This is a genomic window from Paenibacillus sp. PAMC 26794 (assembly GCF_000316035.1).
Classification (GTDB): Bacteria; Bacillota; Bacilli; order Paenibacillales; family Paenibacillaceae; genus Paenibacillus.
Window position 1 is genome coordinate 1 of the sequence record NZ_ANHX01000021.1, and the last position, 57,671, is coordinate 57,671.

Here is a 57,671-nt window from a genome sequence, read left to right on the forward strand (position 1 = left end):
GACCTCCAAATAATTTATAGTTATTTGGAGGTTCTATTCTACACTTTCAAGTTATTCTCGGATTGAACCTCGACAGCACATCCTTCTTCCGCTCAACAGACACCTCTGTATAAATTTGAGTTGTACTGACGTTCGTATGCCCTAAAATTTCCTGCACTGAGCGCAAATCTGCCCCGTTGTTCAGTAGGTGTGTAGCAAAGCTATGTCTGAGGTAATGAGGTGTCGATTTTTTGCTAACCTTAGACAAGTCCCTGTATTTGGAGTAAATATCTTCAATGGAATAAATCGAAAGTCGATCGCCATACTTATTGATAAACAACGCATTAGACTTGGAATCGAAATGCTCGCGAGCATGCAGCCAAGTTTTAATCTTAAGGATTACCTCGTTGCTCGAAATATACAATAAGCGCTCTTTACGACCTTTCCCAAAGATCAACACTGTTTTTTCTTCCAGATCGATGTGTTCCATATCAATATTCACTAATTCACCGATACGAATGCCGATTACGTAAAGCAATTCGATAATAGCATCATTGCGCTGGTTGATTCGTCTTCTGAAAATAGTATGTAATTGCTTCATATGTTCTTGTGGCGCGTTTAACAACCTTTCAACCTCGGTCACTGAAAGAGTCTTCGGAATACGTCTTGCTGTTTTAAAATTTCTTCCAAAACCAGAAATGGGCGATTCGGCAATGTCCCCTTCTTGCACCAAATAATTAAAAAATGCTCTAAAGCATATGTATTTTCTTTTGATCGTTGAGTCTTTCAATGTGTGTGTACTTGTTAATTGTTCCAAGTACTTTCTTAAATTATCTCTGTTCACATCATGTAAATGATTGTCATTGAGCCACTCTACGAGTCGGTTGAGGTCAGATCGATAGGCTTTTATGGATTTGTCGGATAAATTCCGTTCTACGCTTAAATAGATTTCATACTGCTTGATATATGTATTTAAATCATGATTGCCGAGTTTCATAGTGCCTCCTGATGTATATATGATATGTCGCATCGCTCGACCTACATTATTGCGCATGCCAGCTTATTTGTGAAGATGTCCAAAGTGCTATAGACTAGCCAATACTGATTTTCTTAGAAAGAAAAACGCAGAAACCAAATTTATGGTTTCTGCGTTTCGGTAATAACGTAAACAATACTCTCCCGCAGCTGATCTGCATTTTTCGTATGATACGGATCGGCATTGAAAATAACAGCGTCCGCAAGATAACCTTCTGCAATCTGCCCCAATTCGTCGCCACGCCCAATAATCTCGGCAGCATGGGTCGTCGCAGACTGCCATGCTTCTGTCCGGGTCAAGCCATAGTCGATCAGCGTATCCAGCTCTTGCAGGTTGTAGCCATGGAGCGCAGGTGTGGCATAATCGGTACCGAACCCGAAACGGACTCCTGCTCTTTTGGCATATCCGATGGCTGTGGAATGAGCTTCAGCAGCACGTGCGGCACGATCACTAATAACAGCAGGCAACGCCAGCACACCTTTTGGATCTGCGGCAATCCGATAGATTGATGTGGTAGGCACAAAGGCGGTTCGGGACTCAGCAAGTCTGCCAGCCTGATCCTCGGTTAAGAACATTCCATGTTCCACTGATTCGACCCCTGCCTGGATGGACCAGTCGATCGTCACGCCTCCCCAGGTATGAACAAGCACCTTTTTATGATGAGCATGTGCATGGCGAACGATGAATGCAAACTCTTCCTCCGAAAATACGGGATCTAACACTTGTTCAGTAGGCGCTCCAAGTCCACCTGTTGCCATGATTTTAACCCAGCCTGCGCCTGTATCAAATATATCGTTCAACCGTTGTTCCAGATGCTTCACACCGTGGGCATCTGCCGCACCCAACATATCACTGCTGGTTTCAACCTTGAGAGGATGTCCATAGTATTCAGCAAGATGCTGAGCCGTCCTAGGCAATAATCCACCTGCATCACGAGCGGTGGTTACGCCAGTCCTAAGCGTAGCTGCAAAAGCTTGCGCCTGCATGACTTCAATCTCGTGCTTATCACGCTTCAATTGATCCGAGTGGTCGAAGTCTGTCCATGCCAGATGCGTATGCAGGTCAATTAAGCCCGGGCTAATCCACAAATTAGTATCTGGACGAACCTGATGATTATACTGTGACATGGATTCTACAACTGATGCAAACCGGCCATTCTGAATCGAGATATCGAAGCGTTTGCCTTCAATACCTGCTATAAAAATATGCTTGAAGTTTTGATCTTCCGAATTTACCTGAGTCATATTCATTTCCCCCAAACGAGGCGAACAGCCTGGACTGCCTGCTCATGGTCCTGATTCAATAATGCGGCAATAGTCGCAACCGCTTCCTCCACGCCCGACAAGGATGCATTAGCCCCAAAATGATTAATTCGCAGCAGCTGACCAAAAAGTTCTCCGTCCCCCGGAGCAACAATGCCGATCGGGTGATCGATATGCAACTTCTCCTCCCCGGAAATTCGAACCGTCGTAGTCAGTGTAGAATACGTTTTGCTATCTTTTTGCCAAGGCTCCAGACCTAAAGCCTGAATACCGGCAATGGCTGATGCAGCAGCGCGTTCATGACGCTTGATCACCTGCTCCAACCCTTCTGACTCGATCGCTGTCAATGCCGAGATGAGCGCTCTGGCCTCCAGCGTTGGAATGTTGGGAGGAACACGTACTGGTGCAGTCCCCTTCCCGGATGGCTTCAGATCAAGCAAAGAGAGAATGGAGTTACGCGGCGCATACGCATTGGATTCAAGAAATTTCCAGCCGCGCGGCGAAATGCTTACAGCGCTGATGCCATTAGGCCCAGCGAGAGCTTTTTGCGCACCGATAGCTACAAAATCCACGCCCCATTCATCAACCGGTAGAGCCTCTCCCCCAACTGCCGAGACGGAGTCGCTCACCGTAATCAGTTTGTGCGAACGGGCAATCTTTATGATTTCCTCCGCTGGATTTGATCCACCTGTAACCACCTCGGCTTGAACAAAGGATAACGCGGACGGTTTATACCGTTCAATCGCGGCAGCAACCTCCTTCGCAGGTACAACTTCATCAAAAGGAACTTTAACTTCGATCACCGCTGCACCACCACGTTCAAGCCATTGACCAAATAAACTGCCGTAAGGGCCTGTCACGACATTGACAATGGTACGACCTGGCGCGGATATTCCGGCTGCCACGGCCTCTATGCCCAAGATCGCCTCTCCAGGGATGATTACAGGGGGATGCTCCGTAGATAAAAGACTGGAGAGCAACTGTGTAAGTGTCTCGTATTCACTACGCGTAAGCGGTACAAATCCTTTATATGGTTGGCTCATATAAACCTCCTGATGAAATTAATTTCGGCATCTTTGGAACGGCGGATAGCAATTCTCGACTATACGCCGTTTCAGGTCGTGTGAAGAATTGCTCCTTGGGACTGATTTCCACAAGTTGACCCTGCCGCATAACTGCTACCGTATCGCTAATGGCATGAATGACTCCCAGATCATGAGAGATGAACAACAACGTAAGATTAAGCTCACGCTTTAGAGAATTGAACAGTTCAAGCACACTCAGCTGCACAGAAACATCCAGTGCACTCGTCGGTTCATCCGCAATGAGCAGGCTCGGCTCCACGCTTATTGCGCGTGCGATCGCAATCCGTTGGCGTTGTCCGCCGGAGAATTCGTGAGGATACTTGTCCAGTGCTTTACTCTCTAACTGAACACGGGCCAGGAGCTCTCTCGATCTTTTCTCCACCTGTGAACGGGCCACAATCCGATGAAACAACAGCGCTTCAGCAAGAATCTGCCGGATGGAATGCTTGGGATTCAGCGAGGCATCCGGATTTTGGAAAATCATCTGTATTTTTTTATATTGCTCACGACTTCTCTTCTTTCTCAATGTTTGATTTCCCAGCAGAATTTGCCCCTCATCGGGCGTGATCAAACCGGCAATAACCCTCGCAAGAGTAGATTTCCCCGAACCAGACTCACCGACAAGACCAAGTGTTGTATGATGCTGGAGATTCAATTCAATGTGGTCCAGTGCAGTAAAGTCACCATAACGAACCGATACATTTTGTATTTGCAAAGCTGGTTCCATCGTTATTCGCTCCCTTCAAGCTCCGGCAAAGGAAGCACCGAGTTAATCAGCATCTGTGTGTACGGATTTTGTGGATTTTGCAAAATGGCAAGCGAATCTCCATGCTCTACAATTCGCCCCTGTTTCATCACACACAACTTCGAGCACAGGGTCGCTGCAATGGCAAGGTTATGTGTTACAAATACCATGGCGAAGCCCAGTTCACGCTGCAATCGGGTGATCGTCTCTATAATTTGCTGCTGCACCGTAACATCAAGGGCCGTGGTCGGCTCATCACAGAGCAGAATGCCAGGCTTGCACGCCAGAGCCAGTGCAATGACTACCCGCTGACACTGCCCACCTGACAGCTGGCTAGGGTATCGGTCCTCACGCTTTAGCGAGTCGGGAAGACCCAACAGTTCAAGCAACTCCAGTGCGGCTACCCTTGAAGCCTTTTTGCTTAACTTTTGCCTGTAATAGACAACTTCGGATAGTTGTTTAACAACGGTACAGAGCGGATCGAGCGCACCTCTCGGGTCTTGAAACACCATTGCGCTGCTCACGTCACTCCGAATGGTGCCTCCAGTCTGCTCCACACCGCTTGGCAGGAGTCCCAGAATGGAACGCAATGTAAGTGATTTTCCGGAACCGGATTCACCTACTAATCCCAGACTCTCCCCTCTACCGAGCGAGAAATGAACATCTTGGACTAATTTTTGATTCGACTTGGTCGACAGTGACAATGCCTTGACTTCCAAAATCGGACTTGTGGACATTATTTTTTCCTCCATAGATCGGCCAACCCATCACCAACAAGGGACAGAGCAATTCCAGTGTATACCACTGCGAATCCCGGAACTGCCGAAAGCCACCAAGCTGTTGTGATAAAGGATTGACCATCCGAGATCATGGTGCCCCAGTCCGGGGTAGGCGGTGCGATGCCAATGCCCAGATATCCGAGCGTAACAATTGCCACTAGCAGGCCGACCATATCCGTCATTAGCACAACAACTGCCTGAGGCAATACATTGGGCAGGAGATGACGAAGGATAATTCGTATTCCCGGTAGTCCCAATGTCTGTGCGGAAGCCACCCATTCCTGTTTGCGATAAGATGCACTTAGGCCCCTGACTACACGGGCAAATACGATCCAGCCAACGAGCATAAACGTAATATAAATTCCCCGCTCCCCTGCTCCGCTGGCAAAAGCCACGATAATGACGATTAGATAAAAAGGGAACGCGATAAATGTGTCCGTGATCAACGATATAATCTTATCTACCCATTTTCCGTAATACCCTGCAAGCATCCCCAAAAATATCCCCATGCAAAAAGGGACAGTTTCCGCCAACACCATAATACTCAGGTCGGTTCGCGCGGCATAAATCAGTCTTGTAAACAAGTCACGCCCCAATTGGTCTGTACCGAGCCAATGTTCCGCAGAAGGAGCCTGCAAAAAGTCACTCAAATTTTGCTCAGAAGGGTCATATGGACTAATAAACGGTATACTCACAGCCAAGATAATCAGCACGGCAAACATAACACCTCCCACAAGCAGGGAAGGGATTTTTAAGATGCGGTTCATGAGGGTCGGGTTCAAGTGCTCTTCATATAACCGAGGTTCTGTTCCTATCATGTTCATGCTTTTCCTTTCGTTCTGGGATCAAGCCACCTGGTAAGGATCTCTATCAGGAGACTAATAATCACCACAGATACAGCGCAGTAAAGAGCTATGCCTTGAATGACCGGGAAATCCCGTTTAGAAATAGAACTAAACAGCAAACTGCCGATTCCCTTAATGCCAAATACTTGTTCAACGACCAATGTCCCGCCAATCAGATAAGAAATGTTAACACCAAGAAGGATCAGCGTTGGAAGAGCCGCATTGCGCAGGACATGTTTGAACAAAATGACCCGACTTGGCAATCTCGCCGCCTTCAAAGTAACGACAAAATCAGATTCCAGTACTTCAAGCATCTGGGCTCTCAATGAACGAACCAATGTCGGAATCTGTGACAAAGCTACGGTAATGGCAGGAAGCGTTAAACTGTACAAGGTGCCCCACCACCCTTCGCCGACTCCACCAACGGGAAACCAGTGAAGACGAACACTCAGCAGCAGAATCAAAAGGATGCCAACCCAGAAGATTGGCATACCTAGCGTTACCGTAGGAAATATACGTATGACATGATCCAGCAGCTTATCCTTATGCGTAGCTGCCAGTGTAGCAAGCACAAGGGCAATCACAATAGCCAAAGCACAAGCCATGCCGATGAGCAGCAGCGTGACCGGCGCCCGGTCAGCAATCAACTCCCGGGTAGAGGTTCCATTGATAATCGAGTTGCCGGTATCTCCCTGCGTAAATAGCGTTTTGACAAACCGGATGTACTGTTCACCCACCGGAAGATCCAGCCCGAGAGCATGATGCATGCTCTCAAGCGCCTCTGGCGTGCTATATTCGCCCAGAATCATTTTAGCGGGATCTCCTGGAACCATACGGATGAGAAAAAAGACTGCTGTCATCACACAAAAAATTACTGCCAATGCTCTTCCTACAACGCTGAACAACCAGAACTTCTTCATTTCTGAATATGAACGTCTTCGAACCGTACGCTGCCGTTAGGCAACACAACGAGTCCATCTACGGAAGAACGAGCGCCGATCAGAATGTCCGGGTAATAAAGCGGGAGATAAGGTACTTCATCGGCAAGCGTCTGAAGCAGCTTGGAGTAGATTTCCGCACGACCATCGCCGTCTGCCGTTTTTTGACCTTGGTAGAGAAGCTTGGTAACTTCATCATTGGTGTAATGTGTCCAGTACGATTTACTGAATCCGTCGGGATCGGTCTGGAAAGCTATGATCGAGTTTGCTTCCGGAGAATCTGCCTGTCCACTATTCAGCATTATTGCAAAATCATAAGCAAAGAATCGTTCACGGAAGGTTGCCAGCTCAATCGATTCAATCTCGATGTTGATGCCGATTTGTTTTCCCGCCGCCTGAATGATTTGTGCTTCTTGCGCTCTAGTGCTGTTGCCTGAGGCTACAAGCAATTTGGTAGTGAATCCATCCGGGAAAGCCGATTTTGCCAGTTCTGCCTTCGCCGCAGTTACATCAAAGTTCAGTGGCTTAATTGTGTCATTCGCATTATATGGAATGGTCGTAGGCAACAATGAATTAGCGGTCTGTGCATACCCAAAGGTAAGCGCCTTAGTCAGACCGTCACGATCAAGTGCCAGAGCCAGGGCACGACGAACATGCACATCGGAAAAATGCTTGTCCAGCGTATTGAAGAATACTTGCTCTGTCACCCAACTGCCGTTCGTTACCACAGTTGTATCCGCGCCATTCTTTATTTCATCGGCATTTTGCAGCGCCAACGATTCAATCGCATTCACTTCTCCTGCCTTCAGCTGGTTGATGGCTTGACTATCGTCTTCAATCAGCTTGTACACCAATTTATCCACTGAAGGTTTTCCTTCTTGCCAATAATGACTGTTCTTAGTAAAGGTCACATCGCCTGCCGGGTCCCACTGCTCAACCACGAACGGTCCCGTGCCTACCGGTTTCTTGAAAAATTCTTCCTCCGTAGCTCCACCAAAATTGTTCGGAATAATACCGTTCGAGAAGTTGGAAAGCTCAGAGATAAACGGCGTATACGGCTCTTTAAGCGTAATCACCAATGTATGGCTACCCGTTGCTTTGACCGTATCCACTTTGGCAGATATAGCTAGCGGGCCGCCAACCTTCAAATGCCGCTCAAGCGAGAATACGGCATCTTCCGCAGTAACATCACTGCCGTTAGAGAATTTCAATCCGTCACGTAACACAAATGTATACGTTAAGCCGTCATCACTTATGTTATGCGACTTGGCAAGCCAGTCCACAATTTCTCCCTTGCTGTCAAAAGCAACCAAAGATTCAAATACTTTATCAATGGCAAAAGCATTATTCGATGTAATCTGATTATGCAAATCAAACGAGGTTACAGAAGCTGGCCTGCCGTAGACATAAGTCCCTCCCACCGCAGTCTCGTCTGTTTTTGATTTATCATCCGTACCTTGACTAGCACCTGGCTGAGCTGCTGTATTGGGAGCGGACTCATTCTTGGACCCGGAGCATCCGCTAACGATCACCAATAATAGGACCGCTAAAGCTCCTACCCATAATGACTTTCTGGCTGATAATTTAAACTGTGACATGTCTGAATATCCCCTTCCAATAATTCATATCTGATTAGTATGGATTGATTATGGATCAAAGGAATCCCTCTGTCAAACAAAAAATATTGCTTACAGCAGGATTAAAACTAATATATCCATTACAGGAAATGGTTCCGTATTCAAAGGACTCAGAAGTTCACACAACACTAAAAAAAGCCAGAATATACTCTGGCTCTCTTTGTGCCTAAATCTATATAATTTTACGGAACAGCTCCATCACTTCATCCTTGGACGGTTGATAGGGATTGCCTGGTGCACAGGCATCTTTCATCGCGTTATCGGCAAGCAGTTCCACATCGGGATCTTTTACACCCAGTTCAGACAGTTTCTCAGGAATCCCAACTTCCTTCGATAGCTGACGTATAGCCTCAATGACGTAATCGGAACACTCCTCATCTCTTCTACCCTTCACATCCATACCAATTGCCTTTGCAATATGACGGAATTTGCCGGGTACATGCTTGGCGTTCAACTCTTCCACATAGGGGAGTAACATTGCGTTGCACACACCGTGCGGCAGATCATATACGCCACCCAGTTGATGTGCCATCGCATGGACATAACCCAGGCCCGCATTATTAAAAGCAATCCCGCCAAGGAAACACGCATACGTCATATGTTCCCGCGCTTCCAGATCACTGCCGTCTCTCACGGCTCTTGGCAAATATTCAAAGATCAGTTCAACAGCTGCTGCAGCTGTCGCACTTGTCACTGTAAATCCACCCGGTGTAACCATCGCTTCTACGGCATGGGTCAACGCATCCATTCCTGTGGCCGCTGTGAGACTTGCAGGTTTGCTGAACATCAGCTCCGGATCATTAACCGACAGGGAGACCAGACTGTTGCGGTCCACCATCACCATCTTCACTTTACGTTCCTCATCTGTAATCACGTAGTTTATTGTCACCTCGCTCGATGTGCCAGCCGTTGTGTTAACAGCCACAAGTGGCACGGACTTATGTTTCGATTGATGAAATCCTTCATATTCACGGATATGCCCACCGTTGGTAGCTACAATGCCAATGCCTTTGGCAGCATCCTGCGGTGAACCTCCACCTATCGATATAATGGCGTCACAGCCATGATCCTGGAATACTTGTAGTCCATCATGTACATTCTGACATGTTGGATTAGGCTGAACCTCATCATATACGACATAGTCTAACCCTGATTTTCTTAATATAGACAGTACCTGTTCAGCAACGCCTGAAGTAATCAATTGACGATCACTTACAACCAGCGCCTTGCGGATACCCATCTGTTCAATCATCTGGCTTGCATCCTGTAAACAGCCTCTACCCATCAAGTTCACGGGCGGAACATAATATGCATGTGTTGCCATTTGAACCAGCCTCCTGTAACCCCTGATTTACTATCTCCATTGTAACTGAATCCGTTTTCAGATATAGTGAAATAAATCACAATGAGTCCGATAAATGTTACACTTGAGGTTGATTTTTATCCGTAATGAAAAAGACGACCCAGACCCCCGAAGGTGTCCAAGCCGTCTTACTTATCTATCTTAAAGCTTTATCTACTACTTATACCTTACCGAAGGTACTTTCACTAAAAGCATCCTTGCGAAGGCCTACAGCGCCTTATCGTTCACGCCGTCAAGCCATGCCTCAATATCGCCAATGACGGAGGAAACACAACCGTCCTCGAATGGAGAGTTCAATCCAGCCAGTTCAACCAATCCAGTGAAGGACAGGCTTCCTCCCGCTTTGCACAATGTCAGATAGTCGGCCCATGCGGACTTCATGTCCTCATTGCTGCGTTTCCAGAACTGGAATGCACAGATTTGTGCCAACGTGTAGTCAATGTAGTAGAACGGCGATGAGAAAATGTGACCCTGCTTATGCCAGAAACCACCTTGCTCCAAATACGCATTATCTTTGTAATTGATGTGTGGCAGATAGGTCTTCTCAATGTTGCGCCAAGCCTGCTTGCGCTCCGTTGGAGTTGCATCCGGGTTCGCATACACAAAATGCTGGAATTCATCCACAGCTACACCATACGGAATGAACAACAGACCGGAAGACAGGTGATCAAACTTGTACTTGTCCGTATCTTCCTTGAAGAACAACTGCATCCACGGCCATGTGAAGAACTCCATACTCATGGAATGAATCTCAGCCGATTCATATGTCGGCCAGTTGTATTCAGGCACTGCAAAATCACGGCTCTCATACACTTGGAAAGCATGACCTGCTTCATGTGTCAATACATCAATATCACCGGATGTACCGTTGAAGTTGGAGAAGATAAACGGCACTTTGTAATCGTTCAGGAACGTACAATATCCGCCGCCCTGTTTACCTTTTTTGCTTACCAGATCCATAAGCTCGTTTTCGGTCATCATCTGGAAAAATGCATCCGTCTCTGGTGATAATTCAGCGTACATTTTTTTACCATTATCGATAATCCAGTCCGCGTCACCCTTAGGTGTCGGGTTACCCGTCTTGAAGCTGAAGCCCTGATCGTAATAATACATTGTATCCACATCAATCCGATTACGCTGGCGCTCTCTGAGCTTGGTCGCTACAGGTACAATATAATCACGAACTTGGGCCCGGAAGTTGGCTACCATCTCTGCGTTGTAATCCGTACGGTTCATGCGATCATAGCCGAGTTCCACATAGCTTGGATAACCCAGTTTCTTCGCGATCTGTGTACGTACTTTAACCAGTTCATCGTAAATGCGATCGAATTCAGCTTCATGTTCAGCCATGAAAGTGTATCTGGCTTCCGAAGCACGCTCCCGCATGGAGCGATCCGTGGACAGTTCAAATGGATGAAGCTGTGGCAACGTACGCTCTTCACCTTCGAACGGAATTTTGGCCGATGCGATCAACTGATTGTATTCTGTGGAAAGTTTGTTCTCCTTCTGGAGTTCTTCAATAATTTCCGGGCTGAATGTTTTCAGTGAAAGATCCGCCAACTGGAACAGCTGTGAACCCCATTTTTGTTCCAACTCGTTGCGGAATTTGGAGTTAACCAATGCACGGTAAAAATCCGTAATATATTCCTGCACAATTGGTGCATTCTCATCCAGAAATTCGTTCTCCGTCTTGTAAAACTCATCATTGGTATCAATGGAATGACGGATGTAGACCAGTTGGGCTTGTGTCTCAAAATCACTGCGCAGCGCGTTAATCTGATCCATGAACCCACTCTGTTCTTCAACCGTTGCCGCAGCTTCAAAACCGCTCAACAGCTCACGGAAAGATGTCTTGATGTGTTCCAGATTCGGACGTGTATACGTATACTCACTAAATTTCATTTATGTACACCCTTTCCTGTTTGGCAGAATCTCGGGAGTATCCCGAGTTAAACTACCCCCTATTATACAAAAGAGCAGCTAAAAAATCCCATAATTACGAAAAATATTTGTCCATCGGTCAAATTGTACAACATTCATGGTTACATATATTACGTGTTAATGTAAGGTCAATGCTTCGAAATTTTCCCCACACAAATAAGCCCGCCTCGCGTTAGCGAAGCCAGCTTATAGGTTGTCTCTCTTCTTTTCACATTTAAAAAATACTAGCTTTGGTCTTTATCCATAATCTGATAGAACCAGCCCATTCCGACCATGCCTACGACCATAATAACAGCCATAATAATGATATATGTCATGAATGTAACCTCCCTGCTTCCGTATATTCATCACACTACTACTAGTGTACACGGTGAAACGCCGTTTGAATTGACCGAACATTGACAAAAATACGAAATCTTTAATTTTAATAAATCAATTATTTCCACATTCACTCTGTATCATGCTTATCTCGCTGCACTGTCAAAGTTTCATCCGCCATACTTACGGTGTATACTATACTTCTATGAATTGGAATTTGGATATTTACGCAGAAAGGTTGAAAGACATGTCGACTCGCATCCCTTTACGTCAGCTAATGCTTACTGTTTTACTAGTCCTTATGTTATCTATTTTATCCGCCTGTGCGGATGGAGAAGCGCATCTAACGGTTAATATGGATGGATCAACGGATCTGGATCTCAATCTCAATGTAACTAACTCTGCTCTTGGAAAGATTGGACAAGACAATCTCATGCCTCTGATCGCAGATGCATTGAATCGAAATAATTTCCAGGCAGAGGTTTCGGAACAGGGAGATCAGAAACAACTCACAGCAACAACTCATTATGAAAAAAGCAATACAACCAACTCTGATACATCCGAGTTACCACAAGGGATCAAGGTTGAACAATCAACTTCACCCGGCTTCTTCACTTCCAAGATGCGCATTACAGCAGAAGCCGACCTCATGGAGTCCATGCCGGATGGTGAGATCAAAAATCAGATTAACAAGGTGCCTAGCTTTCTGAAGAACCTCTTGTTAAAAGATGTTAACTTTGACTTTAAGTTGTCTTTGCCCATCAAGGCAGCCAATTCCAATGCGGATCAAGTGGAGGATGGCGGAAAAACGCTCATTTGGCACGTTTCACCCCTCCAGATGAATAAACTGGATCTGACTGTACAGGTTCCCAATATCCGGAATATCATCATCATTGCAGTCATTGGTCTATTATTAATCGTTGCTCTGCTCATTTGGTTTTTTGTTCGTCGCAGACGGGCCAGACAGCGCCATAGTGCAAGATCACATCGTGGAAAAAATTAATTCTTCACACCAATTTTATTTGTGACTTGCCAAACGGTGTTATGGATAGTAGAATACATCCGTACTGTGTGAACGGTTAATTTTTTATTAAGCAAAGCTAAAGAGGTGACAGGTTTCATGAATATCCGCGAATGCCCACTACCTGGTATCGGAGTTAAGTACCAGTTTGATACAAAGGGCGGCCATCAGTTAGTCATTATTGTGCATGAGGACGGACGCCGTGAATTATTCTCCGTTGATCCACAAGACAACGAAGAACTCACTCTGATTGCAGATTTGGAAGATGACGAATGCGTAACCCTCTCCGGGTTAATCGGAGGCTGGTCGTAAATGACAGAATAACCTGTACCTTGAATTTCAAGGCGCAGGTTATTTTTCCGTTACGTTACCCTTTGAGAGCGAATATATGGAACCCATGTATTCAGTACGCGGCTAATCTCCGTGGAATGAAACGGTTTGCTGATAAAGTCCTGCATTCCGCTTTTCAGACACTCCTCACGGTCACCCGCGCCTGCAAAAGCTGTAATCGCTGCAATAACCGGTATGTCTGGGTGGCTCTGTCTGATGCGGCAGGTCGCTTCAATCCCATCCATAACTGGCATTTGAATATCCATAAACACCAGGTCATATTGAACCTTGTTCAATGAATCGACGGCCTGTGCACCATTCTCAACGATATCACATACTCCGCCAAACTTGCGCAGCATCTCCTCCAACAGATGACTGTTGACCGCTTGATCCTCAGCAATCAAAATTTTGATGTCATGGGCAAGACTAGCTCGATCCAATTGCAGTTCATCATTCGCGGTGATTTCGACCGGGTCGCTACTTTCCTCTAACCACCGCTCAACTACGAGGGTGAACTGGAATTCTGCCCCCTCACCGATCTCACTCTGTACGCCAATCGCTCCGCCCATTAATTCCACTAGTTTTTTACTGATCGCAAGCCCCAGACCTGTCCCGCCAAATTTGCGATTGATGGCTGGATCAAGCTGTGAGAAGGACTGGAACAACTGATGCTGCTTTTCTATTGGAATGCCGATCCCCGTATCTCTCACCTTAAAGGTCAACATCAGGTTATCCTGACCATGCTCATCTGAGTAATCAGCACCTACGCTCACCATAATACGGCCCTGCTCTGTGAATTTAACGGCGTTCCCCACCAAATTAATCAAAATCTGCCGGATTCGTGTCTCATCCCCTCGAATGCGTTCAGGAATGTGATCCGACACTTCACAATAGAGTTCAATATTTTTCTCTGATGCCTTCAGTGCAAATAGCTCGATCACCCCGCCCAGCATCGCCTTAATATCTACAGGTGCGCGCTCAAGATCCATTTTGCCTGCTTCGATTTTGCTGAAATCCAAAATTTCGTTCAAAATGTACAAAAGGGATTGACCACTATCAATCATGATTTCCGCAAAACCTTTCTGTTCATCATCCAGCTCGGTTTCCATTAACAGGTGGGCCATGCCCATGATGCCGTTCAAAGGCGTACGAAGCTCATGACTCATGATGGCAAGAAACTCGGACTTTGCTCGGTCTGCATGCTCTGCTGCTTCCTTGGCACGTATGATGTCCTTAACAGATGTCATATCACGGAAGACCAGAACTGCTCCGCGGGTTCTACCCTGATCCATAATAGGCTTCAATTGGAACTCCGCCAGGAAACTGGACCCATCCTGTCTCCAGAATACGGATTCGGTACGCGGCAGACCTCGCCCCTCACGAACAGCCTGTAGAATAGGTGTATCCTTGGATGGGTAGGGGATGCCTTCGCTCTGCATTTGGATCATCAACTGCTCTAGTGCTTTGCCATTCATTTCACTTGGACAGAAATTCATGATCTCCGCAGCGGCTGGATTGGCAAAGTTCAGATTCCCATCAAGGTCCAGTCCAATAACACCCTCAGACATGCCATTCAGAATCAATGCCCGTTCATAACTGAGATTCTCGATTTCCTCGACGTAACGTTTGGACTCTGTAATGTCACTGGTAATCCCGTAGACCCCAACAACTTTGTCCTCAAGTATAATAGGAACATTAATCACATTTGTTTCAATTCGCTGCCCATTTTTGTGAATTAAGCCTATCTCGTAGCTCTGTGCAGTGCCCTTCACCGTTTCCTCAAAATGATATCGAGTCTTCTCCAAATCCACAGGATCAATGAGGTGATCAAAAGGTCGACTCAGCAGTTCCTCCTTGGTGTGTCCTGTCAACTGTTCCTGACCCATATTGGCTTTCAGCAGATTGCCTTCCAGATCAAGAGAAGCCACACCTAGGGGATTACAGTCAAATAACGATCTGTACTCCTGCATGCTTAACTGTTGTTGCTGGCTGGCTGTGATATCCCGGGTTACAGCGACGAGCTCTATCAGTTCACCTGCACTGTCATACACATAATGTGTAATGGTATCTGCCCACACCGTAGATCCATCCTTATGCAAAAGACGATAACTGATCCGTTTGGGAGCCAGGCCCTTTCTCTGCTCTTCCACGTACGCTTCAACCAAAGGTACATCCTCCGGATAGATAACGAATGTTCCCGGCTTACCTATAACTTCTTCCAATTCATAGCCCAACATACTCGTACATGCATTCGATACATATTTAAATGTACGACTAGAATCGGCATCATGTATTGCAATCAGGTCTAGTGAAGACTCCGCCAGCAGGCGAGAGATGCGACTGCTCTCTTCCAATTGCTTACGTTGTACAATGAGAATTTCCTCTGCATCTTTTTGTTTCGTAATATCAGCAGCTTGTACCAGCAAATACAACGGCTCACCATTTGTTTCATCCCTAACAATGCAAGCTCTAATGGTTGCCCATAATAACGAACCGTCCTTTCGTTTCAGACGAACCTCCGTCTCGTACATCGGACTTGTTTCATGGGTCATTTCCCAGAACTTGCTGCGGAATTCCTCCATGTGCAGATCTTCTTCGTAGATCATATGTATGACCGAAGTATCGATCAGTTCATCTTCACTGTATGCAAGCATCTCGCAAAATGCAGGATTAAGCTGCAACCACCGTCCATTTACATGCGATGCGACAGCAATGCCGATTGGTGCGTGCGTATACAATTGTTCGAACAGAGATCGGCTCTCTGTAATGGATTTCGACATTACATGTCCTCCTTTATGAGATTCTGAATGTATTCCGTATGAATAGATCGACCTGAACATAACTTCATCTATAGAGTACTACCCCAAATGCCATGATTAATAAACGAGATCGGACAAAATCCCTAAATGAATCGACATTTTTAATTTTGGATGCTGGCAACTTTCATTGTGTACATACCAATTCGAACACATCACGTCATATACTACACAATACCCGTGCTCTCCCGATTATACAATGTTGAATATTCGAATAGGAACGGAGGTTATGGATCATGATCATTGTCGCAAATCAACCCGTCGAACTGGTACGCTCGGAATGGTCTGCTTTTGAATGGTATTGGTTACAGCAACTCCAGAATCGTCCAACGAGGTATGTGTATCAATCCATGGATCATCTTCGATTTGAATGGGACTTGAGGGGATCTCTCGTGGATGCCGCGGAAGGACTGGATCGAAGTGGTGTGAGCTTTGCATCCTTTGAAAAATCCAGATGTAATCCTGCCTACTGGAATCGTAATGCGGAAGGTGGGTTCGAGCTAAAATCAAACGTGACCCCCGCCGAGGGCATCCGGGATATCTGGAGGAATGGACACTTATACGCCTTTGAATGTGCAACAGCCACCGTCATTGTGCTGTATGGTGGGGTGCTGGGAAGCATTCGCGAAGACGCCTTTAATTCCCTGTTTCGAAATCTGTTACTCTTTGACTGGCATTATGACAGCGACCTGCGGTTAACCGAAAAAAACGGTAGCGAAACCGCCCTGCCAGGGGATGTACTGTATTTCAAAAACCCGGATGTTTCTCCCGAAACCCCCGAATGGCAGGGAGAGAATACGATTATGCTTCGGGAAAACTGGTATTACGGACATGGCATTGGTATTGCAAGCGGCGAAGATATTATACGTACCCTGAATCAGTTCCGCATTCCAGGTAGCCGGGTCTCCGCCTACTTAATGGATATGGTTATCTATCCGGACTTCTTTTATTTATCCCGCTTCGCCAAGAACAGTCAGAATAACATGACCGCTGGTTCTACGCCTGTATTACCCGGGCAGTTATATGTACGACTTGGTGGCAGCCGTTATTTACGCAGCTGAACTACTGGACGGATCCATCTTGCGCTTTAAACTGACTTAGATCTGCAGCCGAATGATGATAAACAAGCCCAATGGAAGCAGCAGTTAGCCTGCTATCTCATTGGGCTTTCCTCATATCATTAAGAAATCACTCTATTCATACTGCTTTAGCTCTATGTTACATGGGTGGTCACTTACGACAGTTTAGGCAATTGGGTCTAGTTGTACAACAACCTGTTTACCACTTACCTGAACACCTGTCGTTTTGCTACCGAATTCAGCCAGCGATTTGCTCAGTTGCTCAGCCCACTCCTTGCCTGCAACTCCTTCTTTGGCTCCATGCACCTGGATGACGAGTTTTACCGAATCACCCTTCTTCAGAATGCGCTCCGCTTGAGATTGCTTCGTATCCCGGTCATGATCCTCCATCGCAAGGTTTAAACGAATTTCTTTTACTTTCCGTTTATCGGGGGATTTACTCGCTTTTTTCTTCGCCTGCTGCGCTTCCGCTTTGGCTGCTCCAGCTCCGATCAGCTTGCACGGTGGTGGACTCGTCATCAAGGACAAGCACACCAGATCTACTTTATGCTGCTTCGCAAGTAGAAGTGCTTCCTGCGTGGACATCACACCAAGATCTTCACCATTCAGGCCGGTCAGCTGCACTTCAGCTGCTTTGATCTTTTCATTTTTGATCATGATTCTTCCTCCTCTACATCAAAAGCCTGTCCTGACCATTTACGGATCAGAGCAGGCTAGGATGGTGTTGCTACTATTTGCAATACATATAAGCGTACAAATACGCCAATCGGCTTGATTTACAGCGTGTTGAATGCTTCCGTCAGAACCGGTACAATTTGTGATTTGCGTGATACAACGCCTTTCAAGATAGCTCTGCTATCAGACAGCGTTACATTGTAGGCTTTCTCCACCGCTTTGGTGGATGTACCATATGCCAGAGCAACGGAATCGTTGTTCAGAATGTCTGTTACGACAAATACAAACAGGTCGAGACCTTTGCTGGAAATGATTGCATCAATGGCTGCTTCAAGCTCAGGTTGCTTCACGAGAACATCATTCACGTCAACGGCATTAACCTGTGCAATTTCCACTTTGGATTGACCCATTACGAATTCTTTTGCATCCAGGGAAATCAGTTCAGCAATTGTTTTTTGGCTCAGATCCGCGCCGGCTTTCAGCATGTCCAGACCATAGCTGTCTGCATCTACACCAGCAATGGCAGCCAGTTCACGCGCAGCAGCTACGTCCTGCTCTGTGCAAGTCGGGGATTTGAACAACAGGGAATCGGAGATAATGGCAGACAACATCAAACCAGCAATCGGCGCACTCACTTCAATACCATTTTCTTTGTACATTTTATTCAAAATGGTTGCTGTACAACCTACAGGCTCTGCACGGAAATACAGAGGTCCGCTTGTCTCAAAGTTAGCAATACGGTGATGGTCGATAACTTCAACGACAGTCACTTCCTCAATATCGCTTACACTTTGCTGACGCTCGTTGTGGTCAACCAGAATAACCTTGTTTACTTCATTTGCAGCTGTTTTAATCAGACGTGGTGCCGCAATTTTGAATTGATCCAGAGCAAACTGGGTTTCACCATTGACTTCGCCGAGACGAACAGCTTCAACGTCCTGACCCAATTTTGTTTTGAGATCCGCATAGGCGATTGCCGAACAGATCGTATCCGTGTCGGGATTTTTGTGACCGAAGATTAACGCTTTTTCCATATTCATAGCCCTCCGTCAATTCTGATTTAGAATAATACATGTCATATTTAATCATACCCTTACTGATTATAGCGCTAATAAGGCTTAATTCCAATCCCTTTACAGCGAATTAATTGCAAATCATTCTCAGGCAAGTCTTTTTGGAAAATAGCCAAACTTGGTTCATTCCCCTCAAGTCGATATGGTATGTATCCTATTTATTCCATCGTACAACCTTATGAATTAGCATACGAAACTCTGATACGCAACGAAAATATTAAATCTCAGGCTCTTCCGCACTCTGCCCTTGCCGTACAAAAAAGGTCTGTAGACTGCCGTCCTCGCTAATCTCCAACAGGTTCAATTGCGCTCCGTAGGCACAACCACCATCAATGCCAATTTTGTCTCCGCTCGGGTCAAACCAAATACCTGTCTCATCATGCAAATGCTTCACGGGGGTGTGTCCAAATACGACCGTCTCTCTAATCGTCGTTGGTCTGGAATAGAATGATTCACGAATCCAAATGAAGTCCCGCTCGGACTGGCTTCTCCAATCCTCGATATCCGGGTTGATCCCGGCATGAACAAAAATATAACCCGGAATTTCGTACACCAGCGGAAGTTGTTCCAGAAAACGAAGATGGTGTTCATAGTGTGTACGTATCCACTTTTTGGCTTCAGCATAAGCTTCCCAATCTATCTGTTGCTCATCATAAGTAAGCTCCAGATCCAGATAACTTGCCATCGTCTTTAATCCACCATTACGGATCCAGTGTTGATCATATTGCTCAACATCCTGGGTTAATGCCTTGACCATCATGGCATCGTGATTGCCTTTGATCACAATAATATGGTGCTGTTGCTGAAGCTGCATAATCTGTTCGATGACCTGTTTGCTGCTTGGACCTCGATCCACATAATCACCGAGTAAAATCAATTCATCCTGCTGCGGATTATAATCTGCAAGCTTAAGCAGTGCATTAAATTCATCGTAACAGCCATGAATATCACTAATGACACATCTGCGCATGTGAATCTCTCCTCTCCCTGATCACGCAAGAGTATAACCGGAACCTTGCATGAGCAAGATTCCAGTCTGTTTAGAGTAGTTATTCCCGCTTGCTCACCATTAGTCCTGCTTGAGTCCAAAGGCTTCTGCAATCAAGCCGAATGAGCGCAGACGTGCTTCAAACGAATGGACCGCTGACGCGATAATGACTTCATCTGCTTCATGGCGTTCAGCCATTGCGGTAATTTTATCTTTCACCTGATCCGGTGTTCCCACAATGGAAAAGGAACGACGTTGACGAATCTGTTCCATCTCCATGGCTGTGTATGGATAGTTGTTCACCGTCTCCAGAGATGGGAATGAACTTTGTTCAAGACCTCGTCCAAGGCGTAAGAAGAAAAGTTCATTGCTGCGCGCAAGTTCAGCGGCTTCTTTCTCTGTCTCCGCGCAGAATGCCGAGACAGCAATCATTGAATGTGGTTTGTCATTCAGGATGGACGGCTTGAAATGTCTGCGGTAATGTTTCATCGCTTCTTCACCGCCTGGTGTTCCGAAGAATTGGGCAAACGCATACGACGTCCCTTGCGCTGCAGCAATTCTCGCACCTTCGGAGCTGGAACCCAGCAACCACACTTCTGGTACCGTTGGAACCGATGGTCCGGCTACCAGAGATGCGAACCGATGATCCTCGGGCAACTGCTCGTGGAAGTATCCGCCCAAATCCGCAATCTGTTGCGGAAAGAATTGTACATTCGATGATTTCCCCTCATTCAGAGCTCTGCTGGCAATTGGCATGCCACCTGGTGCTCTGCCAATCCCCAGGTCAATCCGCCCCGGATGCAAAGCTTCCAGCAGACGGAAATTCTCTGCAACCTTGTAGGCACTATAATGAGGTAGCATAACGCCACCGGAACCTACGCGAATTCGCTCCGTATGTGCAGCCACATGTGCAATCATAACTTCAGGACTGGAGAAAGACAGCGCCCCACTACCATGATGCTCCGACATCCAGAAACGGGAGTACCCCAATTGATCCGCATGTTGTGCGAGTTTCACCGTTTCCTGTAACGTATCCTGTACAGTTCGTCCTTCATTGATATGTCCATGTTCGAGTACACTCAGTTTCATATATATTCAATCCTCTCGTCTGTTAGGTTCATAAGTACTGTGAATATGAGATCTGCGAATATTACGCGCTTTTGCTCAATTCATTCTTGCTCATTCCATTGTAACATTAATTATTACAGTTTCAAACTTTAGTTATTCTCTTTATTACCACACTTGTGCAAGAAACATGCAAAAAAACGTCACCAGCTTTTGAACTGGTGACGTTTTGATCTAACCTATTGCAGAAAAATTGATTTATGGTGCACGTTTGGGTAACAACTTCACATACTCGTCAGACAGTTTCATCAGGCTGAGCACATGTTCATAATCGGAACGATACGGTTCCAAATCCGTTACCGGCTCGTATGTTTTCAGCGAATAGGCTGTTCCATCGTCAAAGCCCGCACCCGGGATAAACATAATGTCATCGTTGACAAATGAACCCGTTGGCAAGTAATACCGGATACCGAAGGCATTGTGGTCCATGTTGAGCAGATCATGTCCGAAGGCAGTGAACTTCTCATCTTGAAGGGAAACACCCATCAGGTTCATAATCGTTGGCAACATATCCAACTGACCGCCTGGCTGCTCAATCACTTGCCCTTTGGTCTGTTTCGGCGTATGAATCATTAACGGAATGTTGAATCGACTTACTTTACCGTCATAAGGGACGCCCAGATTGGCCTGAATCTGCTGTGTAATCTCTTCGTCAGCAGGCAGACCGAAGTGGTCTCCGTAGAGCACTAACGTTGTGTTATCCCATAATCCGTTCGCCTTCAACTCATTAATGAGTTGACCAATGGCATAGTCCGTATAGTTGATCGCTTGCAGATAATCGTGAAGCAGTTTGTTCGTAATGGTCGCTGGAATCGTGATTCGTGCACGATCAGCGGGAATTGTAAACGGCGAGTGGCTTGATGCCGTAATGAACTGAGCATAGAACGGCTGATTCGCAGCCTGATGCGCAGTCATTTTTTCCACACCTACACGGTATAACTCTTCATCTGATGGTCCAAAGTCATTGAATCTGTCATTCTCGAAGCTGGGCTTGTCGAAGTAACGAGTGAATCCGAGTGCCGGATACATTTTGTTCCGGTTCCAGAAGGTGACGTCATTGACGTGGTACGTCTCGGACTCATATCCCTCTTTTCCTAATAACTTGGGAAGACTCGGCAGTTCACGGTCACTATACCCTGCTGACATGGGAACAACTCCGGTTGGATAGATAGACGTGTTCGACATGAACTCAGCGTCTGATGTGTTTCCCTGTCCGATCTGTTGGAAAAAATGAGAGAAATAATAGCTTTCTTTCGCCAGATCATTCAATACCGGTGTTAACTCCTGACCGTCCAATGAAGCATTAATCGGAAAATTCTGAAAGGACTCCAGTTGAAGAACAATCAGATTACTACCTTTGGCCTGACCAAAATATTTGGCTTTCACGGCTGTACCGTCACTCGGTTTATCCTGATACGGATACTGGCTAACCAGCTCATTGATCTTGGCAATCGTTTCGTTAATGTTGCCATTCGCAATGGCCTCATTCTCTTTGCTTGTCATAATGGCCGACGATACCTGGTAGTTCAAGAAGCCGAGATTCTCGGCGCGAACCAGCTCGTTATCAATCGTTTCACCTTTGACAATAAAACTACCAGATATTACGATGCAGAATGCGGCAGTAAGCGCAACGCCGAGCTTGCCCCAGTAACGTCTGCGAATTCTGCCAAACGTCAAACCGCTATCGCGGTAACTGCTGCGATTACGAGCGCCGATACGTCTGCGCATAATCAACCATATTGGCAATGCCAATACGATGTCTGCAAAAAACAGAAAGTGCTCCAGTCGTACCAGTGGTCCGATACTGCCCCGCACTTGCGCAACCTGACCCAACTCACTTAGCACGGTATACGTAGGCACCGAACTGAAATGAACGTTGTACAGCGTTGCCGAGAACAGAAGTAGAGAAAACAAAATATTGAATCCTCCGTATACTGCTCGCTTCCAGCCTTTGGGCACGATCAGATCCAGTAGACATACCAACGTTAATGCACCTAATGCGTCGGTTATCAGACCAATGCTGGACAGACCCTGGAAAAAGAAATACCTCAACAATGACAGCTTCAGCAACATAAGAATGAATAACACGGCGAATAAAGTCCGTGATGAAGTTCGTTCATTTTTGGAATTATACATGGTCGCTTTCAACCCTTACCCCTGAAATTTTACGTTCCTTTTACAAAACTCATATTTCAGTATAACAGTTTTCTGGTTGCTATTCCATGGAAGTTCCGTGTAGGACAGGGTGAGTGTTATGCAATTGTGGATATATCTGCATTCTGAGTGTTCGCGCCCTCTCTCTGTCCCTTAATGGCTGCTTGTGCAGCTGCAATTCGTGCATAAGGAATCTGTTCAGGCAAGCAGGTTACGTAATCCATTCCAATACGGTGGCAGAACGTAATGGACTCCAGATCAACCACATTCTCTCCGCAGATCCCTGTTTTCAGATGAGGTTTTCGAATTCGACCTTGGACTACAGCCATCTCAATCAGTTGTCCAACTCCCTCAATGTCCAGCACATGAAATGGATTATTCGTTACCGTACGAGAGTCCGTATCCAGTTGAATGAATCGCTTCTCGGATTCATGGCGACTATATCCAAACGTCATCTCTGTCAGCTCATCCGTGCCAAACGAGAAAAAGTCAGCCTGGCGAGCAATGTGAGTCGCCGTCAGCGCCGCTCTCGGAGCTTCGATCATCGCCCCCACTTTATAAAGACAATGCCGCTTCTCATCACCCAGCACTTGGTCAGCCACATGATCCACCAGATCTCTCATCACCTGAAGTTCATGCACATGACCGATCTGCGGGATCATAATCTCGGGACGTACCCACCAGCCTTGCCGGATGCCTTTCACCGCTGCGCGGAATATCGCTTCCAGCTGCATATCAACGATCTCCGGGAACACCGTACTCAGCCGACAAGCCTGTTGCCCCAATGTAGGATTATGTTCATGCAATTCACTGACTCTGCGAATTACACGCTCCAGTTCCTCCAGTTCAATCTGAAGGTCTTCTTGCTCCTGCCACTCCTCTGCTTGTAACCACTCACGTCGTTTCTCCAACACTCCCAGATCCGGTAACAGTTCATGCAACGGCGAATCGAGCAAACGTATCGTTACCGGGTATCCATCCATCGCTTCGAATATCTGTTCAAAATCAGACTGCTGCATCGGTAACAGACGCTCCAAACCACGCCTGCGTTCGCATTCACTGTCTGCCAGGATCATTTTTTGTACAAATGGTAACCGCACAGGTAATAACAGCATGTTCTCCGTCCGGCACAGACCTATTCCCTCAGCCCCCAGTAGCCGTGATGTCAGGGCATCCTGTGGTCGATCAGCATTGGCCAGTACCTTCAGCTCTTTCACTTCATCAGCCCAATTGAGCAGTAGTTGCAGATCTGATGATAAAAGTGAATCTGAGTTGTTATAAGCTGGACATTCATCATTAGTTACTGGCTGGATCTGTACGGGCAGATGTCCATTGTTCGCTTCGCTGATAGAACTAGGATTTGTGTAAAGCTTCAACACTTCAGTGATATGCCCAGGTTGGATGCGAAGAAGTGCATCCTCCTTGGTGATAAGTCCTTCATGGACAAAATCCACAGTACTCCTCAGTGTGGCTGTTGAGGATAATCGTGCGGGCTGGGTCTGTACAACATACAACGCGCCGGATTCAATCACAAAGGTGATTTCCTGCACTTCTCCCTTATGCGTCTCCAACTGGCTACCTATCTCCAGCAAACTTGTGTACAGCTCAGGTTCGTCATTCCTTAGCCGCTCAAGACCGTGATCCGTTTGATGGGAGTTCCCAGTTGAGACGTACTGTCCAGTAATCCCCTTTTCTCCTGTAAGTGGGTTGCGCGTATATATTGTTCCGGTCCCGCTTGAGTCTCCGCATGTTCCATGCATCATCGTCTGTATAAGAACAGGAGCGCTTTGCTCCGAAGAGATGTAATATGATTTACGCATGATCTCGTCCTGAGATCTGGATGCTTTAATACGCTGTGAATGATATACCGCACGTACTGCTTCTTTGAATTGAATTTGAACATCTTGAGGAAAAGGATTACGCCCCTCCCCTTCGATTAAATATTTAAACTCGGTAATGGTTAATTCAAGTTCCGTTTCATCCCAGCCCTTGACGTGACTTAATATTTCTGTGAAAAATTCAGACGGAATTGCATATACCAGCTGTCCATATTCCTTTAAGTAATCTAGATAACATTGGAGTGCATACAACCGATCACCGGTTTGATGTGCGAGTCCTTCCACAGTAGCATCATTCAGACCAACATTAAGCAGTGATTGTGTCGCAGTTGCTGATGCTAGATCCTGATCGGTACGTACCGCGAGTAATAGCGGGTTCTCCGAATGTCCGAAGAACTTCCCGGTTTGCTGTTCCAGATGCCGGATCGCGTTAACAATCTCTTCCTCTCCTTCACCGGAAAGATGTCCAAGACGGGTACAGAACTCGCGACAGTATTCCGTTGTGACTACAAATCCGGCCGGGACAGCCCATCCTGCATGAATTAGCTCTGCAAGATCAGCCCCTTTACTGCCCATTAGCCCTTTCATCTCTGCCGTACCTTCTTCCAACAGAATTACCCGTTTTGTCATTACAGCTCTCCCATCCGCCATTCATGGCTATGCTTGAAGACTTCAATCCCTGCGTTACAGATCAGCCTTCATTCTAATGGTATGTCGTAATCTTTCAGTCAAGGACATTCGCTTTTGCATTTTGTGCTCGTTATCCTGTTTTTTTGTAAACGCTACACTAAAATAAGATGAAACAAGCCTTTCGGGTAATTGTATTGGCTCATTTATCACTGTGAAGCAAAAAGAAGCCCCTTTAGCCTAAGCTGAAGGAACTTCACATTTTTTAGTATTCACTTACCTCAAACGTCAGCACCCGATCAAACAGGATATAATCCTTCCGACTCTTAAAAGGTCCTTTGTTGTTGTCATGTTTATCAATGGCATATGATGCCTTTCCGCTTCCCGCTTGTAAATCTAATGAATTAGCTATTCCCATTCACCTTTTTTGATGTAAGTTGCATCATAAGCAACAATTACATTCGTTTTATCTGTTACCTTTTGTATATCATCGAACACAACTTCTTCTTCGCCGTAATCTACTAAACTCGAATCCACTTTCTCGAAGACCCCACAATCCTTCACATAAATTATATCTGGATGGTTAGAATCATATCGTAAGCTTTCAGGAAGATCTTCACCCGAAATTTCATGCGACTCGGCAACCGTAGTCGTCGATATTGCTGTAACAGGAATCATCCCAATAACAGCTACTACTAAAAGTACGGCCAAGATTTTTTTCTGCATAGGATCTCTATTCTCCAATTCTATTTTTCCTATATTATACATTAAAATGGATGGTTATAAATATTTTCCTTTTCTCCGATGTTGTATCCAGCCTGTTTGCTATTTTGTAGTTTGTCGCTCATTATAATTCCTCCACTGTTTTAATTTTTAAAAACGAAAAAGACCGCCATATAAATGACGGTCAAGCTTCAAGATGATTATTGAAATAGATATTTGAAAAATAAAACTGTACCAAGAACACCTATTACCAAAAACATAATTGCTGAGTTTCGATATTTCTTCCACATCCGAATGGCATTAGCAATATTTAGAATGCCTAGTGCAAGCATGTTAATACGAGAATCTACTTGAAACAAGTTGAATACTAACATAATGGCAACTACTATCGAGATACACCAGAACCATAATGGAATTTTATCCTTTATCATTGATCTGCTCCTTTAGTTTATATCCTATCTGTTATAATATATTCCTCAATCTAATTAAAATTCCTTTATTTAGTCTATTAAACAAGCAGATTATAGATTAACGAAAAGGATAATACCAGTAGATTCATAGAGTGCCTGTGAATTACATCACAAAATTTTGATAGCTTTGAAAGTCATATGGTTTTCTTGATTTTTTTCGAAAAACATCTCACAGACCATTCATTATCAAGCCATAAACCGCAATATATCCTCAATCTTCTTCCCATGAGAGATCACACCGTAGTTCATCCAACTCATGAAATCCACCTCATACACATTACCGTTCTTCACCGCAGGCAGACATTTCCATTCATCCCTATCGAGCAGTTCGCGCTCAACTCCAGGTTTGGTCGAATTTCCAGTGTCAAATGTAATCAATAAGTGATCCGCATGAAGCTGACTTAACTGGTCCAATCCAATGAAAATCCTCCGCTCGTGTCTTGTCCATTGCTGCACACGGGAGTGCGGAGTCAGTCCAAGATCCTGATAAATTACAGGTCCGACATAGCCCTGCTGATCCCCATAGAGAGTAATATCAGACGCGGATATACGCAAAAATGCCACCGTCTGACCACGCATATAACGTGATAACCGGCTCTTAGCTTCCATTGCCTTGTCCTCATACGCACCAATTACATCTTGAACCCGATTCACCTTTCCCAATACATCGGCGGTCGATCTCAAAATGGAGCGCCAATCTTCTCCCAGATGTTCCACGTAAAACGTAGGTGCTACCTGCTCGAAGCGGTCCAGATTCCATCGATCATATCCCTTGTCCAGCATGATAAAATCAGGTACATTGCCCAGATTAAACTGTGCATCCATCTGGCTCACATCAAATTCAGGTACATCATCCAATCCCAAATAATGCTGTCTCCCCCAAGAATGATGCGAGCATTGCAGTACGGGTTTTACGCCAAGAGCCAACACAAAGTCCTCCAGATACGGAGCAAAGACACGAACCTCTTGACGGTGATGACGGCGGTATAACCCAGGTGAAATACCAGAGTATTGCTTAAATCGGCGACCAAAATAATACTCGCTGCTAAATCCCACATTCTGTGCAATTTCATGGATGCGATCATCCGTCAGCTGCAATAGTTGCTTCGAGCGTTCAAGCCGAACCGCATTTACATATTCAAGCGGGAGCTTGCCCGTAATCCTTTTGAATTGCCGAGTGTAGCTAGCTCTGGTAAGACCAATATCTGCCGCGAGCTCATCCACGGTTATCGTCTGATCGTAGTGGTCGCCAATATAACGAATTGAACTTTGAAGACGGGCACGGTCATCAGGTACTTCTGTTTCGGGGGCACTCTGGCGAAGCAAGGCACGGAACCACTCCTGGAAACGAAGCTGTACCTCCCATTGCTCCAGCCAATCGCCAGTGACCTGTTGACGCAGTATTTGTTCCAAGGCTTCCAGACAAGAACTCCACGGACTGTAGCTGAGTTGCATAAGCGGTAATAATGTCGGAGAATCTGGACTTTGGGAAAGTCCCTGCTGCTCCTCCGTGTTTCTTCTAAACAAAGCGTTTGAAGTCTCTTCTTTCAACTCAGCCACCATAAGATCAAGCTTATAATACTGCAATTCACTTTCTGTCCAAGGAGAGCCTTCTATCTTAATAGATGTTCCCGATGGAACAAACATAATCATTCCTTTTTCCAGATGAGATTCCCGATCTGAGCAAACTATTGAACCTTTCCCAGACGTTACAACGAATATAGCGTGTGAAGACGACATTCTGTATTACAAACGTTTATCGATATGAGATTGATGGTGATCTACGTATTCCATATGCAGAAGCGTGCATAGCCAGGGCTTGGGAATGAGTTGTATTATCGTGTAGCACATGTTCATCGTCCTAACTGAGAATTATTATCATTTAAAATAGTGTATACGAAAAAAGAAAGCTCTTCAACCCTGGCTGAAGAACTTTCTTATGGGATCATGCTCGAATCAATTTCATGACTCACTAAAAATGGATTAAGGTCTTATGAAATTGATTCACTTATGGAGTCATTTTTTCCAACAGATCATCAATTTTCATGGAATTTGCTGTAATCGCACCTGATTGCCAATGTGCTCTTTCCATGATATACACCTGATTGTTCTTAACCGCTGGAAGCGACTGCCACAACTTGCTGTCAAGTACCTTCAAAGCTTCCTTGTTCTCAGGGGATGACCATTCTCCATTGGAAGGGAAAATAATAAGATGATCCGCATCAAGTTGCGGGATGGCCTCCTCAGACAAGATTTCCTGATATTCTTCCATCTTGCTAACCAGAGGATGAGGTGTTAGACCAAGCTCCGAATAAATAAATCCGGTAAATCGATTCTTCACACCGAACAACGCCAGTGTATCATCGTTAACATTCAACCGGACAACTGCGACGGTCTCGTCTCCAACCGCTTCCTGCAACTTCGCCTTAGCATCTGCAACCTTAGCTCCGAATGCCGTAGCAACTTCTTCACCCTTTTCCGGTTTACCCACAACATCGGCAATGGTTTTCAAAATTTGATTCGAATCCTGCAATACGCTCTCAGGCAAGCGATACGTCGGTGCCACCTTGGAATACATCTCATATTTCTCCATATCCACTCCACCATCTACAATGATGAGATCCGGATCATATGCCAACAAAGCTTCAATGCTCCCTGTGGTGTCAAATTGCGGAACATCCAGTCCTAAATAATCCTGTACACCCCACAAAGGATGATACCACTGCACTACAGGTGTAATATCGAGCGCCTTCAGATAATCCTCCACATATATTCCAGCAATCCGCTGTGGTTGAACCGGAATCGTCACATCTCCAAATTCATCCTGTACAACCCGTGTAGCAGGCTCTGTCTCGGTTTCAGTAGTATTTTCTCCAGAAGCTGCACTTTCAGTTGCAGGAGTCTGTTCCGCATTCGTAGCGGTATTTGTACTACATCCTGAAATAACCAGACCCATGAGCAATAATGTGATCGCCCACCCTTTGAAACCTTTAACTAAACCTACCATGTTACCCTTCACCCCTATGTGATCTGTTGATGTAACCGTGAGAACATTTCACATATAATGATTATCATTCTCACCGATTGCTTAGGTGAATTGTACCTTATGCCTCAGCCGACCCACAATGTACATTTGATGCTGTTTTTTTATACAAACGAAAACACCCCTGTTGGTCCTCCCCCGCTTATCGCAGGGGCAACCTGCCTTGACGATAACTTTCCAGCAGCTGATCCACAAAGGAATCGTTCGCCGTACCTTGTAACAATGCAGCACCAATTAAACCTATATCATCACTCACATACCCCGCTAACTCAGGTTCGCCGGTGAGAGCTAAAGTCTGTTTAAACGCCTGTTCCCTGCATGCGCGCAGCACCTCTTCTTTAGCCACAGCGGTAGCTTGAGCCAACCGTTCAAAAGCTTGCATCCACTCGTCAGCAAATGCAGAGGCATCCCTTTCATCCAGGTAAATTTCCACATCCAATCCTTCGAATGTCTGCTGGGTCAGAATCCGTCCCTCGTTAAGATCCAACAGTAGCTTCTCTACATCTGTTCTGCTCATTGATCTCTCCTCCAGTTCCTTATCATGTCAGATACATCTCTGGTATAACGAAACGTTTCATCATTCGATTAGGATCAGCTGTAAAATGATCCAATTGAAGTTTCTCATATTCGCTAAGGATACATTCGAAAATACGCGCGATCACTCCACAATCTTCCAAGGCATCATGCCTGCGAATTCCATCTGTATTCAGATCGTAATATCGAATCAGAAAATCCGTAGAGACAACCTCGGTAATCTCAGGATGAATGTAGGTGAACATCGCTTTTGTATCGAGCACCTGGTTGGTCAACATCGGAAGACTATACTCATCACAATGCCGCTTCAAGATGGGCAGGTCATACTCATATCCTGCTTGTGTTACAAGCACATTATCCCCAATAAATTTCTGAAATTCCTGAAATGCTTCTACGAACGACGGAGCCTCTACCATATCCTCATTCGAAATGCCTGTTAATTTCGCCACAGGTTCTGGTATTGGTTTGTTCGCACGTGCAAGTGAAGAAAATGTTGTATTACACCGTTGACCTCTTTGGTAATGCATCGCACCAAATTGAGTCACACTCTCCACCACAGGATTAATGCCTGTCCCTTCGAGATCAAATATACAGTACATTCTTTCCTGTAATGAAGATACGCTTAGATTTTCAATAAAGTATGTATCAGGCAACAGCGTAATTTTCATCCGTCCCACTCCCTCTTCTCCACTATCATCCTGGCTAATGCATTACTAATATACAGCTCTGTCACTCCCACAATCGGGTGACCTGAACCAACTTGCGCGTTCCATCTAACTCCAACTTATAGATGTCCGGCATCGTAGTCTTCTCCCAGAAATCATAACCGTAGGAAGAATCATAGTGTTGTAAAATAAGCGTCATTACATCTCCATGTGTTCCGATGACTACCTTGTGACCCACATGTTTATCCAAAATTTTCTCGATCGCCGTTACTGCCCTTGAGCGAGCCTGTTCACCAGACTCCCCACCTGGATACACATACGTAGGATCACGGTACAACTGCTGCTTGGCTTCACGAAAATTATCATGCTTCACATCCGAACTCGACAACTGGCGTTCCCGCAAATCTTCCTCTGTCACCACAATTCCACCTGACCGATCTGCCAGAATCTGAATCGTATCCACCGCTCGTCTGTAAGGGCTAGAATAGAACAGTTGAATCTGCTCCCCATGGAGCAGACTGGCAACCGTTCCCGCATCTTGATGACCTTGCTCTGTCAGTCCACGCTCGCGTTCCTGTCCTTCAACATATCGAGACTCCGCATGTCTAACAAAATACAAAAACGTACTGGCCTCACTCATCATCCATCCGCCAACCCTTTTTTCTTCTCAATGACAATCAGGCAGGTACTGTCTGGCAAAGGCGCAGGTTCACCATTTTCCTTCATTAAGATAACTCGTTCACCAAGTGCCTCCGTGTACCCCTCCTGAAGGAAATGCTCGAAAGTGATAATCTCGGCTTGTTCGCCTAACGCTTCTCGAATACAGTTCGCATAGTCTGTCGGCGTGAATATACCGAACTGTTCCTGAATCTCATGCACATATGCCTCTTCGCCCCACGTATAAGTATAGAGAAATTCCATCGCATCGTTGATCGGCAATACGACCTCATTGTCTGAGACCCGCTCATATTGAATTGCACGTCCCTGAAAATCCTCTGCATACCGCTCCAGCCAGCGCATCCCATCCGCTTCCAGGAAACGAATACGGCGCTTCTGTGCCTCCGGTTCACTCATGATGCCATCCCGAATCAGAATTCTTCCTCCAGGTGACAGCACACGGAATGAACTTCTCAGCGCTGCTACAACCGTGTCGGAATTAAATCTTCGACCGTCCAGTTCAATATATGAATATAATTCATGCAGAATGGATGAAAAAATAACCGTATCCACTGTGCCCGGCTGCACATATTGCTCCAGTTGCAGGGCATCGCCCTTCATCACTTGCCAGCGATGTCCCTCACGTTGTTTTTTGCGTTCCAGCGCTTCAATGACATTGGCTGAGATATCGATACCAATCGGCTCCACTTCCGGTTTTTCCTGCTCAATCAGATCCAGCAGAATTCCTCCACCTGGACCAATATCCAGTACCCGTTTACCAACGATATAGTCGAGCAGTACTTTTTTATAATCACCGGAGCTGTTCATATCGGATAAATACGTCTCTTCGTTGTGGAATCTGTCATAGGCATCACGGCGTAATCCAAACAGGTCAAATAACAGCAGTACAGCCTTCTCATATAACGGCGACTTTTCCGCTTCAATACAGAATGCAATCAGCTTCTCCGCCGCTGGAGAAAATTCAAAGGTCACGAACAGTGTATCCGGCAGATCCGCATGACGCTCAATGCGATGGGTTAGATGGGGATAGACGATCTGCTCCCCTGACACAATCTGTTCCCATGCATACTGTTCCAAATATTTCTCAATCATTCGTTTCTTGTATATATTGAGCTTCTTGACCCCTTTGTAATCGTAATACATCGTATTCATCAATGGTTCGAAGCTGATATGACGGACTATATCGGATTGGCTCTCCATGGATGTTGGATGCATGCTATCGCTGCGAAGCGTCAACAGGAACACTTTCACCATCTCCTGCAACGAAAAATCCTGCATGGCCGACTCCACATACCATAATGTGCGATGAGCCAGCGGAACCAGCGCCTGTTCTACATCCAGTTCGGTTTGGAGCTTGGCGTAAGCCGTATCCATAGCTTCTCCCTGCCGAATGGATGAACTTCTTAAGCGGGATAACCGTTCCTTCACGCTCCAGTCCTCATGATCGGGTCCGGCGATAATCCAGCCTACAATTCGCTGCACCTCAGCCTGAACCTGTTTCCATAACGCTGGATCAACACCTGCGATAATGCACTTATTTAATGCCATCAGTATGGTGTGCAGTTCATCTGTAGTAAGCCATCCTTTGACGATCAAGCCGTGGAGCGAAGCATTCTCGGCAAATGGAATCTCGCCGCGTATGTATTGACCAATAAGTCCATGCGTAGCAATTAGAGTACGAATAATCTCATGCCTTGGTGTATGTGAAGTCGGCGCAGTATGCTCGCTTATATCCGCATTCTTACTTAAGGCATCGCCCGGAGATCCAGGTTGATATATACTCGTCTCCTTGGTCTTACCGATGTCATTATCCAGGTACTCTGCCCCTGCATATAGATCATATAACTGAGCGGACCCCACATTGTGTACAAACAAGTTAACGCCCTGCTTTTGCCATACCCGCCGCTGCTCCCGTGATCCGGCCTTCGCCGTCTCTGACCAGATTAATACTTCCTCCAGAATTTCTCGCACCCAAAAAGAAACCTGAAGCTCCTCCAGCACGTGAAGTGTACGCTCGGTGTAGTCCAACACCGGATTTGTTCCCTCAAGTTCGGCAATGGAATGAATGCGTTCGAGGTTAATATGGGGCTTCTCCGCTGCTGCCAGCAGTTGCAGCCATAGCTCCTGGGCTTCCGGCGTGTTACCTGACTTGTATGATTGTATGGCCTTTAATGAATGCAGCATGAATAAGTCCCCTCTCTTTCCTTTTATATAAAATGATTAGATTCGTTTATGGAAGTTAAACTATTGTATAACTGGGTCAGTATCCTCCGGCAATGTGCCGCTTATTAATATTACCCAGCTTCGAGCCACATCACCCGCAGGATCACCGGACATACCAGTCATCCAATCGATGACCCAGTGTTGATCGCCAGCCTCACTGAGCATAACATTATCAGGGTGAAAATCGCCATGACAGATCTGCTGTTAATCAGACAATGTTTTATTCTTTCTGGACGACATCGAGTGGAAGATCCATTTTATATAAGGTGCTCGAATCGTGAGGCGTTTCGTATGGAAGCTCTCGGGAATCGTTAGCATAATTGGATTAAATGAAGACGATTCTGTCATCGTTATACCTACTCCTCCACTTGAAAAATAGAATCAATGATCAGCGGCAAATTATCCCTTACGGACACTGCACCGAATACTGAACGAGCGTGTGCCCCCTGATCCCCAAATACCTCCATCATCAGATCCGAGAATCCATTTAGCACTTTATGATGCTCCTGATACGAAGCGGATGCATTGATGAAGCCTTGCACTTTAACCACTCTCTTCACCCGATCCAGTGAACCCAGCACGTCTCGAACGACAGCAAGCACCTCCAGTCCAGCATTCCGGGCAAAATCATACCCCTGCTCTGTTGTGAAGTCTGATCCCAGTTTGCCGCGTTCGGAGGTATCCGGTCCTTTCCCGGATACATACATAATTCCATTCACAATAACGGCATTGGCGTATTTCGCTGCGGGGGCACTGGCCTGTGGCAAAATGATCCCCAGTTCATTTAATCTTGCTTCAATCATCGTATATTCTCTCCCTCTTTTACGGTCCTCACGGAACCCGATTCCTTGTATTCCTGCCTATAGACTCTTGGTGATACCTGTACAGTACGCTTGAACATCTTGCCAAAATGAGAGAAGTTACTGAATCCCGCAAGCCAGGCGATGTCTGTAATGGATTCTTCACTTTCTCGCAGTAAACGCTGTGCTTCCTTCACCCGTAACAGATTCAGATAATCACTGAAGGTAAACCCCGTCGTTTGTTTGAACAATCGACTCAGATAATGCGAACTAATGCGAAACATGCCCGCCACCTCCGGTAATGTCAGTGGTTTCTGATAGTTCTCATTTAGGTAACGTACAACTGCCTGTGTCTTGGGATGAAGAACCGGCTCACGATCATCGGAGCTTAACCTGCCCAGGTGTTGATTACGATAGGCATGCAGCAACAATTCAATGGCCCGGTGACGAAGCAACAGGTTGCTTCCAGGTTGGGGACGGAGCATTTCATCCACCATTTCGCTAACCATCCGCCCCAAAACCTCCGTAACCTGTGAAGGAAACCTTATAATAGGAATCTCCCAACAGAAGGGTTCCTTCAAGCCTTCAACTAACTCCGCGGAAATAGCTATGGCTGCAAAAAGCTCAGGCTTCAAATACAGCACCATCCGCTCATGGTCAGGCATGCCACTCTCCAATGTTTTATGAACCGTATTTCGGTCAACAAACACCAGATCACCAGCCTTTACCCGGTAGGTCCGGTCCTTAATGAAATAGATACGCTCACCAGACAAAAGGTAATATAACTCATAATGATCATGCAGGTGGTCATCCGTCATTGAGAAATATCCAATGCGACGATCATATTCGATGTGCAGTAAATCCGAGGGATCATGAAAATATGCACGAAAAGGTTCTGTCATGTCGCCCTCTCTCCTTTCCATAAATTATAGCAAAATATGCGGCATTTGAAAGCGGTTACGCATAAAATGCGGCGAAAGAAGTACTCCCTTGTTATAGTCTAGAGCTATATTCAAGGAGGCGATAGACATGAGTAACAAGAAACGTTATGTATTAGTCGGAACTGGCGGCCGCGCCGAATTTTTTTATGGTGCTTTGACCCGGGATTACAGGGATACATCCGAGCTTGTCGGCTTTTGTGATATAAATCAAGTCCGCATGAACTACGCAAATCAACTATTGAAGGAAAAGTACGAGTATCCTGAGGTACCCACTTATCCTGCAGATCAGTTTGATCAGATGATTGAGAACGAGAAGCCTGACTATGTCATCGTAACGAGTGTTGACCGCACCCATCACAAGTACATCATTCGTGCGATGGAATTGGGTTGTGACGTTGTCACCGAAAAACCGATGACCATTGATGAGGAGAAATGTCAGGAGATTCTGGATGCTGTCAAGCGGACTGGCCAGAACGTAAGAGTCACCTTTAACTACCGTTATGCACCGCACCATACTAAAATTCGGGAACTTATTCTAAATGATACTATCGGGAAAGTCACTTCCGTTCACTTCGAATGGCTGCTGAATACCCGCCACGGGGCAGATTATTTCCGTCGTTGGCATCGGGACAAGCGTAATAGCGGCGGACTACTCGTGCACAAATCCACCCATCACTTCGACTTGGTGAATTTCTGGATTGGCTCGCAACCGGATACTGTGTTCGCATTCGGTGATCTGATGTATTACGGCAGAGAAAACGCAGAAGAACGCGGTGTAACGCAATTCTACAACCGGGCAACCGGCAACCCAATCGCGAAAGAAGATCCTTTTGCACTACATTTGGATTCGGATGCTCATATGAAGTCCATGTATCTGGATGCTGAATCAGAAGATGGTTATCAGCGGGATCAAAGCGTATTTGGGGATGGCATCAACATTGAGGATACAATGGGTGTTCTTGTGAAATATCGGAACAAAGCCATTCTGACCTACTCCCTCGTTGCCTACCAGCCATGGGAAGGTTACCGCATTGCCATTAATGGCACCAAAGGCCGGATTGAAATGAACATTGTGGAGCAATCCTATGTCAATTCATTGGGTGACAAAAGTAAAGAAGGTGCATTAATCGGTAAAACGTTGCGGGTTCTTCCAATGTTTGATGCGCCATATGAGGTTGAAGTGGAAGAGAAAGCAGGTGGACATGGCGGAGGTGACCCGGTTCTGCTGAATGATCTGTTTGGAGAGCCTGTTGAAGATCCGTTCCATCGCGCTGCTAACCACGTGGACGGTGCCAGATCCATTCTGACTGGGATTGCTGCCAATCGCGCCATCGCAACGGGTTTGCCTGTCAATGTCAATAATCTGGTTCGTTTCTAAGTCTCCCAGGTCTGCACTACATTATTAATTTCATTTAAAGGCTGCGCATATCACGCAGTCTTTTTTATATTTTTATGGCTAATCTGCAAGTCGACTCGGTAAAAACCTTGTCTCTGAAGCTACGAAGACTGAACCTTTTGACGTGAGTTACAACCCACCTGGGTTTGCAGAGTTCTCCAAGTTAGCTCAGACGACAAATCAGGAGATCGGATTTGGACGGAAAAGTGTGGAGCAAGCTGTCTCCGACTTCTATAACGGGACCGTTCGTATTTTTGAATCGAATCAATAAGCAGACGCTACAAGGAGGAACAAATGACAGAAGAGATACTGAATCGGCTGCGCAACAATTCGATTATGGATCAAGTTCAGCCAGTTAAACTGGAAGATCAGCAGTTATTACAAGAATGGCATGCGTCGGGTATCCGGTTTGCGGCATCGGGCGGTCAACTGGAAGCTACGTATTATGCAGCCTTGGAGAAATTGTTCGCTTGCATCCTGCCCATGGGAGACAGCGATCCTATTTTACAAGAAGGTGGCATCTATCTGGGATGTTGGTTAGAGAGTACAGGTACCATCAATGCGGAGCTGCTGTCTCGCCTGCTTCCATCTGTGTCCGAAACAACATACCTCGCATTTGCCGAGCAGCAAAGAGAAGATGGGTTGCTCCCGTATAAACTCACGGCAAACGGGCCCTCTTTCCGGCAAATCCAGTTGGTAACTCCATTGGCACGCAGTGTATGGAACCACTATCAGCTTCATGGCAAGCACTCGTCTTTCCTGAATACGATGTATAAGGCTATAGTTCGTTACGATGAGTGGATTGCACGCAACCGTGATACCCGAGGAACCGGCTGTGTAGAAGCCTTCAGCACGTTTGATACCGGACATGACTTATCTCCCCGATTCTGGCATGTTCCGGATACACCATACATGAATGATGCTTCTGCCTATCACCCGGATTCTCCGATTCTGCCTTTTCTGGCACCAGATCTGACCGCTAATATCTATTGTCAGCGCATGTATCTGTCCCGTATGGCAGAGGAACTAGGCGAATCGGGAACGAACTGGAAAGCAAAAGCAGAGTCCAGCCTGGAAAGTCTCTTCCGTTATTGTTACGACGAACAGGATATGTTCTTCTATGATCGGGACCGCAATGACGAAATGGTCAGAGTCCAATCCGATGTGCTGCTTCGCGTGATGGCCTGCGAAGTCGGCGATCGTGAATTATTCGATAACCTACTACGTCGGTACCTGTTGAATACAAGCAAGTTTTTCGCTAAATACCCGTTTACATCGATTTCAATGGATGATCCCAGATTTGATCCCTTTTCCTCCTATAACAGCTGGGGAGGGGCATCCAATTTTCTGAGTCTGATTCGGGCACCACACGCATTCGAGTATCATCATCGATATGTGGAGTTAACCTGGGTAATGCAGCCAATCTTGTCCGCTCTATCCAAAGATAAGCGATTTGGTCAGGTACTAAGTCCGTGGACCGGAGAACAAGGTTTTACCGAGACGTACTCACCCTCCATCCTCTGTCTCCTCGATTATGTGGAGCGACTATGCGGAATTATGCCTGTTGGATCGAAGCAGCTCTGGTTTACCGGACTGCTCCCCATCGACATGGATCATGGTGAGATCGTATCTGGCAACACGGCTTATAGCCGAAAAGTCAACGGAGTAGGATATGAATTGGTCAACACCCCTGATCGCATGACGGTATATCTGGAAGGCAAGGTTCATCTGGAAGGCCCGTCAGGAATTCGACTGGTGACGGATCATAGTGGACATCTGGAAGGCGTTATTGGAATGAGCGTTCGCACCGTCGAGGGGGAGCTTTACTATCAAGGGGAGTGCATCCCAATTCGGATCAAAGGCAATGAAATGCAGCGTTACGCTGATGGAAGTTTGAGCACCGAGCGCGATATTGGCATCATCCATCCTACGTATCGTTAATTGTTTGTACGCAAAAAGCGCAAGTTGCGGAGGGTTACTTTCTCTGCACTTGCGCTTTTCCCTTTTGCGTATTTACATTTCTTTATTTCTTATTCATAAGGACACAAGATAGAAATTGACGGCCACTGCGGAAGTCATACTCTCTCTGGTTACACAGAAGAGATGTGTTGTGTTTCGCCTTACACTTTCCGGTTCCACGCCGGATGACGATAAAATTCAATCGTATCAATATAATTTACCGTGAACTGCTGTTCCACATCCGACAAGTTCAACAGTTTGCGGTCGATTTGCTTCATCCCCATGACCACATCATGCCTTAGCAGGTCCATCGCAATTTTGCCTACAAACCCGCCCTCCATCTCCTTATGCTTGGCACGGAACTCTTCATTGTAGATCAGTTCAGGTGTGAATGCCGCTTCGACGAAAGCATTAACGAGCGTAAGCTCATTGCCCTCGATCTGCACTGCCAGATAATAATTGCCACGCTCATCCTTAATGAGGTCTTTATACATCTCTACGATCATGTGAATCACTCCTCTATTATAAAAGAAACCCCGTTAGCCTTAACGAACATGGGCTATCAAACGCACACCTTCCGACCCCGTTCCTTCATATACTAGGTACAAATGGCGAACGGAGGAATACTTATGAGCTGGCAGCATCTCCATACTGGAAAAACACTTCAGCAGCGTCTGGCAGAACTCCAGGGGCACCTTGCAGAACTGAATACTCCACTCTCCGGGTTGGAACCGGGACGTATTCGTCGTGTCTATCCAAGGCAGTTTATCAAAGTAAACCGGCAGTTATTCATTCCACTCAGTCTGAATTCCATTCGGGTATTCGATATTCCTCGAACACGGCGAGGCGTCAGAGTGGGAATCCGCACGACTTTCCCTTCCAGGAATGCATTTAACAATATCAGAATTGTGGGCGTGGGACTGGATTATCTTGAACTCCAGGGAAAAGGCAGAATCCCTTCCCGTATATTATTTCCTCTCTCCAGCGTCGAGTCGATCTATCGGCCAACCACCGGAAGAAAAAACCTGAAACGGCCTTGTAGGCGGAAGTAAAGCTGGTTCTTTTCGCAAGCCATACAATGGTTCCCAAATGTCTGCATACGGGTGCTCCCTTCCAATATATAATTATAACCCATGCAACCACTTATCTGCTGAAGAATCATTTTATGTCAAAAAGCGGTGAGAACAGAACTGCTTCTGTGTCTCACCGCTCAGCCAGTTACGGATCAAGCTGACCCTTAACATGTGTACATCAGATGCCTGTCCATACATCCTTGGCATAACGACCTTCCTGCTGAAGCTGATTAAGCCAATCTTCTGCTTCCTTCGCGGACTTGCCATGAATATCAGCGTATGCATGCTGGAGTGTAGCTTCCACATCAGGAGCCATCTTGCTGCCATCACCGCAGATATACAGATGCGCACCCTCTTCAAACAAAGGAATCAGGTGACGGGCATCGTCTCTCATCAGATGCTGTACATAACATTTCTCCTCCCCGTCTACACGGGAGAAGGCCGTATGAAGCTTCACAAGCCCTTCTTGCTGGGCTGCTTCCAGTTCATTTTTGTACAGATAATCATGTTCGGGATTCCGGCATCCAAAGTACAGATGGGCTTCACCAACCTCTTGACCTTGTTCCTTCAATACATGCCTTGCCTGCAAGAAACCTCGGAATGGAGCAACACCGGTACCCGGCCCTACCATGATAACGGGAACCTGTGCATCCTCCGGCAATTGGAACCCGGATTCCGGTGTCCGCGTGAACATGACGATCTCGTCACCCGGTTTCAGGTTAGCCAGATAGTTGGACGCAATGCCTTTGTATTCTCCCTGTCCACTCCATGCCGGGGCACGTACAACACTGACCGTAATACTCGCTTGATTGGGCTGAACACGCGGTGAACTGGAGATCGAATAATATCTGGCTTTTAATGAAGGCAGTAATTCAAGGAAACGCTCAAACGGCAGTTCACATGCCTCATATTTCACCAGGTAATCCAGCATGGAGATCCGTTTGTTCCGAACTTCATCCATATACACAGATTCATCAAGCAGCGCTTCAAGTTCTTTCTTATGCGGTGGACATACGGTGTATGCTGCCATTTCTCTCAGTTGCGCACGAGTTGCCGCCTCCTGAAGCTCAACGCTATGACTGAGCAGATCATAGAGGTTAACCGGTTGATGCAGCGGCAGATGCGCAGCACTCCGACCGGATGCATCCAGAACAAGATGCTCCGTTCCCGTGAATCCATAACGACGCAATACACGTTCCACCAACTCCGGCGGGTTCTGCGGCAGAATGCCCAGATGATCCCCTTCCTTGTAGGTTATGCCTTCAGGCAATTGGATCTCCAGGTGACGTGTGCTTCGTTCACTGCCCGCATCGTGAAGCTCCCTGTTCTCGAGTACTTCTGCCACATGTGCATCATACGTATCCGCAAGCGGTGTTACGGCGAGCCCGCTGACAAACTGTACAGATAGTGAGCTGCGTTCGCTATTGGAGCTTGTGTTTAGCTTCAGTCCCATTGTTCGTGCGAGATCCGGCCACAATTGCTCCGTCCAATCCCCCACCTGTTTCTCAAAATCTCCGCTTGCATCTGACTCCCCCAGCGGTGATAACCGCTCTGCTCCTCTGGAAGATAACTGTTCATCTATTAAATGCGGAATGCGCTGATAGGTGCTGGCCCAGTTGTGGTCACCGCATCCAAGAACGGCGAAACGCACACCTTTGAATTCATTCGCATCTGCATGTTCGATCCACTCGACAAACATCTTGGCATTACTTGGCGGCTGACCATTATAGGATGCACTGACAATAATGACGGCACCCTCCTTTGGCAGTTTGCCAACACGATCATCCAGCGTAGCAACCTCACTCCGGAAACCCTGATATCTGGCGGTATCCGCAATTTCACGTGCAATGCCTTCAGCGGTACCCAGATTGGAACCGTACAGAACAAGCATCGGTGTGTGGTGGGCATTTGCTGCATCCGGCTCCGTTCTTTTGGCGACTGGCTTTGGTTCTTCTACCGCTACACCCGGAACGGCCATGACTGGCTGCCCGCCACGCGCACGTACACGAATTGTGAAGTTATCCGGTTTGAGCGTCAGCGTTTCTTTCACCTTTAACTGATAATCAGAATGATCTATGAAGTCAAAATGCTTCAACACCATGCCCAGTACCAGCGTTGCTTCCTGAAGTGCAAACTGCTGACCAATACAGGCCCGTTGACCATTACCAAAAGGTTTATAGGCATCATGCGGCACTTTGCTCGGATCTTCGAACCGTTCCGGGCGGAATTCATCAACGTCGTCTCCCCAGGCTTCGCGGTCGCGATGCAGCTTGGGAATAAGTACACTGACGCTGTCTCCTTTTTGCAAAGGATATTGACCCGCAAGTACCGTGTCCTCTTTTGCATACAGGGAAAATGCCGGGGCCGTCGGCCATAACCGCAATGCTTCATTTAAAACCATACGAACGTACTTCAGATTGCGAACTTGGTTGTACGTTGGAACCGGATCTTTCAGAATCTGATCCACCTCAGCTTGGGCTTTAGCCAGCGTATCCGGGTTCTTCATCAGATAATAAACGGCGAAGGATAATAGACCACTTGTGGTCTCATGTCCAGCAATCAGGAATGTAATAATCTGATAACGGATATTCTCATCATCCAGCGTTTCTCCTGTCTCCGGGTCCTTGCCGCTGAGCATGTGGGACAACAGATCATCTGCCCCTTCCTGCGGTTTCTCTTTGCGCTCGGCAATAATGTGATCCACCAAAGAGAACATGGAACGGATATCCTGTTCAAACTGTTTCTTTTTGGTGATCATCAGTTTGTCTTGCAGACGCAGTCGCTGCAATGAACTCATGGATTCATCCAACGCACGAACCATACTTGTAATGAATGGATGTGGTTCTTCCCGATAGAAGCTGTTAAACCGATAGTTGAACCCACACAGTCCAATCGTGTCGAGCGTAAGACGTGTCATATCATCCGGAACGTTAACCGTCTCATCCGGGTTCAATCGTGACCATTTCTGAACCAGCTGCACAGCCAGATCAATCATTTTGTTGTGATATCCCTGCATGGCACGTTGACTGAAACTTGGCAGCAGTACGTTATGGGCTTTTTTCCAATTCGGCTCCTCGGTCCAACTCGTAAATAGTCCATCTCCTGCAAAAGCACGAACCTTCGCAAGGGGTGCCCACACACGTTTGTCAAATTTGGATTCATCTGTTACCTCGGCGACCAGTGCGTGACCGGAAATATACAATTCACTTCGCCCGGGGTACTCCATACGAAAGATCGGTCCGTATTCTTCAGCCAGTTTCACCAGGGATTGCACCGGCTCATCAAAGTTCAATTGCGGCAAATTGCCCAGTGGGCCAAATGTTTTTGGTTGAGGCACTGAAATTGGTGGCATGACGCTCACTCCTTCTTTCCAAGTTAAGAGTTCTACAACTACAAAATAATGACTTGATTTACAGACGCGATTGTACTTAACCTTCAGACCAACAGATTCAAGTTATTTTTTGCACATTTTCATATTTCATCCAGATAACGATAAAACCAACAAAGAACTGACTGACTGAAATGGTATATTGGTCAGTTTTGATTAAAAAAAATGGATGACCTCGTTATCTTCTTTTACCCTAACATTTCCAGTTCTAATCTTCAACAGTCCCAAAGTCATAGGACCTCAGGACAGGGATTTCGATATACCTATGATTTCTTCAACAGATTCTGAATAACCGACTCCATCTCTAATGGAGCTACTGTCGTTTCATAACGGCCATGGACGTCCCCATTACGGTCAATCAGGAATTTGGTGAAATTCCATTTGATCCCGTCTCCTTGGTACAACTCTGGATACTTTTCCTTCACAAAGGTGTCCATCCACTGTCCTTCCTTCGTGTCCAGATCATAACCTTGAAATGGCGCTTCTGTAATCAGATAACGGAACAAAGGATGCATCGATTGCCCAACGACCTCAACCTTCTCCAAAATCGGAAAGGATATCTGAAATTGACTTCTGCAATACTCGGCTACCTCAGCGCTACTACCAGGTTCTTTCTCGTTAAACTGGTTGCACGGGAACGCCAGAACTTCTAGCCCCTGAGCACCATATTTCTCATACATCTGCTGAAGTTCACTGAATTGGCGGGAGTAGCTACACCGACTTGCTGTATTCACAATAAGCAGAACCTTCCCTTTAAAAGCAGAAAAATCACTCTCGTGTCCCTCCATAAACGGAACTTGGTAAGAAAATATACTCATCTGTATTCATCCTCCTCTTTCTCTTCTGTATCTCATATGAATTCTCTCTTGAGATGGATTATACACTCCGATTATTAATAGGTGAAATATATAATTAATATAATTTTAATAGCTTTTAACTATAGTAGACAAAATAAAAAACTGCCCTCAGCAGTCAAACACTGCATCTCGGACAGTTATCAAATCTTGATGCGCCATCATGATCAACACACCGTTAACCCATAATCAAACCATATACAATCCCTGGTCCATGTACGCCAATGGTTAAATCATTCTCAATATCGGAAGATCGGCTTGGCCCGGAAATAAAATGGATGCCTGCCGGAAGATTCTCTCTTCCCGCTTCGTCAAATCGATCCAGCGTCTCCCCCAGTCTGGTGTACAGTCGATCCACTGGAATAATGATGATGAGTACCGTAGGCAGCAGGCTGACTGAACGACCTTTTTCCGGTGAAGAAAGTACAGTGACCGAGCCTGTGTATGCTGTTGCATAATCCGCCATGACCACACCGATATCAGCCTCAGCTGCCCGAGCCTTCCAGTTCTCATCCGCCTGACTATTCCACACTGAGATCTGTACATCCGGAAGCTGCTCTTCCAATCCGAGATCCTGTAACGCCTGTTCATTCTGACGAATGATATATCTGGCACTCAGTTCATGAGATTTGTTGGCTATAAATTGAGATACTTCTTCCATGTTCTGAACCCGGGCAATGTGTGCGCCAACACTCACAAAGTTATCAGTAAATGCTTGAATCCGCTTCTCTTCATCCCATTCCAGCTCAGTCCAAAAGTCGGGTGCTCCCCGAAAGGGTTGGGTCGGCGCATGGCGTTGCCTTGGTCTTCTCAATTTCGAAGCAATGTCATTCATGAACTGCTCCTGTTTCTCCATGGACTTCTTCTCTAATTGTGCAAGCCATTGCTGATGTTCAGTGACCATGCTTACCCTCCCCTTCCTCTCGTTCACGAATAATCTGCTCCATGCGGCTGCGAACGGAAGAATCCATGGCCGGTTGCTCCTGGTTCAGTTCTTGATCCAGCTTGTTCCATTGCTGCCGGAAAGATTTCTTGGCGAGACTTGGGGCAACCCGATAATTGTTCCAGCCTTTGAGTGGACCCAGCTTGAGAGAAATGCCGTTGTTGCGTACAACTGCCTTCTGCCCGATCTGTCCCAGACGTATGGCCGCACTGAAGCGTTTGGAATTGGAAACAACAGCGGCAAATCCCTTCATGCCCATGCTTTCCATTTTGTTTCCATGGCCGTCTTCCACTTTACGCCTACGTAAATAAACGAGCATATCATGCAATGGAATTTTAACTGGACATGCTTCATAACAGGCTCCGCACAGACTCGAAGCACCCGCAATATCGTTCCATTCATCAATGTTGCCATTGAGTGCAGGTGTCAGTACCGCGCCAATCGGACCACTGTATGTTCCACCGTAGGCATGACCTCCGATATGGCGATATACCGGGCAAGCATTCAGACAAGCACCGCAGCGAATACAATTCAGCAACTCCTGGAATTCAGGATCACCGAGTTGAAGTGATCGACCGTTGTCCACGATAATAATGTGCATTTCATCCGGCCCATCCGCATCCGCTGTTCGGCGAGGACCTGTGATGCCTGACATGTACATCGTTAATTTCTGACCTGTTGCGGAGCGTGGTAACAAGGTTGCCATGACCTCCAGATCCGTCCACGACGGGATAATCCGCTCCATGCCCATCAGTGTGATTTGCGTTTTTGGAACAGTGGATACCATACGGGCATTGCCTTCATTTTCGAACAAAACCATGGAACCTGTCTCTGCAATCGCAAAATTGCAGCCGGTCATGCCGATATCTGCTTCGAGGAATTTCTCGCGCAGCTTTTTGCGAACAAATCCGGCAAGTACCGTTGTGTCCGGCTCCAGAATTTCACCCGCTTCCTTTGATAACAACTCCGCGATCTGATAGCGGTTCTTATGGATCGCTGGAATGACAATATGAGAAGGGGCTTCGCCTGCCAGCTGAATGATGTATTCACCCAGATCGGTCTCGATGGCTTCAATGCCCGCAGACTCCAACACATGATTCAGATGCACTTCTTCCGATACCATCGATTTGGACTTCACCACCGTAGAAGCTTGCTTATGCGCCGCAATATCCAGCGCAATCGCCGCTGCTTCCACCGATGTATCTGCAAAATGAATATGAACCCCATTCGCACGGGCGTTATTTACAAATTCATTCAGATAATAATCCAGATACGCAATCGTATGCAGACGAATCTGACGGCCACGCTCCCGCCATTCATCCCAGTTTCCATGTTCTTCTGAGGCAGACTTCTTCCCGTTACGCAATCGTTCTGTCGTGAATTTGACCGCTTTACGCAGAAAATCATCATTCAAGGCCAGCCCAGCACGTTCTTTGACCGTAGTATCCATGACTCCCGGTTGGCTCATCCTGTTCGCACCCCCTCATACAGTAGTTCCGCCAAATGCATCACACGCACCGGTTCATTCCGATAACGCAGATTACCTGCGATATTCATCAGACAGGCCATGTCCAGCCCAACCAGTACTTCCGCTTGTGTCTCTTTGACATGATCGACCTTCTCCGTCACCATTGCTCCTGAAATATCGGACATTTTGATGGCAAACGTACCCCCGAACCCGCAGCAATCCTCAGCGAATGGAAGTGGAACCAATTCCAGACCTTTTACTTGAGAGAGCAGCGCCATCGGTTCATCCTTTACACCCAGCAAACGGCTGCCATGACAGGATGGATGATAGGTAACTTTGTGCGGAAAATGTGCGCCCAGATCGGTTATCCCGAGTACCTGAACGAGAAATTGAGTAAACTCATACGCTTTGGCTTCCAATCGTTTTGCTTTCTCCAGCCATACCGGTTCATCCGCGAACAGTTCGGGATAATGATGAATCATATACGTACACGATCCGGAAGGACAGACTACAAAATCACTGTCGTCAAACGCTTCAAGAATCGTTTTGGCCGCTACCCGAGTCTCGTCCCAGTACCCGCTATTGTAGGAAGGCTGACCGCAGCAGGTCTGCACCGGCGGGAAATCCAGCCGAACGCCGTGAGCAGCGAGCAATCTGACCATGGCTTCCCCCACTCGAGGATAGATGGCATCGCTGAGGCAGGTAATGAATAAGGAGACCTTCATAATTACACGCTCCTATTAACTGATTAGTAGATAAATTGTAGATAAAATATAAAAGCTTAAACTGTAATAATCCCTATGTCGTATCCGCTCAAACGGTCTGTCTGTTCAGCCTCCAATGGCTGATTGGTAACAATCATATGGACTGCATTTAACCCGGATACTCGGGCAAAAGCACGGACACCAAATTTACTGGCATCTGCAAGTAAGATGACCTGATCGGATATGCCAACCATCTTCTGCTTCAGCCTTGCTTGAAGTTCATTGGACTCACTGATTCCGCCACCTTCGAGATGTACACCTTTGCACGACATGAACATTTTATCCACGTGATACGTTTCCAGAGAACGCTCCGCGAGCGGCCCAACAAAAGACAACGAGCGAGATGCCAGCTGACCCCCTGTTGAGATGACCTCAACCTTGTCACGGCTGCTGAGTTCAGTGGCAATTTGGATCGAGTTGGTTAAGACCGTCAGCGGGAAATCCGGCATATTCGCTGCCATATAACCTGCCGTTGTGCTCGCATCCAACAGAATGCGATCACCCGGATTAATCATCGCCAGAGCCGCTTGTGCAATCCGTTTTTTCTCTTCGGCATGGGTTGTCTCCCTGATCCGGTAAGGGATCTCAGGTTGATCTTCCTTCACACTCACTGCACCACCGTGAGATCGGCGCAGTCGACCTGCCTGTTCCAGTCGATCCAGATCCCGCCGGATGGTTTCCTCCGTCACCCGGCAGCGCTCACTAAGCTCGGATACACGCATACTGCCCTTTACATTCACCATCTCCACAATTCGGTCATACCGCTCGGCTGCCAGCATGTTACACCTCACTCCCCGCTTGTGAATTAGATGAAGCCGTCACACGCAGAAATCTGCCGTAAGCATCTTCCCAGATTGACCTGTCCTGCGGCTCATACGCAGTTACCGGAAATGAATCACGAATGGCCTTACGAGCTTCCCAGATATCTTTAAAAGCTCCGCTCGCCATCCATTGCACAGCCATATTCCCGATGGCACTTCCCTCTGCTGGACCTGCCCATACCGACTTACCAATGGAATTTGCAGTCCACTGACATAACAGGCGGTTCTGGATGCCTCCACCGACCATATGCAATCCGTTGAACGTCTGACCCGACAATTGCTCCGTCCATTCCAGAACTCTTCTATACTTCAATGCAAGACTCTCCAGGATTGCCCGGGCAATAGCACCCTGATCCTCTGGTACCACTTGCCCTGTATCACGACAATACTGACGTATACGCGTCGTCATATCTCCTGCTGGCATGAATAGTTCATCATCCGGATCAAACAAACTGGCAAATGGGGGTGCCTGTTCCGCCTTTGCCAATAACGCATCATAGCTAATTCCCTGCCCCTGGCGCTCCCACTCGCGCATGCTTTCCTGCAAAATCCATAAACCCATAATGTTCTTCAGCAGACGGAATGTTCCGCCCGCCCCGCCTTCATTCGTGAAGTTCAAGGCCAGACTCTGGCTACTTATCGCAGGATGATCTATCTCCGTACCCATCAGGGACCAGGTTCCACAGCTCAGATAAGCAAATGAACGTTCCGTTGCAGGAACAGCCACAACGGCTGAACCCGTATCATGCTCTGCAACCGCGATCACGGGGATCGGGGACAATCCCAGATCGTTACAGATACTGCTTCGCAATTGTCCAACACGGGTACCTGGCAGCACGGCTTCACCAAACAGTTTCTCCGAAATACGAATATGCGCCAGCAACTCACTATCCCACTGCCCCGCTGATGGATTGTATAATTGTGTTGTGGTTGCATTGGTGAACTCATTCATCGCTTCCCCTGTCAGGAAATAACGTAGCAAATCCGGAATCATGAGAAAACGCTCTGCTTCATGAAGTAACGGGGAACCACTGCGTTGAAGCGTCGCCAATTGATACAAGGTATTAAAGCCAAGAAACTGAATCCCTGTACGTTCGAAGATTCGCTGAGAGCTCAGCTCTTGGCGTACCTGATCCATCATGCCGTTAAACTGTGTATCACGGTAATGATACGGGTTACCAAGCAACTCACCATTACTGCCAAGCAGACCAAAATCAACGCCCCAGGAATCGATCCCCAGGCTCTCCGGCTTTTCTCCCTGCTGTTTCACAAGGGTAAGCCCTTGCAACAATTCATGATGTAATCGCAGAATATCCCAGTGCATCCGCTCGCCAACCTTCACTGGTTCATTCTTGAACCGATGAATTTCGCTCGTTTCAATCCCACGATCATTCAGATGTCCCAGTAGCGCTCTCCCGCTCCCAGCGCCCAAATCATAAGCCAGCACACTCACCGCGCTTCACCAACCTTTCGAACCAATCCTATTTTCCAAACGGTATCCCTTGATTTAGTCCGTAACTCTGTACTTCATTCTGTATTTTTTATTTGTTTGTTTTTGTTTAATACTGTTTAACTTTATTTTACGAGTATATCACCATTGTAAGCGTTTGAATACCCTTCGGTTTTTCTTTCTTTTGGGTATACCAAAAACGACTCTCTCCCACCTGGGAGGAGCCGCAGTTCTTTTTTTACGTATAAAAATGACCTCTGCTTACACCCGACTGGGGCTGTACATCTCTCTCAAAATGCTTGAAGCGTGTCCCCTGATACGTCAGCATCCCTCGATCATTTTCCACCATCATGCCATAATGGTTTCCGCCAACAATCAGTTCAGTGCGCTCCCCATTGTCGAATTCAAATGTAACATAATACCGGGTAGTCGCACTGCTATCGCCGCTGCCACCTGAGACTTCCGTTCGTTTGGCGACCACCGTTGAGTGCAGGGTTAACAAAGCCGCTGCGTTATTCGATGACCACGTGCGTACCCCTGAAATAATAACAAAAACGATAACTCCCGCAATGATGAGAAATATGCCGCCAATGAAAATCGAAGCAAATGCATTCATTGTAGCAAACTCATTAAATCCCGAAAAAAAACCACCTTGATTGCCTTCAAAACCTGGTACTCCATTCATGTCGTCAAACACACCAAAGCCGTCTACGCTTAATCGGCCCATCGATGAGGACACGCTCGTTAACGCCATTCATCATCGTTCCTTTCCCCTTGCAAAAATAAGATGCACCGCCCCCACGCAAGGAAGGCGGTGCATGCAGACAACCCGTTCTGCCCTGTCCATATACTATATGAACCAGATCAGGAATACAGACGTTCAAGTTCGTCGACCAGACTGCCGACATAAGTAACCGCAGAGCGAATCGGCTCAGGTCCGGACATATCCACACCCGCAAGCTTCATTAACTCCTGTGGAGTGAGACTTCCACCAGCTTTCAGTGCATCAAGCCAGCGATCTACCGCAGGCTGTCCTTCTTCCCGAATCTGCTGTGCAGCCGCTGTGGAAGCCGTCAAACCTGCCGCATAGGTATACGGATATAGTCCCATATAATAATGAGGCTGTCTCATCCACGTCAGCTTGGCCCCTTCATCAATTACCAGATCAGGTCCCCAGAATTCGGAAAGGATGTCTCCTTTGAGCTGACTTAACGTCTTCGCCGTAATGGGCTCATCATTGGTTGCGCGTGCATAGACCCTGCGCTGCAATTCACCTTCCAGCAGATGTGTAACGAAGTTATGGTAATACGTATTCAACAGTTGCAAAATGACCCAGCGACGCATTCTCGGATTATCGGAACGCTTCAATAGATGATCGGCCAGCAGCATTTCATTCATGGTCGATGGTGCCTCAATGAAATAAAGAGATGGCCGTGTATTCGTGAGCCGTTGGTAACGTCCCGCAAGCATGAAGTGGCCTGCATGCCCCACTTCATGGGCAAGTGTAAATGCTCCGCGCATATTGTTTGCCCATGAAATTAAGATATAGGAGTGTGAACCATATATAGAGGAGCAAAATGCCCCTGTGGATTTGCCTGCGTTATCTGCGTAATCCACCCAGCGATCACTGAATGCGCGCTCTACAATCTCGCCGTACTCCGGCCCAAGCACATCAAGTGCTTCTCGAATGAGTGTGCACGCCTCATCATATGTAATGGCAGGGCTAAATTCAGGATCAAGCGGCGCCTTCAGATCACAAAACATCAGTTTGTCCAGACCCAACTCACGTTTCTTGAGCGCCGCCAGTCTGCGCATATGAGGTGCGAGTTCCTGCTGGATAATATCCAGAATATTATTGTACATCTCTTTGCTCACTTGCTGTCGGCTGAGAAGCATATCTGTAACATCGTCGTAACCACGTAGCCTGGATAACACAACCTGTTTCTTCACTTCGGTTGCATAACCTTCTGCGAACGTATTTTTGTAATCATTTAATGTCGAGCTGAATGCAGCATAAGCAGAACGGCGCAGCTTTGTATCGGACGACATCTCATAATTATTTTCATAGAATGACCAGGACAGTGGACGATTATTGTCCTCTCCATCAAGAGCATCGTCAAACGTCATATCTGCCAGTTTACCGCGCAGATAGATACGGTATGGCGAATCCAATACCTTTCCAAGTGAGGCAAGTACCTTCTCGGTCTCTGGCGTGAGCCGATGTTCTTTTTCTCGAATCAAACGCTCCAAACTGCGCGCATACGGTTCCAATCCCGGAAGCTCTTCAAGGTAACGTTCAACGGTTCCCTCCGGCAGATCAACGATCTCCGAATTGACAAAAGACAAGGACGACGACAGATTTGATAGGATATCTCCTGCTTTAGCTGAATTCTCAATATTGACCGGATTGGTGCTGTCCTCTGACTGCTTCAAGCGGGCATAAGAAGCCGTCTTGCCGATCCGCTCTTGCAAAGCTTCTCGCGCATCCAGACAAGCCAGCAATTGCTCAGCGCCTTCGCCCAGACGTCCTTTGAACGTTTCGATCTGGGCAGCAGCCTCAGGAAGTGATCGAAGCTCCTGCTCCCACTCTACATCGGTTACAAACAAGTCTTTCAGATCCCAAGTGGTTTCAGGGTTTACCTCAGCACGTGTACGTATTTTTTCCATCTGTATATGTCATCCTCCTTGCATTTCCAATATCTCTCATCGTATCATATTCCAGTTCAAGGGAGTATAGATTGGACTAAAGATTATTCACACTTACCACTCCGATGACAGAACAACCTTCAGATCGCTGTTATCCCCAGATTTTTTTGATTTCCTTTTTCAAAGGTGAAAATCCGGTGATAAAGGCGAACGCTTCGCTTCTTTAGGTTCTTTCTGTCCTCTACGTTCTCGTGTGAATGTTTAGTTCCATCTATATAAAAGGGGTATCTAGGATAAAGGCCAGTATATGCTTCCGATGTAGCTTTCTTTCAGAAAGCTTTTAGCTCCGCTTCTTCAAGCTATTTCTGTCCTCTGCGTTTCCTATAAACTTTTTCTCATGTGACCATGGTTTGAAAATAACTAAAAAACCGCCGGGTAATGGAAGAATCCATTTACCTGGCGGTTCATTATAGAACTTACTTATTTAGCTTTTTCCAAATTACATTTTCACCGTAATTTTTACCCCAGTTATACATCGCGTGCAGGACGGGCATCAGGCTTTGACCGTGATCTGTCAACGTATATTCCACCCGAGGAGGGACTTCTGCATACACCTTGCGCTCAATCAACTTGTCTTCCTCCAGCTCACGTAGCTGGTTGGTCAGCATCTTCTGGGTAATATGAGGGATTAGGCGTTTCAGCTCACTGAAACGTTTGGTGCCTTCCAGACCCAAATGCCACAAAATAATCAGTTTCCATTTGCCCCCGATCACCGCAAGGGTCAATTCCTTCTCACAGTTGATTTCTTTCAGATTAATCCGTTCCTTGACTTCGGCTGCCATGGCTCCGAGCCCCCTCATCTTCAATCTTATATCGCGTATATTACACATATCACGGGGACACTTCACACGAGGTAAGCTTTCCGCTCCATGCATGATGTAATAAGTACATTCATTCGATACAGCTATCTATTAATTCTACTACAGCCTGGTCGGGATGCAAAGTTTAACTGTAAATCACGGATAAAACCTATACAGATGAATGACTATGTATCGCAGAAAAGACCAGAACCCCTCATAATCAAAGGATTCCGGTCTTTCATCTATTCACTATTCCAGGTTCGCGTGGCGGCCAAACATATCCGCTCCGGTCATTCCCTTCATTTCCATCATCGTAAGGATGAGAGCATCCATGCCGATTAACAGTCCTTGTTCGAACAACGAGCCCATCGGCTGAATGGTTACTGCCGCTCCGGAAGTTGCTGTGTCCTCTTTGGCTGAAGCCGGGAGACGCACTACCGTAGTTGCCAATTTCCCAATCGTGGACTCTGGCTTAATCGTAATGAGACCTACAGGCGCACCAGCTTGACTAGCCTTTTGAGCCATGGCCACCAGACTGCCTGTCTCTCCTGAGCCAGAGCACAGCAAGAGGAAATCTTTCGAGCTGATCCCAGGTGTTACGGTCTCGCCCACCACATATACACGAAGCCCCATCTGCATCAGTCTCATGGCAAAAGCCTTCCCCATAAGTCCTGACCGGCCTGCTCCTGCTACAAAAATCTGTTCCGCAGCCAGAATGTGCACAGCCATCGCTTGCATCTCTGCATCGTCGATCTGGCTTAACGTACGTTCCAGCTCCTTCAAGATGTCAGCTGCGTACTGTGTTTTGCTCATCTGCTTACCCTTGTTTAACGAGACGTTGCATTTCAGCTGCAACTGCCGCTTTGTCTGCTTGTCCTGTGATACCGCCGCCTACAATAACCAGATCCGGTTGTGCTTTGATTACTTCTGGCAATGTTTCCAGCTTGATTCCACCAGCGACAGCCGTTTTAGCATTTTTCACAGCAGCTTTGAGCGTTTGCAGATCTTCGAACGGGCTTTGTCCTTCAGCTTGTAGGTCATAACCTGTGTGTACACAGATGTAATCTACGCCAAGCGCATCAATTTCACGAGCACGTTGTTCCAGGTTAGGCACGTTGATCATGTCTACAAGAACTTGTTTGTTTTGTTTCTTCGCTTCTGCTACTGCACCTTTGATCGTACTGTCATTGGTTGCCCCAAGCACTGTGATCAGATCTGCACCAGCCTCAGCTGCTTTCATGATTTCATAACCACCAGCGTCCATAATTTTAATGTCTGCAAGAACTTGCAGATGAGGGAATGCTTCTTTCATCGCTTTTACCGCGTGCAAACCTTCATTAATAACGATTGGTGTACCAATCTCAACGATATCAATATATTGCTCAACCTCTTTAACCAGTGCGATACCTTCAGGGATATTTACCAAGTCGAGCGCCAATTGCAATTTCATCATTTATTTCTCCTTTGTTGTTCAAGTATGATTCGTTCCTGTAAAAATAATAATCAGATATTTAGCCTGCACCAATTGGTCTGTTCAGATGCATGCAGTGTTTGTTTTGGCTACTCACTTATTGTAGACCCTGACTATCCATTCAGGAAGTACGCACTTTGAAGTGGGGTAGTTACTTGCACGATACTATTGATAATTTTTCGTTGTTAGGTGAATCAAATATAGAATTAATCCTCTATTCCAATCCACACGCTTACAGCAGAACAGCAGCCTAATCATCCAATTAGATATTTAATATAAAAGCCCCCGCCACATGGCAGGGTCTTTATCGTTATCATTCAATCCAACCAGGGCTGGTTTAGAATTTTATCATTTTACAGATATACTGGTTTCACGCATACCGGCTTGGAAACACCTGTGCTGTGACCTGTGTATTTCAGACGTCCGCTCTCCTGATCTACCGTGAATGTCACGAGGTTGTTCGTATCGCGGTTAGCTGCGATCAGCAATTTGCCGTTAGGTGTCAGAGCAAAGTGACGCGGATGCTCACCTTCTGCAGATACATGCTCAACCAGTGTCAGGTGACCTTTGTCTGCATCTACTGCAAATACAACGATGCTGTCATGTCCACGGTTAGAACCATATACATAACGTCCATCATTGGAAACCGTGATTTCTGCTGTTGTATTCTCTTTGCCATCATATCCATCAGGCAGTGTGGATACTGTAGACAATTCAGTCAACGTGCCCGCTGCTGCATCATATTTGAACGAAGTAATGGAAGAATCCACTTCATTGATGACATAAGCGAATTGACCATTCGGGTGGAACGCCAAGTGACGTGGGCCTGCTCCCGGATGTGTTTTGGTTTCACTGTGCAGCACAAGTTCATTTTTGTCTGCATCAATAGAATAGATCGCGATGTTATCTGCGCCCAGATCCTGTACCATCATGTATTTACCATCTGGGCTGAAGAATGCGGAGTGAACATGTGGCTTGTCCTGACGTTCAGGATGCGCACCTTGTCCTTTATGTTTCTTCTCGTCCAAAAGCGCTCCAACTTCACCGTTATCCGTCAAGGCTTGCAGTCCTACCAGACCACCGTGGTAGCTGGACAGGATCAAGTATTTGCCGGAAGGGTCACGCTGGATATGACATGGTGGAGCTGAAATGGAGTTATTCCGGTTCAGCAACGTTAATTTTCCTGTAGAAGGATCAATACTCAGAGCTACCGCTTCAGACATTTTGTTGCCTTCAGCTGACGCTGTTTCACCAATCGCATACAGTTTGTTTCCTTCAGCATCCACGTTGACAAACGTTGGGTTTTTCACACCAGCGATGCCGTCAAGCTTGGACAAGCTGCCTGTATCCTCATTCAATTCATATGCATAAATGCCCTCATTTTCCGCTTCGGCGTAAGAGCCGGCAAGTACGAGCAAGCGTTTTGATTCACTCATTACAGTTTCCTCCTCTATGTGTATGTAATCTTGTTGCACCTCTTCTATAATAAATCTGCCATATCAAAATAGCAATCCGCTGTCGCTGCCCATCAGGGAAATCCTTAGTTAAGCAAGGCGATTACTACACATCATCATACTGAAATCCATTCATATGAGATGCATCTTCTGCTATGATAAGATAGGTTTTTCATCCAGAAGGGACTGAATTGCATTGCTTCACTCATTTTTACTCACGTTATACCATGTATTCCTGCCGATATCACTTCCCGTGATTGGAGGTATTCTGTTAAAACGCTTCAAGAATTGGGATACCCGGTCGCTCTCGACCTTTTCCCTTTATATTTTGAGCCCTGCGCTCATCTTCAATACATTGCTGCATGCAGAGATTACCTGGACGGATGTCACCAGCACGTTCTGGTTCTCTATTATTAATCTGATTGCTCTGTGGGCACTCGCCGAGCTGTTAAGCCGGGTTTTCCGTCTGGGTGCAAGCGAAAAAGCGGGTCTCACCCTCGTCTCCACGTTTACGAACTGCGTGAATTACGGGCTCCCGCTTGTGCTGCTTGCCTTTGGTCAGCTTGGACTCGACAAGGCTTCCGTCTACGTCATTGGACAGATGATCATTGTTAATACGGTAGGTATCTTTTTTGCCGCAAGATCCCAATTCACGGTAAAAGATGCGATTCTGTCCGTTTTCCGCATGCCATCCATCTATGCTGCTGGCATCGCCATTGCGCTACGTGGGTCCAATCTGAGCCTGCCTGACGCACTCGATAGAGGCATCTCCATGCTGGCTGCGGGCTACTCGCCTGTTGTTCTCGCCATTCTGGGAGCACAGATGCTCAGACCAAAAGGTGCAACGGTGCCTTGGCTACCCAATGTACGCCGAGCTTTCTGGACCGGGCTTGTGGTCCGTCTCGCAGCTGCGCCAATCCTGTCCTGGCTGATACTGACCGCTCTTCAGGTCGAAGGCACGTTGTTCAGTGTGCTGCTGATCCTCGCATCGATGCCGACCGCAGTGAACGCCGTTATTTTGGCTGAACAGTTCAATGCTTCTCCGCAGTTTGTATCCCGCTGTATTCTGTGGACCACCGCTGCATCCATGTTGATACTGCCCATTATGATTGTGATGGCTTCCTGATTAATACCGGAGGTGATACCGAAGCGATATCCGCTTGTCGGCGTTTCTCAAGCCGGCGTTCGTAACGCCGGTTGAGCGCTCTGACGTAAAAGAATTTTACGACAAAGTACGAAATCACACCCAGAATGACACCGAACACGGACATGCCTGCCAGAATATCCAGTCCACCAAGCAACAATTCACTCACGGCCGACCAGTTTCCACGAAATAGCTCCATGAATGCACTCTCATGTACCAGTCCCTGTCCCATACTGTGAGCAGGCAAAA

Annotated in this window: 49 protein-coding genes and 2 pseudogenes (1 of these 51 running past the window's edge); 8 read left to right on the plus strand and 43 right to left on the minus strand. The window is 46.6% G+C overall.

Translation table 11 applies throughout. From position 1 onward, the window contains the following. Positions 1–46: 46 nt before the first annotated feature. The 10 genes from D829_RS0110730 to D829_RS0110775 form a co-directional block, all read right to left on the minus strand. The gene (locus D829_RS0110730; protein WP_017688887.1) at positions 47–976 is read right to left on the minus strand and encodes a tyrosine-type recombinase/integrase; all 930 of its coding nucleotides are present in this window, start codon (positions 974–976) and stop codon (positions 47–49) included. Positions 977–1,116: 140 nt separating this feature from the next. Next, on the minus strand, positions 1,117–2,259 hold the full coding sequence (locus tag D829_RS0110735; protein WP_017688888.1) for an amidohydrolase family protein: 1,143 nt from the start codon (positions 2,257–2,259) through the stop codon (positions 1,117–1,119). A gap of 2 nt (positions 2,260–2,261) precedes the next feature. Further along, positions 2,262–3,320 carry an aminotransferase class V-fold PLP-dependent enzyme gene (locus D829_RS0110740; RefSeq protein ID WP_017688889.1) on the minus strand — a complete coding sequence of 353 codons (1,059 nt, stop codon included), beginning with the start codon at positions 3,318–3,320 and terminating at the stop codon, positions 2,262–2,264. After that, complete coding sequence (locus tag D829_RS0110745; RefSeq protein WP_017688890.1) at positions 3,304–4,089, minus strand: ATP-binding cassette domain-containing protein; 786 nt, start codon at positions 4,087–4,089, stop codon at positions 3,304–3,306. The genes D829_RS0110740 and D829_RS0110745 overlap by 17 nt, the downstream gene beginning before the upstream one ends. Before the next feature lie 2 nt (positions 4,090–4,091). Beyond that, positions 4,092–4,844, minus strand: a complete 753-nt coding sequence (locus D829_RS0110750; RefSeq protein ID WP_017688891.1) for an ABC transporter ATP-binding protein — start codon at positions 4,842–4,844, stop codon at positions 4,092–4,094. Beyond that, complete coding sequence (locus tag D829_RS0110755) at positions 4,844–5,704, minus strand: ABC transporter permease (protein WP_017688892.1); 861 nt, start codon at positions 5,702–5,704, stop codon at positions 4,844–4,846. Before D829_RS0110755 ends, D829_RS0110750 begins: the two co-directional genes overlap by 1 nt. A gap of 2 nt (positions 5,705–5,706) precedes the next feature. Continuing rightward, complete coding sequence (locus D829_RS0110760) at positions 5,707–6,651, minus strand: ABC transporter permease (RefSeq protein ID WP_241230762.1); 945 nt, start codon at positions 6,649–6,651, stop codon at positions 5,707–5,709. Further along, a complete protein-coding gene (locus D829_RS0110765; RefSeq protein WP_017688894.1) occupies positions 6,648–8,267 on the minus strand; it encodes an ABC transporter substrate-binding protein in 1,620 nt (539 codons plus the stop codon). Before D829_RS0110765 ends, D829_RS0110760 begins: the two co-directional genes overlap by 4 nt. Before the next feature lie 211 nt (positions 8,268–8,478). Beyond that, positions 8,479–9,630 carry an iron-containing alcohol dehydrogenase gene (locus tag D829_RS0110770; RefSeq protein ID WP_017688895.1) on the minus strand — a complete coding sequence of 384 codons (1,152 nt, stop codon included), beginning with the start codon at positions 9,628–9,630 and terminating at the stop codon, positions 8,479–8,481. A gap of 246 nt (positions 9,631–9,876) precedes the next feature. Next, positions 9,877–11,571 (minus strand): M3 family oligoendopeptidase, encoded by a 1,695-nt coding sequence (locus D829_RS0110775; RefSeq protein ID WP_017688896.1) that lies wholly within the window; start codon positions 11,569–11,571, stop codon positions 9,877–9,879. A gap of 604 nt (positions 11,572–12,175) precedes the next feature. Between D829_RS0110775 and D829_RS0110785 the strand changes: the two genes are divergently transcribed. Further along, positions 12,176–12,931: a DUF3153 domain-containing protein gene (locus tag D829_RS0110785; RefSeq protein WP_193748467.1), complete on the plus strand. Its 756-nt coding sequence runs from the start codon at positions 12,176–12,178 to the stop codon at positions 12,929–12,931. A gap of 117 nt (positions 12,932–13,048) precedes the next feature. Further along, positions 13,049–13,261, plus strand: a complete 213-nt coding sequence (locus D829_RS30830) for a hypothetical protein (protein WP_017688899.1) — start codon at positions 13,049–13,051, stop codon at positions 13,259–13,261. A 50-nt stretch (positions 13,262–13,311) separates the two neighbouring features. On the opposite strand, the gene D829_RS0110795 is transcribed toward D829_RS30830, so the two are convergent. Beyond that, positions 13,312–16,059, minus strand: a complete 2,748-nt coding sequence (locus tag D829_RS0110795) for a PAS domain S-box protein (protein ID WP_017688900.1) — start codon at positions 16,057–16,059, stop codon at positions 13,312–13,314. 272 nt (positions 16,060–16,331) lie between these two features. On the opposite strand from D829_RS0110795, the gene D829_RS0110800 reads away from it, so the two are divergent. Further along, positions 16,332–17,156: a protein-glutamine gamma-glutamyltransferase gene (locus D829_RS0110800; RefSeq protein ID WP_017688901.1), complete on the plus strand. Its 825-nt coding sequence runs from the start codon at positions 16,332–16,334 to the stop codon at positions 17,154–17,156. Positions 17,157–17,339: 183 nt separating this feature from the next. On the opposite strand, the gene infC is transcribed toward D829_RS0110800, so the two are convergent. From infC to D829_RS0110890, 17 genes and pseudogenes are all read right to left on the minus strand, one after another. After that, positions 17,340–17,831 (minus strand): translation initiation factor IF-3, encoded by a 492-nt coding sequence (infC, locus tag D829_RS0110805; protein ID WP_017688902.1) that lies wholly within the window; start codon positions 17,829–17,831, stop codon positions 17,340–17,342. Between the two features lie 119 nt (positions 17,832–17,950). Further along, positions 17,951–18,883, minus strand: a complete 933-nt coding sequence (locus tag D829_RS0110810) for a manganese-dependent inorganic pyrophosphatase (RefSeq protein WP_017688903.1) — start codon at positions 18,881–18,883, stop codon at positions 17,951–17,953. A gap of 256 nt (positions 18,884–19,139) precedes the next feature. Beyond that, positions 19,140–19,892 (minus strand): metallophosphoesterase family protein, encoded by a 753-nt coding sequence (locus tag D829_RS0110815; protein WP_017688904.1) that lies wholly within the window; start codon positions 19,890–19,892, stop codon positions 19,140–19,142. Between the two features lie 99 nt (positions 19,893–19,991). After that, complete coding sequence (locus tag D829_RS0110820) at positions 19,992–20,999, minus strand: LLM class flavin-dependent oxidoreductase (protein ID WP_017688905.1); 1,008 nt, start codon at positions 20,997–20,999, stop codon at positions 19,992–19,994. Between the two features lie 234 nt (positions 21,000–21,233). Beyond that, positions 21,234–23,183, minus strand: coding sequence for a sulfatase-like hydrolase/transferase (locus tag D829_RS0110825; RefSeq protein WP_017688906.1), 1,950 nt, complete (start codon positions 23,181–23,183; stop codon positions 21,234–21,236). 104 nt (positions 23,184–23,287) lie between these two features. Beyond that, entirely contained in the window at positions 23,288–25,657 is a 2,370-nt protein-coding gene (locus tag D829_RS32415; RefSeq protein ID WP_017688907.1) for a putative PEP-binding protein, read from the minus strand. 262 nt (positions 25,658–25,919) lie between these two features. Continuing rightward, positions 25,920–26,045, minus strand: a pseudogene (locus D829_RS34015) (galactose oxidase); the annotation flags it as partial. A gap of 17 nt (positions 26,046–26,062) precedes the next feature. Continuing rightward, positions 26,063–26,380 carry a hypothetical protein gene (locus D829_RS0110840; RefSeq protein ID WP_152417008.1) on the minus strand — a complete coding sequence of 106 codons (318 nt, stop codon included), beginning with the start codon at positions 26,378–26,380 and terminating at the stop codon, positions 26,063–26,065. Positions 26,381–27,033: 653 nt separating this feature from the next. Next, a complete protein-coding gene (locus D829_RS30840) occupies positions 27,034–28,494 on the minus strand; it encodes an AraC family transcriptional regulator (RefSeq protein ID WP_051153935.1) in 1,461 nt (486 codons plus the stop codon). Positions 28,495–28,855: 361 nt separating this feature from the next. Further along, positions 28,856–29,854 (minus strand): ABC transporter substrate-binding protein, encoded by a 999-nt coding sequence (locus tag D829_RS0110860; protein ID WP_017688912.1) that lies wholly within the window; start codon positions 29,852–29,854, stop codon positions 28,856–28,858. A gap of 178 nt (positions 29,855–30,032) precedes the next feature. Next, the gene (locus D829_RS30845) at positions 30,033–30,407 is read right to left on the minus strand and encodes a hypothetical protein (protein ID WP_017688913.1); all 375 of its coding nucleotides are present in this window, start codon (positions 30,405–30,407) and stop codon (positions 30,033–30,035) included. 22 nt (positions 30,408–30,429) lie between these two features. Then, positions 30,430–31,092, minus strand: coding sequence for a 3'-5' exonuclease (locus D829_RS0110870; RefSeq protein ID WP_017688914.1), 663 nt, complete (start codon positions 31,090–31,092; stop codon positions 30,430–30,432). Between the two features lie 61 nt (positions 31,093–31,153). After that, positions 31,154–31,732, minus strand: a complete 579-nt coding sequence (locus D829_RS0110875) for a histidine phosphatase family protein (RefSeq protein WP_241230763.1) — start codon at positions 31,730–31,732, stop codon at positions 31,154–31,156. Continuing rightward, on the minus strand, positions 31,729–33,951 hold the full coding sequence (locus tag D829_RS0110880; protein WP_017688916.1) for a class I SAM-dependent methyltransferase: 2,223 nt from the start codon (positions 33,949–33,951) through the stop codon (positions 31,729–31,731). Before D829_RS0110880 ends, D829_RS0110875 begins: the two co-directional genes overlap by 4 nt. 60 nt (positions 33,952–34,011) lie before the next feature. Next, positions 34,012–34,188 (minus strand): phosphotransferase, encoded by a 177-nt coding sequence (locus D829_RS32895; RefSeq protein ID WP_277422758.1) that lies wholly within the window; start codon positions 34,186–34,188, stop codon positions 34,012–34,014. A 158-nt stretch (positions 34,189–34,346) separates the two neighbouring features. Further along, the gene (locus D829_RS0110885; protein ID WP_017688917.1) at positions 34,347–34,793 is read right to left on the minus strand and encodes a RidA family protein; all 447 of its coding nucleotides are present in this window, start codon (positions 34,791–34,793) and stop codon (positions 34,347–34,349) included. Then, positions 34,790–35,692: an AraC family transcriptional regulator gene (locus D829_RS0110890; protein WP_017688918.1), complete on the minus strand. Its 903-nt coding sequence runs from the start codon at positions 35,690–35,692 to the stop codon at positions 34,790–34,792. The genes D829_RS0110885 and D829_RS0110890 overlap by 4 nt, the downstream gene beginning before the upstream one ends. A 127-nt stretch (positions 35,693–35,819) precedes the next feature. Between D829_RS0110890 and D829_RS0110895 the strand changes: the two genes are divergently transcribed. The 3 genes and pseudogenes from D829_RS0110895 to D829_RS0110900 all read left to right on the plus strand — a co-directional run bounded on the left by D829_RS0110895 (position 35,820) and on the right by D829_RS0110900 (position 39,068). Then, positions 35,820–37,109, plus strand: a complete 1,290-nt coding sequence (locus D829_RS0110895) for a Gfo/Idh/MocA family oxidoreductase (protein ID WP_017688919.1) — start codon at positions 35,820–35,822, stop codon at positions 37,107–37,109. A gap of 103 nt (positions 37,110–37,212) precedes the next feature. Further along, positions 37,213–37,398: pseudogene (locus tag D829_RS32900) on the plus strand (ABC transporter substrate-binding protein); the annotation flags it as partial. 23 nt (positions 37,399–37,421) lie between these two features. Beyond that, positions 37,422–39,068: a hypothetical protein gene (locus D829_RS0110900; RefSeq protein ID WP_017688920.1), complete on the plus strand. Its 1,647-nt coding sequence runs from the start codon at positions 37,422–37,424 to the stop codon at positions 39,066–39,068. A 179-nt stretch (positions 39,069–39,247) separates the two neighbouring features. Here the strand turns inward: D829_RS0110900 and D829_RS0110905 are convergent, their stop codons facing one another. Further along, positions 39,248–39,592 (minus strand): hypothetical protein, encoded by a 345-nt coding sequence (locus D829_RS0110905; RefSeq protein WP_017688921.1) that lies wholly within the window; start codon positions 39,590–39,592, stop codon positions 39,248–39,250. A gap of 123 nt (positions 39,593–39,715) precedes the next feature. Here D829_RS0110905 and D829_RS0110910 point away from each other — a divergent pair, with 123 nt between their 5' ends. Further along, the gene (locus D829_RS0110910; protein ID WP_017688922.1) at positions 39,716–40,138 is read left to right on the plus strand and encodes a hypothetical protein; all 423 of its coding nucleotides are present in this window, start codon (positions 39,716–39,718) and stop codon (positions 40,136–40,138) included. 199 nt (positions 40,139–40,337) lie between these two features. Here the strand turns inward: D829_RS0110910 and D829_RS0110915 are convergent, their stop codons facing one another. The 13 genes from D829_RS0110915 to D829_RS0110975 form a co-directional block, all read right to left on the minus strand. Beyond that, positions 40,338–43,511 (minus strand): bifunctional cytochrome P450/NADPH--P450 reductase, encoded by a 3,174-nt coding sequence (locus tag D829_RS0110915; RefSeq protein ID WP_017688923.1) that lies wholly within the window; start codon positions 43,509–43,511, stop codon positions 40,338–40,340. A 299-nt stretch (positions 43,512–43,810) separates the two neighbouring features. Further along, positions 43,811–44,365: a glutathione peroxidase gene (locus D829_RS0110920; RefSeq protein ID WP_017688924.1), complete on the minus strand. Its 555-nt coding sequence runs from the start codon at positions 44,363–44,365 to the stop codon at positions 43,811–43,813. A 214-nt stretch (positions 44,366–44,579) separates the two neighbouring features. After that, positions 44,580–45,305 (minus strand): LUD domain-containing protein, encoded by a 726-nt coding sequence (locus D829_RS0110925; protein ID WP_017688925.1) that lies wholly within the window; start codon positions 45,303–45,305, stop codon positions 44,580–44,582. Beyond that, positions 45,295–46,812, minus strand: a complete 1,518-nt coding sequence (locus tag D829_RS0110930) for a LutB/LldF family L-lactate oxidation iron-sulfur protein (protein ID WP_017688926.1) — start codon at positions 46,810–46,812, stop codon at positions 45,295–45,297. The genes D829_RS0110925 and D829_RS0110930 overlap by 11 nt, the downstream gene beginning before the upstream one ends. Next, the gene (locus D829_RS0110935; protein ID WP_017688927.1) at positions 46,809–47,537 is read right to left on the minus strand and encodes a (Fe-S)-binding protein; all 729 of its coding nucleotides are present in this window, start codon (positions 47,535–47,537) and stop codon (positions 46,809–46,811) included. Before D829_RS0110935 ends, D829_RS0110930 begins: the two co-directional genes overlap by 4 nt. A 56-nt stretch (positions 47,538–47,593) precedes the next feature. Further along, a complete protein-coding gene (locus tag D829_RS0110940) occupies positions 47,594–48,355 on the minus strand; it encodes a DeoR/GlpR family DNA-binding transcription regulator (RefSeq protein WP_017688928.1) in 762 nt (253 codons plus the stop codon). A gap of 1 nt (position 48,356) precedes the next feature. After that, positions 48,357–49,850 carry a rhamnulokinase family protein gene (locus D829_RS0110945; RefSeq protein WP_017688929.1) on the minus strand — a complete coding sequence of 498 codons (1,494 nt, stop codon included), beginning with the start codon at positions 49,848–49,850 and terminating at the stop codon, positions 48,357–48,359. Between the two features lie 235 nt (positions 49,851–50,085). Next, positions 50,086–50,601, minus strand: coding sequence for a DUF2500 domain-containing protein (locus D829_RS0110950; RefSeq protein ID WP_017688930.1), 516 nt, complete (start codon positions 50,599–50,601; stop codon positions 50,086–50,088). A gap of 110 nt (positions 50,602–50,711) precedes the next feature. Next, positions 50,712–52,514, minus strand: a complete 1,803-nt coding sequence (gene pepF / locus D829_RS0110955) for an oligoendopeptidase F (protein ID WP_017688931.1) — start codon at positions 52,512–52,514, stop codon at positions 50,712–50,714. Positions 52,515–52,969: 455 nt separating this feature from the next. Beyond that, a complete protein-coding gene (locus tag D829_RS0110960; protein WP_017688932.1) occupies positions 52,970–53,335 on the minus strand; it encodes a helix-turn-helix domain-containing protein in 366 nt (121 codons plus the stop codon). 267 nt (positions 53,336–53,602) lie between these two features. Continuing rightward, positions 53,603–54,166, minus strand: a complete 564-nt coding sequence (gene hxlB, locus D829_RS0110965) for a 6-phospho-3-hexuloisomerase (protein WP_017688933.1) — start codon at positions 54,164–54,166, stop codon at positions 53,603–53,605. Positions 54,167–54,170: 4 nt separating this feature from the next. Further along, positions 54,171–54,803, minus strand: coding sequence for a 3-hexulose-6-phosphate synthase (hxlA, locus tag D829_RS0110970; protein WP_017688934.1), 633 nt, complete (start codon positions 54,801–54,803; stop codon positions 54,171–54,173). Positions 54,804–55,177: 374 nt separating this feature from the next. Then, positions 55,178–56,260, minus strand: a complete 1,083-nt coding sequence (locus D829_RS0110975) for a lactonase family protein (protein ID WP_017688935.1) — start codon at positions 56,258–56,260, stop codon at positions 55,178–55,180. 214 nt (positions 56,261–56,474) lie between these two features. On the opposite strand from D829_RS0110975, the gene D829_RS0110980 reads away from it, so the two are divergent. Next, positions 56,475–57,404 carry an AEC family transporter gene (locus tag D829_RS0110980; protein ID WP_017688936.1) on the plus strand — a complete coding sequence of 310 codons (930 nt, stop codon included), beginning with the start codon at positions 56,475–56,477 and terminating at the stop codon, positions 57,402–57,404. Here D829_RS0110980 and D829_RS0110985 read toward each other — a convergent pair. Beyond that, positions 57,382–57,671: the final stretch of a DUF2062 domain-containing protein gene (locus D829_RS0110985; protein ID WP_017688937.1), read on the minus strand. Its footprint extends 301 nt past the window's final position; only the last 290 of its 591 coding nucleotides appear in the window; its start codon lies off the right edge, out of view; the stop codon is at positions 57,382–57,384. The genes D829_RS0110980 and D829_RS0110985 overlap by 23 nt on opposite strands.

What these genes read in the sequence shown, in the direction of transcription:
- D829_RS0110910 (WP_017688922.1), top strand. Translation starts at nt 39,716, where the DNA reads ATGAGCTGGCAGCATCTCCATACTGGAAAAACACTTCAGCAGCGTCTG.
- infC (WP_017688902.1), bottom strand. Translation starts at nt 17,831, where the DNA reads ATGATCAAAAATGAAAAGATCAAAGCAGCTGAAGTGCAGCTGACCGGC.
- D829_RS0110770 (WP_017688895.1), bottom strand. Translation starts at nt 9,630, where the DNA reads ATGGCAACACATGCATATTATGTTCCGCCCGTGAACTTGATGGGTAGA.
- pepF (WP_017688931.1), bottom strand. Translation starts at nt 52,514, where the DNA reads ATGGAAAAAATACGTACACGTGCTGAGGTAAACCCTGAAACCACTTGG.
- D829_RS0110960 (WP_017688932.1), bottom strand. Translation starts at nt 53,335, where the DNA reads ATGGCAGCCGAAGTCAAGGAACGGATTAATCTGAAAGAAATCAACTGT.
- D829_RS0110810 (WP_017688903.1), bottom strand. Translation starts at nt 18,883, where the DNA reads ATGGAAAAAGCGTTAATCTTCGGTCACAAAAATCCCGACACGGATACG.
- D829_RS0110875 (WP_241230763.1), bottom strand. Translation starts at nt 31,732, where the DNA reads ATGATGAGTGAGGCCAGTACGTTTTTGTATTTTGTTAGACATGCGGAG.
- D829_RS32415 (WP_017688907.1), bottom strand. Translation starts at nt 25,657, where the DNA reads ATGACAAAACGGGTAATTCTGTTGGAAGAAGGTACGGCAGAGATGAAA.
- D829_RS0110820 (WP_017688905.1), bottom strand. Translation starts at nt 20,999, where the DNA reads ATGAAACTGAGTGTACTCGAACATGGACATATCAATGAAGGACGAACT.
- D829_RS0110935 (WP_017688927.1), bottom strand. Translation starts at nt 47,537, where the DNA reads ATGAAGGTCTCCTTATTCATTACCTGCCTCAGCGATGCCATCTATCCT.
- D829_RS0110740 (WP_017688889.1), bottom strand. Translation starts at nt 3,320, where the DNA reads ATGAGCCAACCATATAAAGGATTTGTACCGCTTACGCGTAGTGAATAC.
- D829_RS30840 (WP_051153935.1), bottom strand. Translation starts at nt 28,494, where the DNA reads ATGTTTGTTCCATCGGGAACATCTATTAAGATAGAAGGCTCTCCTTGG.
- D829_RS0110775 (WP_017688896.1), bottom strand. Translation starts at nt 11,571, where the DNA reads ATGAAATTTAGTGAGTATACGTATACACGTCCGAATCTGGAACACATC.
- D829_RS0110950 (WP_017688930.1), bottom strand. Translation starts at nt 50,601, where the DNA reads ATGGCGTTAACGAGCGTGTCCTCATCGATGGGCCGATTAAGCGTAGAC.
- D829_RS0110930 (WP_017688926.1), bottom strand. Translation starts at nt 46,812, where the DNA reads ATGAGCCAACCGGGAGTCATGGATACTACGGTCAAAGAACGTGCTGGG.
- D829_RS0110900 (WP_017688920.1), top strand. Translation starts at nt 37,422, where the DNA reads ATGACAGAAGAGATACTGAATCGGCTGCGCAACAATTCGATTATGGAT.
- D829_RS0110860 (WP_017688912.1), bottom strand. Translation starts at nt 29,854, where the DNA reads ATGGTAGGTTTAGTTAAAGGTTTCAAAGGGTGGGCGATCACATTATTG.
- hxlA (WP_017688934.1), bottom strand. Translation starts at nt 54,803, where the DNA reads ATGAAATTGCAATTGGCGCTCGACTTGGTAAATATCCCTGAAGGTATC.
- D829_RS0110735 (WP_017688888.1), bottom strand. Translation starts at nt 2,259, where the DNA reads ATGACTCAGGTAAATTCGGAAGATCAAAACTTCAAGCATATTTTTATA.
- D829_RS0110815 (WP_017688904.1), bottom strand. Translation starts at nt 19,892, where the DNA reads ATGCGCAGATGTGTCATTAGTGATATTCATGGCTGTTACGATGAATTT.
- D829_RS0110920 (WP_017688924.1), bottom strand. Translation starts at nt 44,365, where the DNA reads ATGAGTATATTTTCTTACCAAGTTCCGTTTATGGAGGGACACGAGAGT.
- D829_RS0110795 (WP_017688900.1), bottom strand. Translation starts at nt 16,059, where the DNA reads ATGTCGAAATCCATTACAGAGAGCCGATCTCTGTTCGAACAATTGTAT.
- D829_RS0110755 (WP_017688892.1), bottom strand. Translation starts at nt 5,704, where the DNA reads ATGATAGGAACAGAACCTCGGTTATATGAAGAGCACTTGAACCCGACC.
- D829_RS0110840 (WP_152417008.1), bottom strand. Translation starts at nt 26,380, where the DNA reads ATGCAGAAAAAAATCTTGGCCGTACTTTTAGTAGTAGCTGTTATTGGG.
- D829_RS0110915 (WP_017688923.1), bottom strand. Translation starts at nt 43,511, where the DNA reads ATGCCACCAATTTCAGTGCCTCAACCAAAAACATTTGGCCCACTGGGC.
- D829_RS0110905 (WP_017688921.1), bottom strand. Translation starts at nt 39,592, where the DNA reads ATGATCGTAGAGATGTATAAAGACCTCATTAAGGATGAGCGTGGCAAT.
- D829_RS0110895 (WP_017688919.1), top strand. Translation starts at nt 35,820, where the DNA reads ATGAGTAACAAGAAACGTTATGTATTAGTCGGAACTGGCGGCCGCGCC.
- D829_RS0110785 (WP_193748467.1), top strand. Translation starts at nt 12,176, where the DNA reads ATGTCGACTCGCATCCCTTTACGTCAGCTAATGCTTACTGTTTTACTA.
- D829_RS0110760 (WP_241230762.1), bottom strand. Translation starts at nt 6,651, where the DNA reads ATGAAGAAGTTCTGGTTGTTCAGCGTTGTAGGAAGAGCATTGGCAGTA.
- D829_RS0110750 (WP_017688891.1), bottom strand. Translation starts at nt 4,844, where the DNA reads ATGTCCACAAGTCCGATTTTGGAAGTCAAGGCATTGTCACTGTCGACC.
- D829_RS0110975 (WP_017688935.1), bottom strand. Translation starts at nt 56,260, where the DNA reads ATGAGTGAATCAAAACGCTTGCTCGTACTTGCCGGCTCTTACGCCGAA.
- D829_RS0110885 (WP_017688917.1), bottom strand. Translation starts at nt 34,793, where the DNA reads ATGATTGAAGCAAGATTAAATGAACTGGGGATCATTTTGCCACAGGCC.
- D829_RS0110870 (WP_017688914.1), bottom strand. Translation starts at nt 31,092, where the DNA reads ATGAAAATTACGCTGTTGCCTGATACATACTTTATTGAAAATCTAAGC.
- D829_RS30845 (WP_017688913.1), bottom strand. Translation starts at nt 30,407, where the DNA reads ATGAGCAGAACAGATGTAGAGAAGCTACTGTTGGATCTTAACGAGGGA.
- D829_RS0110800 (WP_017688901.1), top strand. Translation starts at nt 16,332, where the DNA reads ATGATCATTGTCGCAAATCAACCCGTCGAACTGGTACGCTCGGAATGG.
- D829_RS0110940 (WP_017688928.1), bottom strand. Translation starts at nt 48,355, where the DNA reads ATGCTGGCAGCCGAGCGGTATGACCGAATTGTGGAGATGGTGAATGTA.
- D829_RS0110925 (WP_017688925.1), bottom strand. Translation starts at nt 45,305, where the DNA reads ATGGTCACTGAACATCAGCAATGGCTTGCACAATTAGAGAAGAAGTCC.
- D829_RS0110730 (WP_017688887.1), bottom strand. Translation starts at nt 976, where the DNA reads ATGAAACTCGGCAATCATGATTTAAATACATATATCAAGCAGTATGAA.
- D829_RS0110890 (WP_017688918.1), bottom strand. Translation starts at nt 35,692, where the DNA reads ATGACAGAACCTTTTCGTGCATATTTTCATGATCCCTCGGATTTACTG.
- D829_RS0110745 (WP_017688890.1), bottom strand. Translation starts at nt 4,089, where the DNA reads ATGGAACCAGCTTTGCAAATACAAAATGTATCGGTTCGTTATGGTGAC.
- D829_RS30830 (WP_017688899.1), top strand. Translation starts at nt 13,049, where the DNA reads ATGAATATCCGCGAATGCCCACTACCTGGTATCGGAGTTAAGTACCAG.
- D829_RS0110880 (WP_017688916.1), bottom strand. Translation starts at nt 33,951, where the DNA reads ATGCTGCATTCATTAAAGGCCATACAATCATACAAGTCAGGTAACACG.
- hxlB (WP_017688933.1), bottom strand. Translation starts at nt 54,166, where the DNA reads ATGAGCAAAACACAGTACGCAGCTGACATCTTGAAGGAGCTGGAACGT.
- D829_RS0110765 (WP_017688894.1), bottom strand. Translation starts at nt 8,267, where the DNA reads ATGTCACAGTTTAAATTATCAGCCAGAAAGTCATTATGGGTAGGAGCT.